Here is a 42193-nt window from a genome sequence, read left to right on the forward strand (position 1 = left end):
CGACCATCCACGAATAGACGACCGAGGGCGGCTTCTGGACCATCGTCGCCGGCTCATCTTCAGGAAGCACACGAATTACTGGCGCATCATCTAGGACGGTCATCAATGATCTTTCTCAAGGATGAAAATGGCGGCGGAGGTGATCCGTCGAATTGACTGAATACAATGATGATTTCGGGGCAGGTCCGCCCGAACAACAGCTTTGCTTCCCACGACATACATCCGGCTCATCTTTCGATCTGGCCCAGATTGGCGTGCAGCACCGCCCCGTTGAGCGCCGGGCTGTCGGCGCAAAAGCGCGCGATCTCCGCGATCTCCTCGGGTTCCAGCAACCGGCCGGCGGTGATCATGGCCGTGATCGAGCCCACCGCGTCGCCGACGTGGGCGCGCAGCATTGCCGTGTCGGTGAAGCCGGGGCAGATGCAGGCCGTATGGACGCCACTGCCCGCCAGATCCTGACAGGTCGCACGCATCAGGCCGATCATGCCGTGCTTGCTGGTGACGTAGGAGGCGGCGCCGGGCGCCGCCTTTTCCGCCAGGGTCGAGCCGACATAGAGGATGGAGGAGCCCGACCCCATCACCGGAATCAGCTCGTGGTTCAGCGCCTGGGGCGCCGCCAGATTGGCGCTGAGAACCGCCTGAAGATCGCGCGCCGTCAGGCTGCTTACCGTGTCGCGTCGATGCACGGCGGCGTTATGGATCAGGACGGTCCGATCCCAGCTCACCGCACGCTCGGTCAGTACGACCGCCGCTCTCTCTACCGAAGCCAGTTCGGTAATGTCGACCGCCAGATGTTCGACTCCCGGCGCCGTTGGTGCGGATCGCGACAGGCTGACGACCTCATAGCCCGACCGCTGGAACAGGCGCGCGGTCGCCAGGCCGATCCCGCGGCTGCCGCCCGTCACCACCACGCCGCGCCTCATGCGCCGACGTCCCGCCAGCGGCACTGGGCTGACTGGCCCGGACCAGACGAGACCTCCAGCGCGATCTCGGTTACGCCCCAGCGCGCCGACCAGGCCTCCTGCCCCACCAGCCGGTTCAGCAGGTAGGCGGCCAGTTCCTCGACCGTCGTATTGCGAATGGGCAGCAGCCGGACATCGCCCGCCGGCAGACGGAATTCATCCTCGCCGAAGACGATCACCAGGCTTCGGCCGAGGGTGCTGATGGTCAGGGACGGCACCAGCGTGGGGATCAGGACATACTCGTCCAGCTCTTGGCACAGCGCCCGAAGAGCTCGCTTTATGATGTTATAATCTAACGTCATCCCGTTGTTTTCGACACGGGTGGTGATGACGGCCGCGACATTGAAATTATGGCCGTGCAGGCGTTCTCGCGCGCCGTCGGCGAACAGCGTGAAATGTCCGGCGGAGAATTTGATGTCCTCCTTGTCGATCCGGATCGAGCACTGCTGGACCGGAACCGGCGCGAGCTCGGGCGAGCGCCTTTCCGATGCCGTCACCATCCCCATCATAACGCCTGTCTACTTCGGTGGAGGAAAGGGTGGCAGGCGTCTATTCGGCCGCGACGCGCGCGGCGGGGTCGCCGTCAAACTCGTAGAACTGTTCGAAATACTCGCGGAAACGCAGGACCGGCCCGTCGCCGTCGCAGAGCAGCGGGCGGGCGCGGTGCACCTTGTGATGCCAGATCGGAATATCGCCCTCGACGCCCGACTGGCCGATGATGCCGGCGATTGAGCGGCGGATCATCTCGTTCTCGGGCGCGCCCTCGGGGAATTTCGGGTGGCGGAACTCGAAACGCAGCTCGACCTTGTCGTGCTCGACCGGCGTGGCCAGCACCTGAAGCAGCAGGTCCGCCATGCCCTTGAAGCGTGTCGACTTCTGACCCGCGCCGGTCTGAAGCGTTCGCACCTCGGTATCCAGGGTGCGGACCGTGCCGTCCGGCAGATCCATGGTGCGCTGGCCAGCCGCCAGGCTCCGGCGGACATGGCCCTCATAGTGGCTCTCGCCCTCGGGGACGGCGTCCATCTTGTGCACGTACTTGAAGTGGGCCAGGTCGACGCCGTTCTCGGCGATCTCCTGCGGGTTGCTGTCAAAGGTCCACTGATAGCGGATGGGCGCGCCCCAATCGGGCGACGTCACCTCGTCCAGCACCTCCACCTCGAACATCGGGGCCGCGCCTTGCGGATGATACCACGCCCAGACCACGCCGTTGGTTTCGGTGATCGCAAAGGTCTTCAGGCAGCCGGGCTTGCGCGCCGCCGGCGGAATGATGCGCGCATAGGGGATATCCTTGCAGGCGCCGGAAAGGTCGAAAGCCCAGGAGTGGAAGGGGCAGCGAAGGGTCTCGCCCTCGACAAACCCGCCATGGCCGATATGGGCGCCCAGGTGCGGGCAATAGGCCTCGGCCAGGCCGGCGGCGCCCCCTTCGGTTCGATACAGAACCAGGTCCTCGCCGAAATAGCGGACCGGCTTGACGTCGCCCGGCTCCAGCTCGTCCGAATAGGAGACAAAGAACCAACCGAAGGGAATCGGCATGGGGAATCGATCGACCATGGGTTTTCCTCGCAAAGCGCCGGTTTGCCCGACGTCTAAAATTGAACCATAGAAGCCCCTGCCCGCCCTGGGCGGAGATGACTGAGCCCGCACGTTATCAAGATCAGACGCAGCGATAAGGCGTCGTGGTTACACTGAGCGTTCGCGCGAGCGGACAATGGCCCCGGCTTATCGGTCGACCTCGGCGACATGCGTCTGCTCGGCGGGCCCGCCGGCGAGGAATACGTCCAACTCGGCCAGCGAGGTCTGCATCCACGGGCGCAGTTGGGTCCGGGCGAAGCGGCTGGACAGGAAATCCAGCAGCAGCCTCAGCGTCGCCGGCACCGGGGTTCCGGGCGCGAAAATGGCCCACGCTTCGCGATCGTAATAGCTCCACTCGTCCTCGACGGCGACCAGGGCTCCCGACGCCAATTCGCTGCGCACGAAGGCGATCGGCAACTGGGCGATGCCGAGGCCGCGGACGGCCGCCACGCGCAGCGCCGCGCCCTTGTTGCTCTTCCAGCGACCGCTGACCCGGACCTTTTCCGCACCGTCGCTGGAGTTGAACCACCAGTGTCCGCTCAAGTCGGACAGACAGGCATGGTTCTTCAGGTCCGCGATCCCCTTGGGCACGCCACGCTCGGCCAGATAGGCGGGCGAGGCGCACAGGCAGAAGGACAGATATCCGATGCGGGCGGCCCTCAGGCTGGAGTCGATCAGGTCGCCATAGCGGATGGCGACATCGAAATCCTCGCCGATCAGATCGACCTCGCGCGAACCCGCATGAATCTCGATCCCCACGCCCGTATACTGGCATGCGAAGTCGGCGATGACGGCCGAAATGAAGTTAACGTCGAAAGTGTCGTTCAGCGACACTTTCAGCTTGCCCGTGGGCGTCTGCTGCATCTGGGCCGCTTCATGGCTGGCCACGGCGAGCGAGCGGCGCATCTCCCGGCATGAGGCGTAGAATCGCTCGCCTATGGCTGTCATCGAGACCTGACGCGTTGTGCGTTTCAGCAGCTGAACGCCCAGACGGGTCTCCAGCTCACTGATCCGCTTGCTGACGAAGGATTTCGAGGCGCCCAATTGGTCGGCGGCGGCGGTGAAACTCCCCGTCTCCACCACCGAAATATATTCTTCGATACCGTCCCAGACAGAAATCACAGCCTCTCCCGACGCCTTAACCGCCCTTCGCCTCACGCCCCTACGCGATACGACCCGTTCGGACTCACAGCCTACAGGTCCGCCCGCTCAAGACAATTGTTCGCATGACGAAACGATCCTGAAATCCGGACATTGCATTCCCACGCCTTTGCCTCCCGGTACTGCCGCGGGCGGTGTTCCATGCCAGCGGACTCCTCCTGCGAGGTCTCGCTGGCCGTGACCACCGGCTGACACGCCGGTGGCCTGGCGGCGCGCCTTCCCCGGCGATTGAGCGTCACGATCGCCGCGCCGTCGGGATTCTCGATCTGAACAAGAGACATGATATCGGCCTGCGGACACGGGAACGCCTGCCCGGAGAAAGCAGTTAAGGTGTCAAAATGCCCCTCGGACAATGGTGAAGGTGCGACGAACCTAGCGGAAAAAGCACTGTTTACGCAGACGAGGCTTTCTGAAGAGGTCGCGCGCTTCCCATGCCTTGACCTCCGGCGACCGCACCCGAAGCTGAACGCCACACTGAAAGAGACGCCCGATGAGCAAGCCGGTCACAGGGATTACCGACGCCTTGCGTGCTCGGGCGGGCGATCGCGGTCGCCGCCGTGGCGCGTGGTGACGCCGTGGCCGCCATCGACTTCACGCCTGGGGAGCGCGCGGACAGCGATGACTGGATGGGGTTGGGCAACGTCGACCTGACCGACCCGGCGGCGGCCCAGACCGCCGTAAACGCGGTGGTTGAGCGTTTCGGCCGGATTGACAGCCTGCTTAATGCGGTCGGCGGCTTCGTCTGGCAGACGGCGGACGGCCCTCTGGAGAACTGGGACCCTGCCGCAGGACAAGGCGTCCGTCGTCGAACAGCTTCGCTCGCAAGGCCGGGTCGTCGCGATGGCGGGGGATGGGGTCAATGACGCGCCGGCCCTCGCGGCCGCCGATGTCGGAGTCGCCATGGGGGCGGGCTCGGACGTCGCCATGAAAGCGCGGGCGTGACCCTGCTGGGCGGTGCCAGAGGTCGCCCCCGCATGCCCGCCGCCCCTCACTCCCACTCGATGGTGCCGGGCGGCTTTGAGGTGACATCGTAGACGACGCGGTTGACCCCCCTCACCTCGTTGACGATGCGGGTCGCGGTCTTGCCCAGCACGTCCCACGGGAATTCGAAAAAGTCCGCCGTCATGCCGTCGGTCGAGGTGACGGCGCGCAGGGCCAGAACCTTCTCATAGGTGCGGGCGTCGCCCATGACGCCGACAGTCTTCACCGGCAGCAGGACAGCGAAGGCCTGCCAGATCTGGTCGTAAAGCCCGGCCTTGCGGATCTCCTCCAGATAGATGGCGTCGGCCTGTTGCAGGGTCTCGACCGCCTCCGGCGTGATCTCGCCGGGGATGCGGATGGCCAGGCCGGGTCCGGGGAACGGGTGACGCCCCACGAAGGCGTCGGTCAGGCCCAGCTCGCGGCCCAGCGCCCGCACCTCGTCCTTGAACAGTTCGCGCAGCGGCTCGACCAGCTTCAGCTTCATGAAGTCCGGCAGGCCGCCGACATTGTGGTGGCTCTTGATCACCGCCGACGGACCGCCCGAGGCGGAAACGCTTTCGATGACGTCGGGATAGAGGGTGCCCTGGGCGAGGAACTCGGCGCCCTCGATCCGATGCGCCTCGCGGTCGAAGATCTCGATGAACACCCGGCCGATGATCTTGCGCTTGGTCTCGGGATCCGAGACCCCGGCCAGTTCTCCAAGAAATTCCTTCGACGCATCAACGTGGACCAGCGGAATGTTGTAGTGCTCCCGGAACAAGGTCGTGACCTGTTCGGCCTCGTCCTTGCGCAGCAGGCCGGTGTCCACGAACACGCAGGTCAGCTGGTCGCCGATGGCTTCATGAATCAGAACCGCCGCGACCGAGGAGTCGACCCCGCCGGACAGGCCGCAGATCACCTTCGCGTCGCCGACCTGTTCCCGGATCTGCGCGATCTTCTCGTCGCGGTAGGCGGCCATGGTCCAGTCGCCCTTCAGCCCGGCGATGCCGAACAGGAAATTGCGATAGATCTCGGTCCCGCGCGGGGTGTGGTGAACCTCGGGGTGGAACTGGACGCCATAGATCCGGCGCGTCTCGTCGGCGATGGCGGCGAACGGCGCGCCGGCCGAGGTGGCGATGACCCGGAAGCCTTCCGGGATGGCGGTGACCCGGTCGCCGTGGCTCATCCACACCGGCTCGCGATGGTCGACGGCGCCGATGCCCGCGAACAGCGGCGTCTCGTCGGCGATGACGATCTCGGCGCGGCCGAACTCGCGGTGATGCCCGCCCTCGACCTTGCCGCCCAGCACATCGCACAGCAGCTGCTGGCCGTAGCAGATGGCCAGCATCGGCAGGCCGAGGTCGAACAGCTTGCGGCCGATGCGCGGGCTGTCCGGCTCCAGCACGCTGGCCGGGCCGCCCGACAGGATGATGGCCTGCGGCTTCATCTCATCGACCACCGCCTCGGCCTTGTCGAACGGATGGATCTCGCAATAGACGTTGGCCTCGCGCAGGCGCCGCGCGATCAGCTGCGTCACCTGGCTGCCGAAATCGACGATCAGGACCTTCTGGTGAACAGCGGGGGCGGTCATGCGAACTCCGTGGCGGCAGGCGTGAAATGGTCATGCAACAGGTCAACGGCCTCGGCCAGCCGGAGGTCGATCTCGGCCAGGGCGTCGGTCCAGTGTTCGAGGGCGGACAGGTCGGTGCGGCCGTCCGAGACGCCGCGCAGGCCGATCACGGGCAGGCCGAAACGGGCGGCGGCGCGGACCACGGCGAAGGTCTCCATATCGACCATGTCGGCATCGACGGCGTCATAGGCGGCGCCCGAAACGACGCTGGCCCCGGTGGCGAGCCGGGCCGTCGGCAGGGCGGCCGGCCCCGCGGCCAGCGGCAGGACGGCGGGCAGGCGCGGATACGGCGTCTCCCCTTTCGGAAAGCCCAGCACGCTGGCGTCCATGTCGCGGTAGCTGACCTCGATGACCCGGTAGACGCGGGCGTGGTCGAGGCTGCGCGAGCCCGCGGAGCCCAGCGAGACGACCATGTCCGGCAGGGCGCCTTCGGCCCTCAGGCTCTCGAGCGCATGGGCCACGCCCACGGCGGCCTCGACGGGACCGACGCCGGTGATCAGGGGCCGGATGCGCGCGCGCAGCGCCGGGCCGTATTCGGGCGCGGCGGCCATGACGCAGAGGGCGGTCTTCGGACCGAAGCTGGAAAGGATCCAGTCCCTGCTCACGCCCGCCGCTCATAGAGGGCCGCGAAGAAGCCGTCGGTGCCTGTCGAGGCGGGCGACAGGCGGATGCGTCCGCCCTTCGCCTTGTCGCCGAGACCCGTGCGGGCGGCGTCGGACAGGGTCTTCGCCGCCAGCAGATCGGTCGCGGGCACGGGCCGGAAGCCGGGATGGGCCGCCTCGAAGGCGTCGGCGACGGCTTCGTTCTCCCGCGTCAGGATCGAGCAGGTGACATAGGCCAGCCGGCCGCCGGGTTTCACCAGCTGGGCGGCCTGGGCGAGGATGCGCAACTGCAGGGCGTGCAGGCGCTCGACTTCGTCGGCCTTCAGACGCCATGCGTCCTCCGGCCGGCGGCGCCAGGCGCCGGAGCCGCTGCAGGGGGCGTCGACGAAGACCAGGTCGGCCTTGCCGTTGAATTCCTCCACCCCGCCGCCGTTCGGGCCCAGCAGGCGCAGATCGGCGGCGACGCCGGCGCGCTCAAGCCGCGGACGGATGTTGTCGAGTCGCTTCTGCACCACATCGCAGGCGATCAATCCCCTTCCCTTCTCCCCTTGCGGGAGAAGGTGGCCCGCGGAGCGGGTCGGATGAGGGGTCTCACCGCCGTCTGCCGGGCTGTCGGACGACACTGGGGACCAACTGCGTGACCCCTCATCCGTCGGCCTTCGGCCGCCACCTTCTCCCGCAAGGGGAGAAGGGGACATCATCTGCGCCAGCGCCAGGGTCTTGCCGCCGCCCCCTGCGCAATAGTCGACGACGATGCTGTCGGGCGTGAAGCTCAGGCCCGATCCGGCCAGCCAGGTCACGATCTGGCTGCCTTCGTCCTGGATCTCGACCTCGCCGGCGTTGAAGGCCTTCAGGCCCTGCACATTCGGCGCGGGCTCGGACGGCAGGCGCAGGCCGACCGCCGACCACGGCGTCGGCCTGGGCGTCAGGCCCCCGGCGGTCAGTTCGGCGCGGGCGGCCTCGACGGTGGTGCGGGCGGTGTTGACGCGCAGGTCGACGGGCGCGCGAGCCATCAGGGCGACGGCCTCCTCGCTCCAGCGGTCGCCGAAGGTCGTCTTCAGGTCCTCGGCCACGAACTCGGGCAGGCCGGCGGCGGCCCAGTCGGGCAGATCGCCCTCCCCGGCCTCGATGCGGGCGCGTTCCTGTTTGGACAGCGGACGCGGGCCGTAGCCGTCGCCCGCGTGCAGGGCCTCGATCTCTTCCAGCGTCAGGCCGTCCAGGAAGGCCAGCGAGCCGATCACCAGCGCCCGCCCATCCTCGCGCCCGCCCATGGCGCGGACCAGCCGGCCGCGCGAGCGCAGCACCTCATAGACCCGCTCGGCGACGGCGCGGCGGTCCTTGGACCCCGCATAGCGGTTGGCGGCGCCCCAGGCCTTGAGCACGACATCGGCGGGCGCGCGGCCCTGGGCGATGCTGTCGAGGACGGAGGCGGCGGAGGCCAGGCGGGCTGCTGGGGTCAATTCAGGCTTTCAAACGAACAGGGCCGCGATGACCATGACCAGCCCCACGAACGACACACCCCAGGCCAGAGACCGGACATAGGCGACGCCGAAGGCGTAGAGCGGCAGGTAGATCACGCGGCCGAAAAGATAGAGATGCGTTCCCCACAGGGTCAGGGGGCCGCCGTCCTTGCCAGCCACATGCGCCATAATCACGGCGGCGGCGAAGATCGGCAGGGTTTCGAACAGATTGGCCTGGGCGCGGATCAGCCGGCCGGCCAGCTTGCCCGGCGGCGGCGTTTCACCGTCGCGGGGCCCGGCGTTCCACTTCAGCCCCAGCTCGGCGGTCCGCGCCGCTCCGGCCCAGCCGATCTGGACGAGCGCCAGCATCAGGGTGAAGGCGAGAACGATGAATTCAGGCGTCATGTCCATGGCGTGAGCCTCCCCGCTCATCCCTGCCGATAGTTGGGCGCTTCGCGCGTGATCATCACGTCGTGGACGTGGCTCTCACGCAGACCGGCGCCGGTGATCCGCACGAAGCGGGCGCGGTCCTGCAGATCGGCGATGGTGGCGGCGCCGACGTAGCCCATGGCGGCGCGCAGGCCGCCCACCATCTGGTGCAGCACCGGGGCGATCGGCCCCTTGTACGGCGTCTGGCCCTCGATGCCCTCGGGCACCAGTTTCTGGGTGTCCTCGACTTCCTTCTGGAAATAGCGGTCGGCCGAGCCGGCGCCCATGGCCCCGACCGAGCCCATGCCGCGGTACGACTTGTAGGACCGGCCCTGGTACAGGAAGACCTCGCCGGGGCTTTCGTCCGTGCCGGCGAACATCGAGCCCATCATGGCGCAGGACGCGCCCGCCGCGATGGCCTTGGCCAGATCGCCCGAATATTTGATGCCGCCGTCGGCGATGACCGGCGCGCCGGACTCCTTCGCCGCCCGGAAGGCCTCCATGATGGCGGTCAGCTGGGGCACGCCGACGCCCGCGACGATGCGGGTCGTGCAGATGCTGCCCGGGCCGATACCGACCTTCACGGCGTCGGCGCCCGCGTCGATCAGGGCGCGGGCGGCGTCATAGGTGGCGACATTGCCGGCGATGATCTGGATGCGGTTGGACTCGCGCTTGATGCGCTCGACCACGCGCGAGACCTGGATCGAATGGCCGTGGGCCGTGTCGATGACGACCACGTCCACCCCGGCCTCGGCCAAGGCCATGGCCCGCTCGTATCCCGCGTCGCCGACGGTCGAGGCGGCGCCGACCAGCAGCCGGCCCTGATCGTCCTTGGCGGCGTGGGGGTGGGCCTGGGCCTTCTCGATGTCCTTCATCGTGATCAGGCCGGTGGCGCGATAGTCTTCGTCGACGACGATGACGCGCTCGATCTTGCGGTCGCGCAGCAGCGCCCTCGCCTCGTCGCGTCCGGCCCCCTCGCGCACCGTGACCAGATCGCCCGTGGTCATCAGCTCGATGGCCTTGCGGTTCGGATCGGTGTCGAACCGCATGTCGCGGTTGGTCAGGATGCCGACCAGCTTGCCGGTTTTCGGATCGACCACCGGGAAGCCCGAAATCTTCTTCTTGGCCACGATGGCGCGAATCTCGCCCAGCGTCGTCTGCGGCGTGATGGTCACCGGATTGATGACCATGCCGCTTTCGTAGCGTTTGACCTCGCGGACCTGATCGGCCTGTTCCTCGACCGTCATGTTGCGGTGAAGCACGCCCAGACCGCCGGCCTGGGCCATGGCGATGGCCAGCCGGCTTTCGGTGACCGTGTCCATGGCGGACGAGGTCAGCGGGATGTTCAGTCGGATGTCGCGGGTGAGCTTCGTCGAGACATCCGCATCCGCGGGCATGATCTCTGACGGGCCGGGTTCCAGCAAAACATCGTCGAAGGTGAGCCCTTCGCGTATCTCCATGAGGAGTCTCCGTTTTGCGGGCCGCGTATAGCGGTGAGCGGCATGGAACCGCAAGGGCCGCCCGCGCTTATCGCGATGATAAGAACAATTGCCTTGCCGGATGCGGCGCCGGCCCCACATCTGGGAGACCTATGGTCCGCACGCTCATCAGCACCGCCCGCCGCCTCGCGCTCAAGATCGCGAGCTATGGCGTGATGCACCTGGTGGTCGCCATCCTGGTGGCCTTCGCCATCACGCGTGACTGGCGGCTGGCGCTGGCCGTGGGCGTGGTCGAGCCCTTCTTCCAGACCATCGCCTATTCGATCCACGACCGCGTCTGGCACCGGATCGAGCGGCGCAGGATGCTGTCAGGGCTGGAGGAGGCCTCGGAAGCCTTCACAGCCCGGCTGGAGATCATGGACCCGTATGAACAGACGCGCGCCCACGGCCACCATGGCCACAGCCACGCCCTGCCCCGCTCGTTCAAACAGGTCGCGCTCAAGACCGTCACCTATGGCGTGATGCATTTCGTTGTCGCCGTGGCGGTGGCCTTCGCCCTGACCCGCGACTGGAAGATCTCGCTGGCCATCGGCATCATCGAGCCCCTGGTGCAGACGGTCTTCTTCACCGCCCACGACCGCATCTGGACCCGGATCGAGGCGCGGAAGGCGGCGCGGGCTTCGGCCCTGACGGCCTGAGCCAACGACTATCTGTCCACAGCGCCCCCTCAATCTCCTTCTGATTGTGCATGATCAGAAACACTACTTATGATAGGCAACCCGGGTCCCGATGGGGGACTTGAAGGAGGTTGTTCATGTACCCGCCAATCATCCGTTCGACTGCCGTACAGGCGAGCAAGGCTGCTGTCCTCGCAATCGCGCTCGCCGTCGGCTTCGGCGCCGCCCCGGTCGCCGCCTATCCTGCCTATTCCATCGAGATCGAGTACTTCTCGGACGCCACCTTCAATGACCCGGTCGGCGGACGCGGGATCACCTGTGGCGGCAATCAATGGCGTTGGGGGGAACAGACGGAGTTCGCCCGTTCCTATTCGGAATCCTGCGATCGGCCGGAACCGGTTCAGTTCTGAGGCGTCGGGAAGGGTTGGATTTCCGGATCCAACCCTGACCCCCTCATTCTCCCGAACGTCCCGCCTGCCCTGATCCCGGCGGCTTTCGGTTCATCGCCACCAGGAAGACCTCGGCGCTGTCCTTCCGGCTCGACGCCGGCTTGACGTATTTGACCGTCTCGAACTCGGCGCGCAGCCGGGCCAGCACGCCGCCGGCGTCGCCGCCCTGGAAATTCTTCGACACGAAATGGCCGCCCGGCTTCAGCGTGCGGATGGCGAAGTCGGCGGCGATCTCGATCAGGGCGATGATCTTCAGGTGGTCGGTCTGACGGTGGCCGACGGTGTTGTGGGCCATGTCGGACAGGACCAGATCGGGCGGCCCGCCCAGCAGGTCGATCATCTGCTGATCCACGCCCGGATGGGTGAAATCGGCCTGGATCATGATGGCGCCGGGCACCGGCTCGACCGGCAGCAGATCGACGCCGACCACCGAGATCGCGCCGCGCTTGCCCGCCACCTGGGCCCAGCCGCCGGGCGCGGCGCCCAGGTCGATGACCCGGCTGCCGTGTCTGATCAGGTGAAAACGGTCGTCGATCTCCAGCAGTTTGAAGGCCGCGCGGCTGCGCCAGCCCTCGGCGCGGGCGCGCTCGGACCATTTGTCGGACAGCTGGCGTTTGATCCATTGCTGGCTGGACATCGACTTGGTGTCCGCCGTCTTCATCTTGGTGCCCATGCCGCGGCCGGCGGCGGTCCCGCCCGAGGGCGGGCGCACCATGCGGCGTCGTTCTACGGGCTTTTCTTCGTCGCTCATCGCATCCACATAGCCCCGGAGGGGTTTGCGGGCTATGCACCCGCGACAATTCACAAAGGAGCGCGCCCGATGGCCGACGAAACCCTGACCTTCACCCTGGACACCGGCGACGGCGTCGACCGCGACGTCGTGATCAAGCTGCGCCCCGACCTGGCCCCGGGCCACGTCGCCCGCATCACCGAACTGGCGAAGGAAGGCTTCTACGACGGCGTGGTCTTCCACCGCGTCATTCCGGGCTTCATGGCCCAGGGCGGCGACCCGACCGGCACCGGCACCTCGGGCTCGAAGAAGCCGAACCTGAAGGCCGAGTTCTCGAAACAGCGTCACGCCCGCGGCGTCTGCTCCATGGCCCGCACCTCGGATCCCAACAGCGCCAACAGCCAGTTCTTCATCTGCCTGGATGACGCCTCCTTCCTCGACGGCCAGTACACCGTCTGGGGCGAGGTCATCGAGGGCATGGACAATGTCGACGCCCTGCCCAAGGGCGAGCCGCCCCGCTCGCCGGGCAAGATCGTCAAGGCGACGGTCAGCTAAAATCACGGGGCCGCTTCGCAAGAAGCGGCCCTTTCTTCATGGCGACGGATCGCGGTCGGTCAGCCCTGCGACCGGGCCAGAGCGTCGTCGTGGGCCGGCATGGCGGCGGCCGCCCGCCGGATGGCTTCGCGCAGCCCCGCCAGCCCCGGGATCAGCCGCGCGTCCGGGGCCTTGTCCGCCAGCGGATGGTGACGTTCAGGCGTCACCCCCTGCCCCAGCAGGACCGCGACCCAGCTGGGGTGCATGAACAGGCCCTCGCGGTCCAGCCGCACCGCGCCCCGGCTCCTGAACAGCTCGATCTTCTCCGCCAGGCTGTCAGGCGGCGCCATCGTGCGCACGTGGTCCCACAGCGGGGAATCGTCCCGCCGGGTGGCGTGGTAGTGCAGGATGATGAAGTCGCGGACGCGTTCCGCCTCCATGTCCATCGTCCGGTTGAATTCCCCACTGTCGACCGGATCGAACATCCGGTCCGGCCACAACTCTATCAGCGTCGTGATGGCCTTCTGGATCAGATAGATGCTGGTGGACTCCAGCGGTTCGATGAACCCCGCTGACAGGCCGACGGCGACGCAGTTGCCGATCCAGTTGCGCGTTCGTTGGCCGGCCTTGAAGCGTAGGTGGTTCGGCTCGGCCAGCATATCGCCTTCCAGCCGCCCGATCAGCGCCGCGGCGGCCGTCTCGCGGTCCATGACCTCGCTGGAGTAGACATAGCCGTTGCCGACCCGGTGTTGCAGTGGGATGCGGAACTGCCACCCGCCCTTGAGCGCGGTCGCGCGGGTATAGGGCGTCCCCGCCCGGCTCAGGGCGCAGGGGATGGCCACGGCGCTGTCGCAGGGCAGCCAGTGCGACCAGTCCGCAAAGCCGGAGCGCAGGGTCTGTTCGATCAGCAGACCACGGAACCCCGAGCAGTCGATGAACAGGTCGCCCTCGATGGTCTCGCCGCGCTCCAGGGTCACGGAGCGGATCAGACCCCGCTCGTCCTGATCGACCTTCACCACCCTGCCCTCGACCCGCGTCACGCCGGCGGCTTCGGCCCGGCCGCGCAGGAAGGCGGCGTAGAGCCCCGCGTCCATCTGGTAGCCGTAGGTGAAGCTCGAACCCAGCGCGCCCGGCTCGCTGGCCGGATGCGTGAATCGCTCTTTGCGGGCCATCACCGCCGGCAGCGAATAGTCGTCGATCGAGCCGACATCCGCGGTGCGCGACGCCTTCAGCCAGTAGTGGTGGAACGGCGCCTCCTCATTGCCGGCTCCGTGGACGCCGAACGGATGGAAATAGGTTTCGCCTTCCGCACCCCAGTTCTCGAAGCGGATGCCGAGCTTGAAGGTCGCCCCGGTCGCCCGCATGAAATCCGCCTCGGTCACCTCGATGCTGGCGTTGAAGGCCCGGAAGTGAGGCAGGGTCGATTCGCCCACCCCGACCGTCCCGATTTCGGCGGACTCGACCAGCGTGACCTTCAACCGGCCCGGATCGACCAGCCGGTTGATCGCTGAAGCCGCCATCCAACCGGCCGTGCCGCCGCCAATGATCACGACCGAGCGGATGCGCCGGTCGCCGGTCGGGTCTGCGGTCGACATGTCGATTTCCTCGTCCCGCCATTCGGGGGACAGACCTGTACGGCCGTGAGTGGGCTACTCGATCTCGACCACCTCGACCCGGGCGCCGTTCAGCACCAGGGCGATCTCGCCGCGCTTGAGCTTCAGCGCGTCCTCGCCGAACAGCTGGCGACGCCAGCCCTTCAGCGCGTCGACGTCGGCCTCGTCGTCCAGGGCGATCTTCTCGAGATCGGCGACATTGGCCAGCAGCTTGGTCGCCACCCCGGCGTTGTCGCTCTTGGCCTTCAGCAGGACCTTCAACAGCTCGACCACCGACGGCGGAGCCGGCTGGTTGTGGGCGGGGCGCTCCAGCTTGGGCGCATGGGCTTCCGGGTCCTCCAGAACGCGCTTCAGTTCGGCGGACAGTTCGAGGCCGAGGCGCGAGGCGCCGAAGCCCTTGGGCACGGACCGCAGGCGGTTGAAGGCGTCGGCATCCGTCGGACCCTGGGCCGCGATCTCGTCGATGGCCTCGTCCTTGAGGATGCGCCCGCGCGGCTGGTCGCGTTCCTGGGCCGTGCGCTCGCGCCAGACGGCGGTGGCGACGAAGGCCGAAAGATATTTCGCCGACCATTTCTTGGGCTTCAGCCGCTTCCAGGCTTTTTCCGGATCGGTGTCATAGAGGGCGGGATCGGTCAGATCCTCCATCTCGGCCATGACCCAGTCCAGACGGCCTTCCTTCTGCAGCCGGTCGCGCAGCTTGGGATACAGGGCCGCAAGGTGGGTCACGTCGCCCAGCGCATAGACCAGCTGGGCCTCCGACAGCGGACGGCGGGCCCAGTCGGTGAAGCGGCTGCCCTTGTCGACTTCCTGACGCAGCATCTGGCGGACCAGGGCCTCATACGAGACCTGATCGCCGAAGCCGGCGGCCATGGCCGCCACCTGGGTGTCGAACATCGGCCTGGGCATGGCGCCCAGCTTGACGAAGATTTCCGTGTCCTGACGGGCGGCGTGGAAGACCTTGATGATCTTCGGATCGCGCAGCAGGTCGAGGAAGGGCTCCAGGTCCAGACCCTCGGCCATCGGGTCGATGATGGCGGCGTCCGTGGCCGACGCGGCCTGGATCAGGCAGAGGCGCGGCCAATAGGTCGTCTCCCGCATGAACTCGGTGTCGACGGTGATGAAGGGCTGGTCGGCCAAGCGTTCGCAGAATGCGCGAAGCGCCTCGGTGGTGGTGATCGGCGTCATTCGGATGCTATAGCCCCGCGCAATATGGTTGTGGCAAGAGCCGCCGCAGAAAACCTCCCACTGATTCAGGCCCGTGACCCATGAGCGACACCTCCGATTCCCGGAATGACGGCCTCAGGAACGGTCTGACCTATGCGGACGCGGGCGTCGACATCGACGCCGGCGAGATGCTGGTGGACGCCATCAAGCCTCTGGCGAAGTCGACGCGCCGGCCCGGCGCCGAGGCGTCGCTGGGGGGATTCGGGGCTCTGTTCGACCTCAAGGCCGCCGGATTCGAGGACCCGCTGATCGTCGCCACCACCGACGGCGTCGGCACCAAGCTGAAGATCGCCATCGAAACCGGCCGCCATGACGGCGTCGGCATCGACCTGGTGGCCATGTGCGTCAACGACCTGCTGGCCCAGGGCGCGGAGCCGCTGCTGTTCCTCGACTACTACGCCACCGGCAGGCTCGAGATCGACGCCGCCAAACGCGTCGTCGCCGGAATCGCCGAGGGCTGCCGTCAGGCCGGCTGCGCCCTGGTGGGCGGCGAAACCGCCGAAATGCCCGGCATGTACCAGGGCGGTGACTACGATCTCGCCGGCTTCTCGCTCGGCGCGGTCGAGCGCGGGCACGCCCTGCCGTACCTGGACCGCCAACAGGCGGGCGACCTCATCATCGGCCTCGCCTCCTCGGGTCCCCATTCGAACGGCTATTCGCTGATCCGCAAGGTGATCGAGAAGTCCGGCCTGTCCTGGGGCGACGACGCCCCCTTCGCCAAGGACCGCACCCTGGCCCAGGCGCTGATGGAGCCGACCCGCATCTATGTGAAGCCGGTGCTGCCGCTGATGAAGGCCGGACTGGTCAAGGGCGCGGCCCACATCACGGGCGGCGGCCTGATCGAGAACCCGCCCCGCTGCATCGCCGAGGGCCTGCAGGCCGGCTTCGACTGGGCCGCCTGGCCCATGCCGCACGTATTCCAGTGGCTGGGCGAGGTCGGGGGCATCTCGGATCACGAGCTGCGTCGCACCTTCAACTGCGGCATCGGCTTCATCCTGATCGTCGCCCCCGAGAATGCCGAGCCCGTGCTGGAGGCCCTGCTCAACGCCGGCGAGGTCGCCTTCGTCTGCGGGCAGCTGGAAGACGTCTAGCCCGCGTCCAGACTGCTCCAGGTCACCCGGACCACCGTCGCCCGTCCCTCGTTCTGGCGCACCGAAACCGTCACCCCGCCGCGGGTCCAGATCGGCCGGTTGGCCGGCTGATCAGCCTCGGGCGCGAAGCCCTGTTCGCGCAGGACCGGCTGGACCGAGGTCCGGACCCCGTCCAGACCGCCGCGACGCGCCTGGATGACGCACACCCTGTTGAGATTGCCGTCGTCGGCGCTGCCCGTCGTCGTCAGCCGCAGCAGATAAGCCTGGTCCTCGCTCTGGAAATTCAGCGTGTCCTCGTCCGCGGCGGGGGCGGAGACGAGTCCCAGCACCTCCAGCGCGGTCGCGTCCCGGGCCTCGCCCGTCACATAGGGCAGGCAGACGTCGGTCAGGATGCTGCGCGTCATGTCGGGCGGCGGCGCGGGCGAAGCTGCGAGCGCGGCCGCGAGAACAAGAGCGAGCATCAGGAAATCTCCGAGCGTCCGGCCACTGTTTCCGAGCCATGCGATCCGCGCAAGCGGCGCAGCGCCGTTGACCCGGAAGGACCCGCCCGGCAAGGTCCCCGCCTTCCCACCAAGCGAGGTCGCCGATGCGTGTGTTTTCTGTCGCCCTGACCGGACTGACGCTGATTTTCGCATCGGGCGCGGCGGCCCAGGCCCCGGTGCAGGAACAGGCGCTGCTGCATCAACTGGCGGATGACATCCAGCCGGAACGGATGCGCGCCGACATTCAGGCCCTGGTCGGCTTCGGCACCCGCCACACCATGTCCGAAACGCGGTCCGAAACGCGCGGCATCGGCGCGGCGCGGCGCTGGGCGCAAACACAGTTCGAGGCGATCAGCCGCGACTGCAATGGCTGCCTGACCATCGTCACCCCCTCGGACACCATCACCGGGCCCCGCGTGCCCACTCCGACCGAGGTGGTCGACATCGTCGCCATCCAGCGCGGAACCGGCGACCCCAGCCGCGTCATCATCATCTCGGGCCATATCGATTCGCGCGTCACCGACGTGATGAACTTCACCGCCGACGCTCCCGGGGCCAATGACGACGCGTCGGGCGTCGCCGCGGTGCTGGAGGCCGCGCGGGTGCTGTCGAAGCATCGCTTCGACGCGACCCTGGTGTTCGCCGCCCTGTCCGGCGAGGAACAGGGTCTGCTGGGCGGCAAGATCCTGGCTGACTACGCCCAGGCCCAGGGCTGGCGCGTCGAGGCCAATCTGAACAACGACATCGTCGGCAATTCCGAGGGCCAGTCAGGCGTGCGCGACACCACGCGCGTCCGCGTCTTTTCCGAGGGCACGAAAACCGTCGAGACCGAGGCCCAGGAGGAGCGCCGGCGCTACAACGGCGGAGAGGTCGACTCTTCCTCGCGCAATCTCGCCCGCTTCGTCGACGGAATGGCCGACCGCTATCTGGCCAATTTCGACGTCGATCTCATCTACCGGACGGACCGCTACGGCCGCGGCGGCGACCAGGTCGAGATGCTGCGTCATGGCTTCCCCGCCGTGCGCATCTCCGAGGGCGCCGAGAACTACGACCGCCAGCATCAGGACCTGCGCATCGAGAACGGCGTCGAATACGGCGACACCATCGAGGGTGTCGACTTCGCCTATCTGGGTCAGGTGGCGCGGCTGAACATCGTCTCGATGGCGGCCCTGGCCAACGCCCCGGCGAGTCCACTGGGGGTGACCATCGAAGGGGCGGTCAAGCCCGACACCACGATCAAATGGCAGGCGGTGCCCGGCGCGGCGGGCTATCGCGTCTGGTGGCGGTCCACCACCGCCCCGCAATGGACCCACAGCCGCTGGGCCGGAAACGCAACCGAACTGGTCCTGCGCAACATCGTCATCGACGACTTCTTCTTCGGCGTCTCGGCCGTGTCGGAGGACGGCTACGAAAGCCCCGTCGTCTTCCCGGGTCCGGCGGGCTCGTTCGTTTCGGTCGGCGACCCGGCCGCGCCGGCGCGCTGATGCCCGGAGTTCCGCCGGTCCGCGTGGCCGTCCTGATCTCGGGCGCGGGCTCCAACATGGCCGCGCTGATCGATGAGGGACAGCAGGCGGGCGCACCCTTCGAGGTCGTACTGGTCCTGTCCAACAAGCCCGACGCCGGCGGACTGGCGATCGCCCAGGGCAAGGGCGTGGCGACGTTTGAGATTGACCACCGGCCGTTCGGCACGGACCGCGAGGCGCACGAACGCGCCCTCGACGCCGCCCTGACCGCCCACGATGTCCAGGTGATCGCGCTGGCGGGCTATATGCGGTTGCTGACCCCCTGGCTGGTGGGCCGCTGGGCCGGGCGGATGCTGAACATCCACCCCAGCCTGCTCCCGAAATACCCCGGCCTCGACACCCACGCCCGCGCCATCACCGCTGGCGACGCCGAGGCGGGCTGTTCGGTGCATGTCGTGACCGAGGGTGTCGACGAGGGGCCGGTGCTGGGCCAGAGCGCCGTGCCGGTGCTGGCAGACGACACGCCGGCATCCCTGGCCCAGCGCGTGCTGGCGGCGGAGCACGCCCTCTATCCCCGGGCGCTGGCCGACTTCTGCCGCCAGATTAGAAGTTTGTAATATGCCGTCTTTCCCGGCGACAGAGACGGCGGCCTGAGTCAGGTTGCCGCCAATTTCAACGGGGGCTTTCATGCTCAGACTTCGACTCCTGGCCTGCGCCGCCGGCGCCGCGCTTACTCTTGCTGCGGGCTTCGCCCAGGCCCAGACCGCCCCGCCGATCGTCGAAATCCCCTCGGCGACCCAGGCCCGGATCGGCGAGTTCGGCTTCGACATCGGCGGCATGGACACCTCCATTCGCCCCGGCGCGGACTTCAACCGCTACGCCAACGGCACCTATCTGAAGAACACGCCGATCCCCGCCGACCGCACCTCGTACGGCGCCTTCCACATGCTGCACGACCGGTCGCAGGAGAATCTGCGCACCCTCATCGAGGAAAGCGCCGCCAATCCGACCACCAGCCCCGACGCCGCCCGCATCGGCGCCTTCTACGGCAGCTTCATGGACGAGGCGGCGGTCGAGCGTCTGGGCGCCTCGCCGCTGCAGGCCGACCTGGCCGAGGTCCGCGCCGCCGACACGCGCGAGGAGATCGCCGCCCTGATGGGCCGCACCCAGGGCGGCTTCGGCTCCAGCCTGTTCGGGGCCCAGATCTTCGAGGACCTGAAGGATCCCAAGACGATCACCGTCTACATCGGCCAGGGCGGCATCGGCATGCCCGATCGCGACTATTATCTGGAAGACAGCTTCGCGACCCAGAAGACGGCTTATCAGGCCTATGTCGCCAAGGCCCTCGAACTGGCCGGCTGGCCCGATCACGAGCAGGCGGCCACCGACATCGTCGCCTTCGAGACCCGGATCGCCGAACAGCACTGGACCCAGGTCCAGAACCGCCAGATCGACAAGATCTACAATCCCGCCACCGTCGCCGAACTGACCGCCGCCGCCCCCGGCTTCGACTGGTCGGCCTGGGCCCGGGGCGCAGGGATCGGCCATGTCCCCGTGCTGATCGCCGCCAACAACACCGCCTTCCCCGGCATGGCGCGCGTGTTCGCCGAGACCCCGGTCGAGACCCTGCAATCGTGGCAGGCCTTCCACGTCATCGACCAGGCCTCGCCCTGGCTGTCGAGCGCCTTCGTCGAAAACAATTTCAACTTCTACGGCAAGACCCTGGGCGGCCAGCCCGAGAACCGTCCCCGCTGGAAGCGCGGCGTGGAAAAGGTGGACGCCTCGCTCGGCGAGGTGCTGGGCCGCGAGTTCGTGGCGCGTCACTTCCCCGCCGAATCCAAGGCGCAGATGGAGGCCCTGGTCGCCAACCTGCGCCGCGCCATGACCGCCCGGATCGAGGGCCTCGACTGGATGAGCGCCGAGACGAAGCAGCAGGCGCTCTACAAGATGAGCCGCTTCGGGGTGAAGATCGGCTATCCCGACGAATGGCGCGAGTATGACGGTCTGCGGCTCGAGCCGGGCGATCTGTACGGCAACGTCGAACGGTCGGCGGCCTTCGAATGGGCCTTCAACCTCAACAAGCTGGGCAAGCCGGTGAACCCGCTTGAGTGGGGCATGACCCCGCAGACGGTGAACGCCTATTACAATCCGGTCCGCAACGAGATCGTCTTCCCGGCCGCCATCCTGCAGGCGCCCTTCTTCGATCCCAACGCCGATCCGGCGGTCAACTACGGCGGCATCGGCGCGGTCATCGGCCACGAGATCACCCACGGCTTCGACGACCAGGGCCGCAAGACCGACGGCGACGGCGTGCTGCGCGACTGGTGGACCCCCGAGGACGCCGCCAGGTTCGAGGCCCGCGCCGCCGTTCTGGGCGCGCAATACTCGGCCCTGACCCCGCTGGAAGGGGCCAGCGTCAACGGCGATCTGACCATGGGAGAGAACATCGCCGACCTGGGCGGCCTGCTGCTGGCGCTCGATGCCTACCGCATGTCGCTGAACGGGGCGGAAGCGCCGGTCATCAACGGCCTGACCGGTGATCAGCGGGTCTTCCTCGGCTGGGCCCAGGTCTGGCGCAACAACATCCGCGACGAGGCCCTGCGTCAGCAGGTCACTGTCGATCCGCACGCCCCGGCCCAGTACCGGGCCGCCGTGCCGCCGCGCAACATCGACGCCTGGTATGCGGCGTTCGGGGTCCAGCCGGGCGACGAACAATACCTCGCCCCCGAGGCCCGCGCCCGCATCTGGTAGGCGTATCCGGACACGATGGCGGCCCCGGCGAGTGATCGCCGGGGCCGTTTTCGTTTGCGACGGCTCGTGGTCCGGGCGGCGGCGTCCGTCGAAGACACTTGAGGTTTTGCCTCGCTCATGTGATGCTTCAGATACCACCAAAGAGGTTCTGATGATCACCGGCCCCCAGATTCGCGCCGCTCGCGCCCTGCTCGGGATCGACCAGCGTGAGCTGGCCCGCCTGTCCGGCCTGTCGACCCAGACCATCCAGCGGATGGAGGCCTGCGAAGGCTCGGTACGGGCCGTGGTCGACAGCCTCGAGAAGGTGATGACGGCCGTCTCCGGCGCGGGCGTCGAACTGATCGTCGAGGGCGCCCCGAGCCAGGGCGTCGGCTGCGGCGTCCGGCTGGTCGGCAGAAAGACGGCGGCGCGCGATGGCTGACTGGAAGCTGTTCCTGCCCAAGTCGGTCACCGTCCTGAGCCAGGGATACGGCCTGCCGGACTTCCGCGCGGATTCCATCGCCGGACTGACCGTGGCCGTGGTCGCCCTGCCCCTCGCCATGGCCCTGGCCATCGCCTCGGGCGCGGCCCCCGAGGTCGGCCTGATCACCGCCGTGGTGGCGGGCCTGCTGATCTCGGCCCTCGGCGGCAGCCGGTTCCAGATTGGCGGTCCCACCGGGGCCTTCGTGGTGATTGTCTACGGCGTCATCGCCCAGTACGGCTACGACGGCCTTCTGATGGCCACCCTCATGGCTGGCGGCATCCTGATAGCGGCCGGCCTGGCCCGGGTCGGCACCCTGATCAAATACATCCCCGATCCGGTCACCACCGGATTCACCAGCGGCATCGCCGTCATCATCATGGCGAGCCAGATCAAGGACATCCTCGGTCTCGAGGCCGCCAACGTCCCCGCCGAACTGATCCCCAAGCTCGAGGCGCTGTGGGCGGTGCGCGACACCCTGAGCCTGCCCGCCCTCGGCCTGTCGGCCGCCTGCGTCGCCGCCATTCTGCTGCTGCGCCGCCACGCGCCCCGTCTCCCGGGCTTCCTCATCGTCACGGTTCTGGCCGCCGGCCTCGTCGCAGTCACCCAGTTGCCGGTCGAGACCATCGGCTCGCGCTTCGGCGAGATGAACGCCCGCCTGCCGACGCCCAGCCTCGACTTCTGGCGCTGGGACAACGCCATGGCCCTGCTGCCCAGCGCCCTGACCATCGCCCTGCTGGCGGGGGTCGAGTCCCTGCTGTCGGCCGTGGTCGGCGACCAGATGACCGGCCGGCGTCACCGGTCCAACGTCGAACTCGTGGCCCAGGGCGTGGCCAATGTCGCCTCGGCGGCGGTCGGCGGCCTGCCGGCGACGGGGGCTATCGCCCGGACGGCGACCAACATCCGCTCGGGGGCCCGCTCGCCCGTGGCCGGCATGCTGCACGCGGTCTTCCTGCTGCTCTTCATGCTGCTGCTGTCGCCGATGATGAAGCTGGTCCCCATGGCGGCGCTGGCGGCCATTCTCGTGGTGGTCGCGCTGAACATGGCCGAGGCGCACCGCTTCCGCCTGATCCTGCGCACCTCGCACGGGGATCGCGCCGTGCTGCTGGCCACCTTCGGCCTGACGGTGCTGGTCGATCTGACCGTCGCCATCGAGGTCGGCATGGTGCTGGCGGCCTTCGTCTTCATGCACCGGATGGCCGGACTGGCCTCGATCGAGGGCCGTCCCCCGATCATCGAGGGCGATGCGGAGGACCTTCATTCGGAGGCCGGCGGGCGCTACGCACCCAACCATGGCCTGCCCGACGACATCGGCGTGCTGACCTTCCGGGGGCCGCTGTTCTTCGGCAGCGCGGGCGTGGTCAAGGACGCGCTGGACCGGATCGGCGCGCGAAAACGCATCTATATCCTGCGGCTCGAGGAGGTTCCCCTGATCGATCCGACCGGCGCCTTCGCCTTCGGCGACCTGCTGAAGCGGCTGCTGGACGAAGGGGACGAGGTGCTGGTGGTCGGGGCCGGCCATGGCGTTCTGCGCGGCCTGCTGCAGACCACCCCCAAGGCCGTCCTGAAGCGGGTCCGTTTCGTCCGCACCTTCGAGGCCGCGCGCCGGCGTGTCCTCAACGGATCGCGGGGCCCGGACAGCGAAACGGCCGGCCCTCCGTCAGGAGAACCGGCCGCCAGTCAGGCTACGGCGGGGTGACCTGGTTCAGCCGACGATCTGGTCGTCGGTGAAGAACTGGGCGATCTCGATGCCGGCGTTCTCGATCGAGTCCGAACCGTGGACCGAGTTCTCGCCGATCGACAGGGCGAATTGTTTGCGGATCGTGCCGTCGGCGGCGTCCTTCGGGTTGGTGGCGCCCATGACTTCGCGGTAGGCGGCGACGGCGTTCGGGCCTTCCAGCACCTGCACCACGACCGGCTCGGCGGTCATCTGGCCGACCAGCTCGCCATAGAACGGGCGTTCGGCGTGGACTTCGTAGAATTTCTTCGCTTGCGCTTCGGTCAGCTTGACGCGGCGCTGGGCCACGATGCGCAGTCCGGCGGCCTCGATCACGGCGTTGATCGCGCCCGTCAGGTTGCGGCGCGTGGCGTCGGGCTTGATGATCGAGAAGGTGCGTTCGGTCATGGAGGTGACTTCTTGTTGGGAGATTGAGGGTCGCGGGCTTATAGCGGCGCCCTCCCCGGTTTCCAACCGCCACACAATTTTGCCTCTTTCGCGCGCCGCAAGGCGGTTCGATGCGTCAGCGGCCGCCCGAGATCACGACCGACCATGCTCCAGATCACCGACCTGACCTTCAACGCCTGGGGCCGCAAATTCCTCGAGGACGCCTCCGTCTCCCTGCCGCCCGGCGCCAAGGTCGGGCTGGTCGGCCGCAACGGCATCGGCAAGTCGACCCTGTTCAAGCTGATCCTCGGCGAACTGGCGGCCGGCGGCGACGAGATCAGCCTGCCGAAGACGGCCCGCATCGGCTCGGTCGACCAGGAACACCCGGCCACGCCCGTCAGCGTGCTGGAGACCATCCTCGAGGCCGATGAGGAGCGCCACACCCTGCTCGGCCGTCTCGAGACCGCCGAGCCGGAGGAGATGGGCGAGATCTGGACCCGGCTGATCGAGATCGACGCCGACGCCGCCCCCGCCCGCGCCGCCGAAATCCTCGTCGGCCTCGGCTTCGACCAGGAAAACCAGCAGCGGCCGATGTCCGAGTTCTCCGGCGGCTGGCGCATGCGCGTGGCCCTGGCCGCCGCCCTGTTCGCCGAGCCGGACATGCTGCTGCTCGACGAACCGACCAACTACCTCGACCTCGAAGGCGCCCTGTGGCTTGAGGCCCGCCTCAAGAAATACCCGCACACGGCCCTGATCATCTCCCACGACCGCGAGATGCTGAACGAGGTCTGCACCCACATCCTGCACCTCGCGAACCGCACGCTTGAGCTCTACACCGGCAACTACGACCAGTTCGAAAAGGCCCGCGCCGAAAAGGCCCGGCTGCAGATGTCGGCCAAGGCCAAGCAGGACGCCGAACGCGCCCACCTCCAGGCCTTCGTCGATCGCTTCAAGGCCAAGGCCTCCAAGGCCGCCCAGGCCCAGTCGCGCATGAAGCGGCTGGCCAAGATGCAGCCGGTGGCCACGACCATCGAGGAGCGCGTCGCGCCCTTCATCCTGCCGTCCCCGCCGCGTCCGCTGGCCCCGCCGCTGATCCGGCTGGAGCGCGCCAATGTCGGCTATGAGCCGGGCAAGCCGATCCTGCGCAATCTCAACCTGCGCATGGACCTGGACGACCGCATCGGCCTGCTGGGCGTCAACGGCGCCGGCAAGTCGACCTTCGCCAAGATGATCGCCGGGGCCCTGAACGTGTCCGAGGGCGAACTGCATCGCGACCGCAAGATGAGGGTCGGCTGGTTCCACCAGCACCAGATCGAGGCCATGGACCCGACGGACACGCCGCTGGAGATCATCCGCCGCGCCATGCCCGACGCCCCCGAGAGCGCCCGCCGGTCAAAGCTGGCGCAATGGGGCCTCGGCTATGAGAAGCAGGAAACCACCGTCGCCAGCCTGTCCGGCGGCGAGCGCGCCCGCCTGCTGCTCAACCAGGTGGCCATGGATGCGCCCCACATCCTGATCCTCGACGAACCGACCAACCACCTCGACATCGACAGCCGCCGGGCCCTGCTCGACGCCCTGAACGACTATTCCGGCGCCGTCATCCTGATCACCCACGACCGCTCGCTGATGGAGATGGTCGCCGACCGCCTGTGGCTGGCCGCCGAAGGCACGGTCAAGCCGTGGGACGGCGACATGGATGACTATGCGAAATACGTCCTCGACCGCGCGAAGATGGCCGCGGTCAAGCCGAGCCAGGTCAAGGAAGAGGCCGCTGTCGCGGCGCCTGCCCAGAACAACAAGGGCAAGAAGAACGAAAAGAAATCAGGCCCTTCTCCTTCGACCCTGCGCCATGCGGTGAAGAAGGCTGAAGAGCGGATGGCTCAGTTGACCGCCGAGATCGCCCGCATCGACGACGACATGGCCAACGCCTCGGTCAGCAATCCCAAGGCCCTCGAAGGCCTGACCCGCGCCCGCGCCAAAACCCAGGCCGACCTCGACGCCGCCGAAGCCGCCTGGGTCGCCGCCGAAGAAGCCCTGGCCGAGGTCAGCTGAACTTACCGTCTCCTCCTCATCAGATCGGAAGTGGTGCGGTTTCGAAGGACAGCCTCCCTTCCTGTCGTCATCCCGGGGCGCGCAGCGACCCCGGGACCCAGCGGCGCGCGAGAGCGCGAAGCTGTCGCGGACACAACTGACCGCCCCAGCGTGCGTGAACAGATCGCCTTCGGCGCCGCTGGGTCCCGGCCTTCGCCGGGATGACGACAGGAGATGGGCGAGGAATAAACTTCCAGCCAGACAGGTTTGCTTGGCCAACTTGCTGATCTGGCACGAGATCATGCGACAGGCAGCGTCATTTCGTAGCCGCAGGAAACACCCGTGCGATACTCCCCCTGTCCCGTCGCAAGGGAGGCGCAAAGGCCTTGCGATCTTTGGCGGCGGGATGTGGAGAAGCGGGGGCCCGGTTCCGGTTCGTCTTCGTCATCCCGGACTTGATCCGGGAGCAGGACGAGCGACGCCCGGGGTCTGATAACCAAACGGACGTCAGGGACGAGGGGGATACTCGTCCGGTCCGGGGACCGTGTCGCAAGCACGGCCCGCCCGCCGGAGGCGCTGCGGTAAGGCGATAAAACCGCCACCCGACGCAAGCTTCCGACCAATCTCCGCGCGGAGCGTCTGTCTTTCGTCGAAACGGTATTCAACCTTCTTTTCCGGGCGAAGGCCCGGCGCTCCGCACGCCTCCCGCTCGACCTGTCGCGCCTTCGCGGCAGGGCGAGACCGCATGACCTCGTCATCCCCGGACAACGAGCCCGCATGGGCGAGGCCGATCCGGGGACGGCGCGAGGCGATCGCCCCTGCCCTTCTTGCCGGCCCCGGAAAGGGCCATACTCGCGAATCCCATGCTCATCCGCCGCCTCCCCCCCGAGACCGTCAACCGCATCGCCGCCGGCGAGGTGGTCGAACGCCCGGCCAGCGCCATCAAGGAGCTGGTCGAGAACGCGCTCGACGCCGGGGCCACCCGCATCGAGATCCAGGCCGACGGCGGCGGCCTGACGCGCATCCTGATCGCCGACGACGGGCATGGCATGGCGGCCGACCAGCTGGCCCTCGCCGTCGAGCGCCACGCCACCTCCAAGCTCGAGCCCGATGACGCTGGCGACGTCGACCTGCTGCGCATCTCGACCCTCGGCTTCCGCGGCGAGGCCCTGCCCTCGATCGGCTCCGTCGCTCGCCTGACCATCACCAGCCGACCCCGCGACGGCGGCGATGCTCACGCCATCACGGTCGAGGGCGGCGACCAGCGCCCCGTCGCCCCCGCCGGCTTCCCCGGCCCCCACGGCGCCCGGGTCGAGGTCCGCGACCTGTTCTACGCTACCCCGGCCCGCCTCAAATTCATGAAATCCGAGCGGTCCGAGGCCATGGCCATCTCGGAAGAGATCAAGCGTCAGGCCATGGCCCACGAGGGCGTCGCCTTCACCCTCGACCTCGACGGCAAGACCACCCTGCGCCTGCCCGCCGAACACCCCGGCGACGCCGGGCGGCTGAAGCGGCTGGCCGCCCTGCTCGGTCGCGACTTCGAGGCCAACGCCCTGCTGATCGACCAGTCGCGCGACAACGTCCGCCTCACCGGCTACGCGGGCCTGCCCACCTACAGCCGCGGCAACGCCGGCCACCAGTATCTGTTCGTCAACGGCCGCCCCGTGAAGGACCGGCTGCTGCAGGGCGCCCTGCGCGGGGCCTACGCCGACTTCCTCGCCCGCGACCGCCATCCGGCGGCGGTGCTGTTCCTCGAGATCGACCCGCTCTACGTCGACGTCAACGTCCACCCGGCCAAGGCCGAGGTGCGGTTCCGCGATCCAGCGCTCGTACGTGGCCTGATCGTCGGCGCCCTGCGCCACGCCCTGGCCGGCGCCGGACACCGCGCCTCGACCACCGTCGCCGCCGACGCCTTGGCCGGGTTCCGACCCCACGCCGGCGCCGCCTTCAGCCCCTCTGCCCCCTCGGCCCGGGGCTGGAGCGGCTGGCAGGGCTGGGCCGCCCCGGCCAGCGCCACGGCGCAGGTCATTCCCGGCCTGAGCGAACGCTCGGCGCGCGTCGAAGCGTCGCCGACCTTGGATGGTCAATCATTGATTCATCATGAATCCGGCGCCGGCGCCGACCCACTCGACTTCCCTTTGGGAGCGGCACGCGCCCAGCTGCACGGAACCTATATCGTCGCCCAGACGCGCGACGGCCTCGTCGTCGTCGACCAGCACGCCGCCCACGAGCGCCTGGTCTACGAGCGGATGAAGGTTCAGATGGCGCGCGGGTCGGTGACCCGTCAGGCCCTGCTGACCCCCGAGGTGGTGGAGCTCGATCCGGCCGAGGCCGAGCGCGTCTCGGCCCGCGTCGACGAGCTCGCCGAACTCGGCCTCATCGTCGAGCCGTTCGGCGTCGGGGCGGTGCTGGTGCGCGAGACCCCCGCCCTGCTGGGCGACACCGACGTCCAGGGCCTGATCCGCGACATCGCCGACGACCTGGCGGAGCACGGCGCCGCCCTGGCCCTCAGCGAGCGGCTGGGCGCGGTCTGCGGGACCATGGCCTGCCACGGCTCGGTGCGGGCCGGGCGCATCCTGTCGGGGCCCGAGATGAACGCCCTGCTGCGCGAGATGGAGGTCACGCCCCACTCGGGCCAGTGCAACCACGGCCGCCCGACCTATGTCGAGCTCAAGCTGGCGGACCTCGAAAAGCTGTTCGGCCGGCGCTAGGCGCGCCTCCACCCCATCGGCATTCATCGGCTGACCTCGGCCCGGCTCCGTTGTCCGGCCCCGGCGCCCCCCGGCAGGATCGCTCCGCTGCAACCCCGTGGCGCGAGGTCGATGAACAATGAGAAAATCCGAATCGATGACGAGAATCCTGACGTTCGTGGTCATCACCTGTTCGCTGGCGTTCCTGGCCCTGGGCATCATGGCGATGGCCCCGACGAGAGCCGCGCCTGCCGCCGCCGCCGAGGTCGATTTCCCCACGGGGTACCGCCGCTGGACCCAGGTCAGGACCCAGGTGGTCGGACCCGCAAGCCGATTTTTCGACAATTTCGGCGGCATCTACACGATCTATGCCAACGACCTGGCGATGCAGGGCTACGAAACCGGGGTCTATCCCGATGGATCGATACTCGTTCAGGACACGCGGGAAGGCCCGATGACGGACCTGGGTGTCAGCGCTGGAGCCCAGAAGCGGGTGGACGTCATGATCAGGGATCACGCCGCCTTCCCCACGACCGACGGCTGGGGCTACGCCACTTTCATGGGCCCGGGTAACCGGACCGTCCGGCGCTTCGCCCAGACCGAGGCCGCCACGCGGTGCCACGCCTGCCACACCCGCAGTCGGGCCAAGGACTTCGTATTCTCCCGCTACGAGGAATAGGCGTTCCGGGAGATCATTTCGCGGGTGGCGGGACCCTGAGGAAAAGGATGCGCGCGGCTCCATAGTCCCGCGCGTCCAGCCACTCATAGCCGGGCGTGTCGATCTCGGGTTCGTCGGAGCCGCGTTCGAAAACAACCACCGCTCCGGGCTTCAGCCAGCCGCCTTCCAGCAGCCGGGCCAGAGTCTGTTCGCCCATCCCCTTGCGATAGGGCGGATCGAGGAAGGCCAGGTCGAAGGCCTCGCCGTCAGAGCCAGGGCGAATGCCCAGATCGGTCGCGCTGCGCCGGTGTACGCGGGTGCGGCCCATCAGGCGCCAGGCGTCCGCATTCTCGCGAATGGCGCCCCGGGCGTCCTCGTCGGTCTCGACGAACAGGGCGAAGGCCGCGCCGCGGCTGATGGCCTCGAAGCCGAGGGCCCCCGAGCCGGCGTACAGGTCCATCACCCGCATCCCCTCCAGCGGCTCGGCCCAGGCGGCGTGTTCCAGCACGTTGAAGATCGCCTGACGCGCGCGATCGGAGGTCGGGCGCGTGCCCTCCCCCTCCGGCGCGGTAATGGAACGCCCCTTCAGACTGCCTGCGACGATCCGCACGGATCAACCCCTGGAGCGGGGACCGCGCGGGCTGCCGCGCCCGCCGGCGGGGCCTGCGCCGGGACGCGAACCGCCGGGTTTCGAGAATCCGCCGGGCCGATCACCGGTCTTGCCCGCAAAGGGCGGCTTGGCGCCCGGCTTGCGGTCGAACGGGCGTTTCTCACCCGACTTCTCGTCGCTGCGCGCCGTCGGACGGGCGCCTGTGCGGGCGTCGCCGCGGGGACGATCGATGAACTGATCCTCACGGGGCTTGAAGACGCGCTTGGGCCGTTCGCCCGCGGCTTCTGCGCCCTCGGGCCGGGCGCGCGGGGTGAAGGATTTTTTCGGATGCTCGAACCGCTGAGCCGTCTTGGCCCAGCCCGCCTTTTTCGGCGGACGTGCGGCGCGTTCGGTGGCGGCGTCAGCGGCCGCCCCGGCCGCGCGGGTGCGGCTGGGCTTGCGCGAGGGATCCGACATGGCCGAACCCGAGGCGCCCTTGACGATCGGGGCCGAGGTGCGACGGCCGGGGATCGGCGCCGGGGTGGCGACCGTATTGCCTTGGGGCAGGTTCTCGGGGCGGATGTGTTCGGCCAGCATCTCGCGGATCACGCGGGGACCCACCTCCTCGACCGAACCGGTCGGCAGGGTGCCCAGCTGGAAGGGTCCGTAAGCCAGGCGGATCAACCGGTTCACGGTCAGGCCGAGGTGTTCGAGAACCTTGCGGACCTCGCGATTCTTGCCCTCGGTGATCGAGACGCTGATCCACAGGTTGGCGGGGGCGTTCCCCTCGCTCTCCTTGGCCTTGTCCAGCGTCGCCTCGATCGGGCCGTAGCGGATGCCGTCGACGGTGACGCCGTCCTTGAGCGAATCCAGCTGCAGCTGGCTGACCCGGCCGCGGGCCCGGGCCCGATACTGGCGCACCAGCTCGGTCGTCGGCAGTTCGAGAGCACGACTCAGCTCGCCGTCATTGGTCAGCAGCAGCAAGCCCTCGGTATTCAGGTCCAGACGTCCGACCGAAATCACGCGCGGCAAGCCGCTGGGCAGGGCGTCGAACACCGTCGGACGGCCCTGCGGGTCATTGTGCGATGTCATCAGGCCTGCGGGCTTGTTGTAGCGCCAGACGCGGGTGGCCTGGGCCGAGCCAATCGGCTTGCCGTCGACGGTGATGACGTCGTCACGCGTCACCAGAACGGCGGGCGTGTCGAGGATCTTGCCGTTGACGGCCACCTTGCCCAGACCGATCAGCCGCTCGACCTCCCGGCGCGAGGCGATGCCGGCGCGGGCCATGGCCTTGGCGATGCGTTCGCTGCGCTTGGGAGCCTCGTCAGCCTTGGGACCGGGTTTGCCGTCCTTGGAGAAGGGCTTGCCGCCGGGCTTGGGCGGACCCTTTCCGGGGCCCTTGGCGAAGGATTTGCGGGGGCCGTCGCGGCTGTCGTCTTGACGCGGGCGCGGCTTCTTGTCGTTGTCTCGGGGATGGCTGGCCATGATGAGCGGTTCATGCACATGGCCTTGGCGTGTGCGCAAGCGGCGGCGGACGCGGGAGAGACTCCCGTGGGCTGCGTGATCGTCGATGAAACCACTGGCGAAGTGGTCGCCGAGGGCCGAAACAGCCCGATAGGCGCACACGATCCGACGGCCCACGCCGAGATCGCGGCGATGCGGGCGGCCGGGGCGAAGCTGGGAAATTATCGTCTGACGGGCCTGACCCTCTATGTGACGCTGGAACCCTGCGCCATGTGCGCCGGGGCCATCAGCCACGCGCGTATCGGCCGGGTCGTCTGGGGCGCCGACGACCCCAAGGGCGGCGCGGTGGCGCATGGCCCCCGCTTCTTCGAACAGCCGACCTGTCACTGGAAACCCGCCATCAAGGGCGGGGTGCTGGCATCCGAGGGTGGCGACCTCTTACGGAGTTTTTTCCGCGCCCGGCGCAAAGGAACGGCAGCGCCCGACGTACGTTAGTCCGCCCGTGGGGCCACGGCTCCGCTTGTTCGAAAGTCTGCATGAAGCTCCTGGTCCTCGCCACCGCCTGTATCGCCCTGGCCGCCTGCGGTCAGAAGCCGAAGGATGCGCCGACCGACGGGGATTCAGTGCGCGAGCGGGCGCAGGAGGCCCAGACAGCGCGCCGCCGCACGGGCGCCGAAGCGCAGGACCGAGCCCTGAACCGCGTCATTCGGACCGTCTATCTCTGCAACAACAGCGAGCGCCTGTCGGTCGATTTCGACAATCCTCGCCAGATGGCGACGGTCCGCAACTCCAGCGGCGAGGCGGTCGATCTGTTCCAGGAGCGGGCCGAGGACGGCATCTGGTATCGCGCGTCCGGCTACGAACTGCGCGGCAGGGGCGTGATGGCGACCTGGACGTCGGAAGGCCGCGACCCCACTGACTGCCGGGCGGTCGACTGACGGCTCAGAGCCGCTTGGAATAAATCAGAAATTCCGAACGTTTCGCTACAGCGTCGTACAGAAGCATGGCTGTACGATTGGTCTCGTGAGTTTGCCAGTACACGCGGCCCGCCCCGGCCGCCTTCGCGTCCTCGTACACCCGTTCAATCAGCGCCCGGCCGACGCCCTTGCCCCGCGCCGCGTCGGCGGTGAACAGGTCCTGCATGTAGCAGGTCGGGCCAATCGCGGTGGTGCTGCGATGATACAGATAGTGGGCCAGACCCAGCAGCTCATCTCCGTGCTGGGCGACCAGGGCCTGCACAGGCTCGGCGGGATCCATGAAACGGGCCCAGGTCGTTTGCGTGACTTCCCCGGGCAGCGCGGAGACGCCCGTCCGACCGTAGAAGGCATTGTAGCCCTCCCATAGGGGCAGCCAGCGAACGTGGTCTCCGGCTTCAAGCGGGCGAATGATCAGACCGCCCATCACGAGCGCACCACGTCAAATGCCGCCAGCCGGGTATCCAGCCGCTCCCGCACGTCGGGCCAGTCCTCGTCCAGGATAGCGAACTGGGCGGTGTCGCGGATGCGGCCCTTCCAGGTGATCTTGTGCTTGCGCAGCAGGCCCTCGTCGCGCGCGCCCAGCTTGCGGATGGCGGCCTGGCTGGCGGGGTTGACGGCGTCGGTGATGATCTCCACCCGCACGGCGCCCGCGTCGAAGGCGTGGCCCAGCAGCAGGCGCTTGCAGGACGGATTGACGGGACCGCCCCGCGCATCCGGCCGGTAGAATGTCGAGCCGATCTCGCAACGCCGGTAGTCCGGCTTGATCTCATAGAGGCTGGTCGTACCGATGACAGCGCCGTCGGAGGCGCGGCGGACGGCCCAGGCGATCCGGGTCCCCTGCTCCATCGTGGCGAGCGCCGAGCGCCACCAGCCGTCGAAATGCGGACCGTAGGCGGCGCCCACCATGATGTCCCAGGACGGGGCGTCGCAGTCCAGCGCCGCGCGGACTTCGGCCTCCAGGGCCGGCGTAAACGGATCAAGCCGGACGAGCCGGTTTTCGAGCGGAACAACCGCCAGCGTCATGCGGGCCATGCTCACGCGGCGCCCTCTGCCTTCAGGAAAGCGGTCACGACGGGCCGGTCGACGGCCCTGTCGACAAAGGCGTCACCGATGGCGCGGGCGAGGATCAGCGTCAGCCGTCCGCCCTCGGCCTTCTTGTCCCCGGCCATGCGGGCCAGCAGGCGGTCGGCGCTGAAGGCGCCGGCGTGCTCCAGCCGCGTGGGCAGGCCGGCGGCGGCGATGACGGTCTCGACCCGCTCCGCCTCGGCGGCGGCGCACAGGCCCCGGGCGGCGGAGAAGCGGAAGGCCAGGGCACAACCGAGAGCAACCGCCTCACCGTGGGTCAGGGCGTCCTCGTCAAAGCCCAGTTCGGCCTCAATGGCGTGGCCGAAGGTGTGGCCGAGGTTCAGCAGGGCGCGGCGGCCCGCTTCCTTCTCGTCCTCGCCGACGATGGCGCTCTTGATCTCGACCGAATGGACGACCGCGCGGGTCAGGGCGGCAGGATCGCCCTTGGCGCCGACGGCCCCGTCGCCCGCCAGCCAGTCGAAGAAAGCGGTGTCGCAGATCAGGCCGTGCTTCAACACCTCGGCCCAGCCAGAGCGCAGCTGGCGCTCCGGCAAGGTGGCCAGCAGGTCGATGTCGACCACCACCATGCGGGGCTGGTGAAAGGCGCCGACCAGGTTCTTGCCGCGCGGGGTGTCGATGGCCGTCTTGCCGCCGACCGAGGAATCGACCTGGGCCAGCAGCGTCGTCGGCACCTGGACGACGTCGATGCCGCGCATGTAGAGGGCCGCCGCCAGTCCGGCCAGATCGCCCACCACGCCACCGCCCAGGGCGATGATCAGGTCGCGCCGGTCCAGCCCGAAGGCGAGCAACCGGTCGATCACCCGCTCCAGCTCGGCGAACGACTTGGAGTTCTCGCCTGGCGGTATGGTCAGCAGCCGACCCCGAACCCCCGCGGCCTGCAAGGACGCCAGGGCGGCGGGGCCGTGCAGCCCCGCTACCGTCTCGTCGGTGATGATCACGGTGCGGCCCCGGACCAGCGGCGCGACGCGGACGCCCAGTTCGGCCAGCAGGCCGCGACCGATGACCACGTCATAGGGTTCGAAACGCGCGCCGCGGACCGACAGGGTCGTGGTCATGCCGCGGTCTCCGCCCAGTAAGCGTCCAGCGCCCGCACGATCGCTTCAACCGCCTCGGCGTGGGCCCCGGTGGCGACGTCGACCGTGACGTCGGCCAGGCCGTAGAACGGATAGCGGACCTCGGCCATGGCGGTCAGGGCCTGCAGCGGATCCCGGCCACGCAGCAGGGGGCGGGTGTCGCGGCGCTGCACCCGTTCGGCGACGGTCTTCAGGTCGGCGCGCATCCAGACGGTGACGGCCCGCGCCTTGAGCGCGGCGCGGGTGTCCTCGTTCAGGATCGCCCCGCCGCCGGTCGCCAGCACCATGCGTGGGCCCTCAAGGAGCCGCTTCATCACGCGGGCCTCCCCGGCGCGAAACTCGGCCTCTCCCAGGCTGGCGAAGATGTCCGACACGGTCATGCCAGCCGCGGCTTCGATCTCCACATCCCCGTCGGCGAACGGCAGACCGAGGCGTTTGGCCAGACGCCGTCCGACGGTCGATTTGCCCACGCCCATCAGCCCGACCAGGGCTATGGTGCGTTCATGGACGGGAATCGTCAGGGCATGGCTCACGCGCGGCCTCGCGGGCGGCTGGACGACGGACGGGGCGCGGACAGGCACGGCATGACAACCTCATCCTCTACACCAAGCGCCGCCGTCGGGAAGCGCCACGACGCATGAGCACGCCGCAGATCGAAGCCTTTCTGGAGATGATGGCCGTCGAGCGGGACGCCTCGCCCCATACCCTGTCGGCCTATGGCCGCGACCTGGCCGACGCCGAGGGGAGCGTCGATGGCGGGCTGATGCGCGGGGACGAGGCGGGGCTGGAAGCCTGGTACGCCGGGCTCGCGCTACAGGGCCTGTCGCCGGCGACGCAGGCGCGGCGACGGTCGGCCGTGCGACAGTTCTACCGGTTCGCCCTGGGGGAAGGCTGGCGCGCCGACGACCCCTCGCGGCGGCTGGACGCTCCGAAACAGGGCCGCAGTTTGCCGCGGACCCTGTCGGGCGAGGAAATCGGGCGACTGCTGACCGCCGCGTCCGCTCATGACGGCGCCGCGGGCCTGCGAATGGTGGCGCTGGTGGAGCTGGCCTATGCGTCCGGGCTTCGAGTGTCCGAACTGCTGGGCCTGCGGCTGGAGGCGGTGCGCCGCGACCCGGCGTGGCTGATCGTCCGCGGCAAGGGCGGCAAGGAGCGGCTGGCGCCGCTCAACGCGCCGGCGCGGGAGGCGCTCAAGGCCTGGCTGGTCGCACGGGACGCCGCCCGGCCGGAAAAGACGCCGGACAGTCCGTGGTTGTTCCCGTCGTCGGCGGCCAGGGGTCACCTGACCCCCCGCCGCTTCGCCCAACTTCTGGATCAGGCAGCCGTGGACGCGGGGATCGACCCTGCCCGGGTCAGCCCGCATGTCCTGCGCCACGCCTTCGCCACCCATCTGCTGGACGGCGGAGCCGACCTGCGGGTGGTGCAGACCCTGCTGGGCCATGCCGACATCGCCACGACCCAGATCTACACTCACGTCGCCACCGACCGGCTGGCGCAGGTGGTCAAAAGCAAACACCCTCTTGCGCGGGATGACTGAACCGTAGCTTGCTCCCCGGCGTTGACCTGACTAGGTTCCGCCGCCTTCCGATGCGCCACGGGCGCGCCTGTTCCGGACGCCTTATGGCCGTGCACTACCTCGAGTTCGAAAAACCGATCGCCGATCTGGAGGCGAAGATCGAGGAGCTGAATCTGCTCTCCTCGACCTCCGGCTCGTTCGACGCCGAGGTGGAAGGTCTGCGCCAGAAGGCCGAGCAGCTGCGCAAGAAGACCTATGCCAGCCTCGATCCGTGGATGAAGACCCAGGTCGCGCGGCACCCCCAACGGCCGCATTTCGTCGATTACGTCGAGGGCCTGTTCACAGACTTCGTCGAGCTGAAGGGCGACCGTCAGTTCGGGGATGATCAGGCCATCCTGGGCGGCCTCGCCCGCTTCCGGGGCGAGCCCGTCGTGCTGATGGGCCATGAGAAGGGCTATGACACCCAGACGCGGGTGGTCCACAATTTCGGCATGGCCCGGCCCGAGGGCTATCGCAAGGCGGTGCGGCTTATGGATCTGGCCGAACAGTATGGTCTGCCCGTCCTGACATTCGTCGACACGGCCGGCGCCTATCCCGGCCTGGGCGCCGAGGAGCGCGGCCAGGCCGAGGCCATCGCCCGTTCGACCGAACGTTGTCTGACGCTTGGCGTCCCCTCGATCGCGACCATCACCGGCGAGGGCGGCTCGGGCGGGGCCATCGCCATCGCCGCGGCGGGCCGCGTGCTGATGCTGGAGCATTCGATCTATTCGGTGATCTCGCCGGAAGGCGCGGCGGGCATCCTGTGGCGCGACGGCGCCCGCGCCCGCGACGCGGCCATGGCCATGAAGATCACGGCCCCCGACCTGCTCGAGCTCAAGATCGTCGACCGGATCATTCCCGAGCCGATCGGCGGGGCCCATGCCGACCGCGAAGCGGCGATCGCGACGGTGGGCGACGTGCTGGCGGAGGAGCTGAAAGCCCTGTCCGGAATGACCCCCGAGCAGCTGCGCAAGGCGCGCGCGGACCGCTTTTACGCGATCGGTCGCGCAAGCTGACGTTAACCACTCCTTCTACTCTGGCGTGCCATTCGACACGGTGGCGGGCGATTAGTACCGGGTCGCCAGTGGGATGGTCACTATGGGCAGTGTCGGCGAGTCCCTTCGCGAAAGCGCGGTCATCAACCTGACCTCCGCCACGACGATGGTGGTCGATGATTCCCCGTTCGGGCTCGACCTGACGTGTCAGGCCCTCCGGGGCTTCGGCATCCGGACCAGCTACACCTGCCAAAGCGCCGCGGAGGCCATGGAGATCCTGGCCGACCAGCCCATCGACCTTCTGGTTGTGGATTGCGAAATGCCCAGCGTCGACGGTTACGAGCTGGTCCGCTGGCTGCGCCGCTCGGCCCAGACGAACGCCATGGCGCCCGTCATCATGACCGCCGCCCACATGCGCCGCTCCAAGATCGCGGAAGCGCGAGATTGCGGCGCGAACTTCGTGGTCACAAAGCCGTTCAGCGCCTCGACCCTGCTTGAACGAATCGTCTGGGTGGCCCGTGATGTGCGTCCGTTCCTGGAGGTCGGAGACTATTTCGGCCCGGATCGCCGCTTCCGCGAAGGGCCCCCGCCCACAGAGGAACGGCGCGCCGCCGTTATCCGCAAGGCGGCTTTTGATGCAGAACAGGCCTCGCGGGCGGCCGCAAAAGACGACGCATAAATGGCAGTCATTACCCACGCCCGGACCCGGTCCAAACTCTCGAAAATGATCGACTCGCCCGGCGGCGTCAGTGTCGGCGTGGCCCTGGCCCAGGCTCGCGCCAACATCGAATCGAAACGGGCCGAGGCGATGGCGGTCGTGGAGGTTCAGATCGCCGCCCTCGAAGCGGTGGTCCCACCCGCCAACCTCGAGGAACAGGGCTTTCGGCTGAACGAGGCCTATCGCGCGGCCAACGCCGTGATCGACGCGGCCAGTCCGTTCGAGCTGCTGGACCTGTGCAACGCCGCCAGCGGCCTGTGCGACCTGATCGACGGCGCTCCGGCCAACCAGACCTTCGACTGGCGCATCGTCACCGTTCATGCCCGCTCGCTGCGCCTGCTGCAGACCCTGCCGGTAGAGGAAGCGGCGGCCCGGGCGACGGTCCTCGACAGCCTGAAGCTGGTGGCGGACCGAAAGCTGCCGCCCAAGGCCTGACACCTCAGGCCGGGGAACGGTCGGTCTTCGCGCCGCGGGTCTGTTTGCGCCACAGCGCCGCATATTCCCCGCCCTGACGCGCGACCAGTTCGTGATGCGCGCCGCGTTCGACGATGCGGCCGGCCTTGAGGACCAGGATCTGATCGGCGTCGGCGATGGTCGACAGGCGATGGGCCACGACCAGGGTGGTGCGGCCGGTCCGGGCCCGGCGAAGCGTCTTCTGGATGGCGGCCTCGGTGCGGCTGTCGAGCGCGCTGGTCGCCTCGTCGAGGATCAGGACGCACGGATCGGCCAGCAGGGCGCGGGCGATGCCGACACGCTGGCGTTCGCCGCCGGACAGTTTCAGGCCGCGCTCGCCGACCTTGGTGTCCATGCCATCCGGCAGTTCACGGATGAAGTTCGACAGCTCGGCCGCCTCGGCCGCCGCCCAGATGGCGGCTTCGTCAGCGTCGGGCCGGGCGAAGCCGATGTTGGTGCGGATGGTGTCGTTGAACAGGGCCACGTCCTGCGGGACCAGGGCGACGGCGGCGCGCAGGGATTCCTGCGTCGCCTGTCGCGCGTCCAGACCGTCAATCAGCACCCGCCCTTCCTGGGGATCAAGCAGGCGCAGGGCCAATTTGACGATTGTCGACTTGCCCGAGCCGGAGGGGCCGACCAGCGCCGTCGTGGTGCCAGGGGGCGCGAGGAAGCTGACGTCCTCCAGCCCGTTGGCGCGGGCGTCATGGCGGAAGCCGACGTGTTCGAAGGCCAGGGAGGCGCCCTTGGCGTCCACGGGACGCGGCAGGGGGATGGCGTCGGCGGCGTCGGCGACCTGGGGCGTCTGTCGCGTCACCTTCAGCATCTCCTCCATGTCGATGAAGGATTGGCGGACTTCCCGATAGGCGAAACCGAGGATGTTCAGCGGCGCATAGAGGGAGATCATGATCAGCACCGCGGCCGTAACGTCGCCCGGCCCCATCCGGCCCGCCGCGGCCTCGAAGCCCGCCATCACGGCCATGATCCCGAGGCCGACGTTCATGATCACCGCCTGCATCACGTTCAGCAGGGCCAGGGAGCTGTTCGCCTTCAACGCGGCGCGCGTGTAGTCGCCCAGGGCGTTGTCATAGGTGCGCGCGGCCCGGGCCTCGGCTCCGAATGACTTGACGGTTTCGTAGTTCAACAGGGCGTCGACCGAGACGCCGGCGGCCTCGGTGTCGGCAGCGTTCATCTCGCGGCGGTGCTCCAGCCGCCAGTTGGAGAGGGCGAAGGTCGAGGCGGCGTAGACGGCGACCACGCCCACGGCCACGGCGCCGAAACGCCAGTCGTATTTGCCCGCCAGCACGCCCGCCGCCAGCACCAGCTCGACCCCGGTGGGGACCAGGTTGAAGGCCAGGATGCGCATCAGGAAATCGACCGAGCGCGCGCCCCGGTCCATGGTCCGCGACAACGACCCCGAGCGCTTGGTCTGGTGGAAGTCCAGCGACAGGCTGAGCGCGTGGGCGAAGGTCTCGGTGGCGGCGGTGCGCTGGGCCGCCGAACGGACAGGGGCGAAGACGACGTCGGCGGCGTTGGGGGCTATGGCCGACAGCAGGCGCACGAAGGCCCAGCCGAGGGCGAAGGCGGCGAAGCCCATGCCGAAGGCGACGCCCGCCCCCTGCCCCGCCGCCAGGTGGTTCACCGCGGCGCCCAGCACCAGCGGAGCGAGGACGCCCAGCGCCTTGCCGCCCAAGGTCATGGCGATGGCCGCGATCAGGCGGAGGCGAAGCTGCGGCGCATTGGAGCGGCCAACCAGCCGGACCAGATCGCCCAGCGCCTGCCAGGTCGGGGCCCCGTCCTTCGCGGGCGGAGGCGCCCCGGCCTGCGCCGCCTTCGCCACTGAATCGCCTCGCCGTCCGGACCGTTCACCGCGCATCGCCATGGACGGAGATATGGACCGCGCCGCACGCCGCGCAAAGGGCGCAGGCATCGGGGGGCCGATCGGATCGGGATCAGACGGCACGCGGGAGCCTCCGTGTGGACATGGGTGATCGCCGCTTCCGGAGAAGCGGTTGCGGGAGGCGTGCGGAGCGCCGGGCTTTCGCCCGGAAAAGAGAGTTGAGTAGTACCGTTTCGACGAAAGACAGACGCTCCGCGCGGAGATTGGTCGGAAGCTTGCGTCGGGTGGCGGTTTTATCGCCTTACCGCAGCGCCTCCGGCGGGCGGGCCGTGCTTGCGACACGGTCCCCGGACCGGACGAGTATCCCCCTCGTCCCTGACGTCCGTTTGGTTATCAGACCCCGGGCGTCGCTCGTCCTGCTCCCGGATCAAGTCCGGGATGACGAAGACGAACCGGAACCGGGCCCCCGCTTCTCCACATCCCGCCGCCAAAGATCGCAAGGCCTTTGCGCCTCCCCCGCGACGGGACGGGGAAGAGTCTCGCACGGGCTGTTCCTGCGGCTGCGAAATGACGCTGGTTGGTCGGATTAGGGAAGCGGGGTCAGCGGGTTAGCGATTCAAACCTGTATGGCTGGCGGCGGACTGTGCGCATGAAATCACCGTGCATCCCCGCGGAGGCGGGGACCCAGGCTTTGGCATCACCGCCGGTGTCGGACTTAGGGTCGGTTCATTCAGACAGGGTCGTCGCAGCTCAAACCTGGATCCCCGCCTCCGCGGGGATGCACGGCGGGGGGCCTTCCCGTCGTCACCCCTCGCGCTACCCGCCCCGGCCGCCGTGTTTCGCGTACTCCAGCCGCGCCACGGTGCGGTTGTGGACCTCGTCCGGGCCGTCGGCGATGCGCAGGGTGCGGACCATGGCGTACATCTCGGCCAGCGGCGTGTCGGCCGAGACGCCGGCGCCGCCGAAGGCCTGGATGGCGTCGTCGATGACCTGCAGCGCCATGCGCGGGGCGGCGACCTTGATCTGGGCGATCTCGGACTTGGCGTTTTTCGCGCCCGCCTCGTCCATCATCCAGGCGGCCTTGAGCACCAGCAGGCGGCACATCTCGATATTGGTGCGGGCCTCGCCGACGCGCTGTTCCCAGACCGAGTGCTCGGCCAGCGACTTGCGGAACGCCGTGCGCGAAAGCAGGCGCTGGACCATCAGCTCGAGCGACCGTTCGGCGATGCCGATCACGCGCATGCAGTGATGGATGCGGCCGGGCCCGAGGCGCCCTTGCGCGATCTCGAAGCCGCGGCCCTCGCCGGCGATCAGGTTTTCGACCGGGACGCGGACGTTCTCGAGCACCACCTCGGCGTGGCCGATCGGCAGCTCGTCATAGCCGAACACCGACAGCATCCGCTCGACGCGGAAGCCGGGCGTGTCGACGGGGACGATGATCTGGGACTGCTGGGTGTGGACCGAGGCGTCGGGGTCGGTCTTGCCCATGACGATGGTCATGGCGACGTTGGGATGCGCCATGTTGGTCGACCACCATTTGCGGCCGTTGATGACATAGTGGTCGCCGTCGCGGACGATGCGGGTCTGGATGTTGGTGGCGTCCGAGGAGGCGACCTCGGGCTCGGTCATCAGGAAGGCCGAGCGGATCTCGCCGGCCATCAGGGGCTCGAGCCATTTCGCCTGCTGGGCCTCGTTCCCGTACATATGGAGCACTTCCATATTGCCGGTGTCGGGGGCGTTGCAGTTGAACACCTCGGCCGACCACAGGTGGCGGCCCATCAGCTCGGCCAGGGGCGCGTATTCGAGGTTGGTCAGGCCGGCGCCGTGGTCGCCGGGCAGGAACATGTTCCACAGCCCGGCTTCGCGCGCCTTCGCCTTCATCTCTTCCATGGCAGGGGGCTGTCGGGTGTGATCCTCGCGGACCTGGGCCCGGTACTCTTCCTCGCGCGGCAGGACGTGGTCGTCGAGGAAGCGCTTCACCCGCTCCTGCCAGTGAAGGGCCTTGTCGCTGTGCCGGAATTCCATGGGAGGACCTGTCGGTTTCTCCCTCCCCCTCCGGGGGAGGGTGGTCGCGAAGCGACCGGGTGGGAGGGGCCGGGCGAGACGGACGCTGGCGTTTGTTTGCCGAGCCCTCCCCACCCCGTCGGCGCCGCGCGCCGACGACCCGCCCCCCGCGGGGGGGGGGGCTGGTGGGGGGGGGGGGGTGGTGGGCGGGGCGGGGGCGGACGACAGCTCGGGGATCGACATCGACGGGCTCGGCGAACTGCTGAACAG

The 42193-nt window shown here is 68.5% G+C and carries 42 protein-coding genes and 1 pseudogene (1 of these 43 only partly in view); 20 read left to right on the top strand and 23 right to left on the bottom strand.

Annotated features, from left to right (window positions below; all coding sequences use genetic code 11):
* The 5 genes from PSV23_RS17125 to PSV23_RS17145 all read right to left on the bottom strand — a co-directional run.
* Positions 1–43: the beginning of an MFS transporter gene (locus PSV23_RS17125; RefSeq protein WP_300471518.1), read on the bottom strand. 1298 nt of this gene lie to the left of the window's left edge; only the first 43 of its 1341 coding nucleotides appear in the window; it begins with the start codon at positions 41–43; the stop codon falls past the left edge of the window.
* 184 nt (positions 44–227) lie between these two features.
* Positions 228–923 carry an SDR family oxidoreductase gene (locus PSV23_RS17130; protein WP_300471520.1) on the bottom strand — a complete coding sequence of 232 codons (696 nt, stop codon included), beginning with the start codon at positions 921–923 and terminating at the stop codon, positions 228–230.
* Positions 920–1459, bottom strand: a complete 540-nt coding sequence (locus tag PSV23_RS17135) for a 6-carboxytetrahydropterin synthase (protein WP_300471522.1) — start codon at positions 1457–1459, stop codon at positions 920–922. Before PSV23_RS17135 ends, PSV23_RS17130 begins: the two co-directional genes overlap by 4 nt.
* Before the next feature lie 52 nt (positions 1460–1511).
* Complete coding sequence (locus PSV23_RS17140; RefSeq protein WP_300471524.1) at positions 1512–2513, bottom strand: aromatic ring-hydroxylating dioxygenase subunit alpha; 1002 nt, start codon at positions 2511–2513, stop codon at positions 1512–1514.
* Between the two features lie 168 nt (positions 2514–2681).
* Positions 2682–3656, bottom strand: coding sequence for a LysR family transcriptional regulator (locus PSV23_RS17145; RefSeq protein ID WP_300471526.1), 975 nt, complete (start codon positions 3654–3656; stop codon positions 2682–2684).
* Between the two features lie 614 nt (positions 3657–4270).
* Here PSV23_RS17145 and PSV23_RS17150 point away from each other — a divergent pair.
* A complete protein-coding gene (locus PSV23_RS17150) occupies positions 4271–4558 on the top strand; it encodes a hypothetical protein (RefSeq protein ID WP_366524275.1) in 288 nt (95 codons plus the stop codon).
* Positions 4476–4651 (top strand): annotated as a pseudogene (locus PSV23_RS17155) (HAD-IC family P-type ATPase); the annotation flags it as partial. The gene PSV23_RS17150 and the pseudogene PSV23_RS17155, both read left to right, overlap by 83 nt.
* Positions 4652–4683: 32 nt before the next feature.
* Here the strand turns inward: PSV23_RS17155 and guaA are convergent.
* The 5 genes from guaA to guaB are packed head-to-tail and all read right to left on the bottom strand — an operon-like array spanning position 4684 to position 10236.
* Positions 4684–6246, bottom strand: a complete 1563-nt coding sequence (guaA, locus tag PSV23_RS17160) for a glutamine-hydrolyzing GMP synthase (RefSeq protein WP_300471530.1) — start codon at positions 6244–6246, stop codon at positions 4684–4686.
* A complete protein-coding gene (locus tag PSV23_RS17165; protein WP_300471532.1) occupies positions 6243–6890 on the bottom strand; it encodes a 5'-methylthioadenosine/S-adenosylhomocysteine nucleosidase in 648 nt (215 codons plus the stop codon). Before PSV23_RS17165 ends, guaA begins: the two co-directional genes overlap by 4 nt.
* Positions 6887–8347 (bottom strand): RsmB/NOP family class I SAM-dependent RNA methyltransferase, encoded by a 1461-nt coding sequence (locus PSV23_RS17170; protein ID WP_300471534.1) that lies wholly within the window; start codon positions 8345–8347, stop codon positions 6887–6889. Before PSV23_RS17170 ends, PSV23_RS17165 begins: the two co-directional genes overlap by 4 nt.
* Positions 8348–8356: 9 nt before the next feature.
* On the bottom strand, positions 8357–8758 hold the full coding sequence (locus PSV23_RS17175; RefSeq protein WP_300471536.1) for an MAPEG family protein: 402 nt from the start codon (positions 8756–8758) through the stop codon (positions 8357–8359).
* Positions 8759–8775: 17 nt separating this feature from the next.
* Positions 8776–10236 carry an IMP dehydrogenase gene (gene guaB, locus PSV23_RS17180; protein WP_300471538.1) on the bottom strand — a complete coding sequence of 487 codons (1461 nt, stop codon included), beginning with the start codon at positions 10234–10236 and terminating at the stop codon, positions 8776–8778.
* Positions 10237–10367: 131 nt separating this feature from the next.
* On the opposite strand from guaB, the gene PSV23_RS17185 reads away from it, so the two are divergent.
* Together PSV23_RS17185 and PSV23_RS17190 are read left to right on the top strand one after the other, a co-directional pair.
* Positions 10368–10913, top strand: coding sequence for a DUF2061 domain-containing protein (locus tag PSV23_RS17185; protein WP_300471540.1), 546 nt, complete (start codon positions 10368–10370; stop codon positions 10911–10913).
* A 116-nt stretch (positions 10914–11029) separates the two neighbouring features.
* The gene (locus PSV23_RS17190) at positions 11030–11302 is read left to right on the top strand and encodes a DUF6289 family protein (protein ID WP_300471542.1); all 273 of its coding nucleotides are present in this window, start codon (positions 11030–11032) and stop codon (positions 11300–11302) included.
* A 43-nt stretch (positions 11303–11345) separates the two neighbouring features.
* Here PSV23_RS17190 and PSV23_RS17195 read toward each other — a convergent pair whose 3' ends face one another.
* Complete coding sequence (locus tag PSV23_RS17195) at positions 11346–12092, bottom strand: RlmE family RNA methyltransferase (RefSeq protein WP_300471544.1); 747 nt, start codon at positions 12090–12092, stop codon at positions 11346–11348.
* 69 nt (positions 12093–12161) lie between these two features.
* Here PSV23_RS17195 and PSV23_RS17200 point away from each other — a divergent pair, with 69 nt between their 5' ends.
* Positions 12162–12626, top strand: coding sequence for a peptidylprolyl isomerase (locus tag PSV23_RS17200; RefSeq protein ID WP_300471546.1), 465 nt, complete (start codon positions 12162–12164; stop codon positions 12624–12626).
* A gap of 59 nt (positions 12627–12685) precedes the next feature.
* On the opposite strand, the gene PSV23_RS17205 is transcribed toward PSV23_RS17200, so the two are convergent.
* Both PSV23_RS17205 and rnd read right to left on the bottom strand, forming a co-directional pair.
* The gene (locus PSV23_RS17205; protein ID WP_300471548.1) at positions 12686–14200 is read right to left on the bottom strand and encodes a tryptophan 7-halogenase; all 1515 of its coding nucleotides are present in this window, start codon (positions 14198–14200) and stop codon (positions 12686–12688) included.
* Between the two features lie 54 nt (positions 14201–14254).
* A complete protein-coding gene (rnd, locus tag PSV23_RS17210) occupies positions 14255–15403 on the bottom strand; it encodes a ribonuclease D (protein ID WP_300471550.1) in 1149 nt (382 codons plus the stop codon).
* 80 nt (positions 15404–15483) lie between these two features.
* On the opposite strand from rnd, the gene purM reads away from it, so the two are divergent.
* Complete coding sequence (purM, locus tag PSV23_RS17215; RefSeq protein WP_300471552.1) at positions 15484–16533, top strand: phosphoribosylformylglycinamidine cyclo-ligase; 1050 nt, start codon at positions 15484–15486, stop codon at positions 16531–16533.
* On the opposite strand, the gene PSV23_RS17220 is transcribed toward purM, so the two are convergent.
* Positions 16530–16994 (bottom strand): hypothetical protein, encoded by a 465-nt coding sequence (locus PSV23_RS17220; RefSeq protein WP_300471554.1) that lies wholly within the window; start codon positions 16992–16994, stop codon positions 16530–16532. The genes purM and PSV23_RS17220 overlap by 4 nt on opposite strands.
* A 125-nt stretch (positions 16995–17119) precedes the next feature.
* Here PSV23_RS17220 and PSV23_RS17225 point away from each other — a divergent pair, with 125 nt between their 5' ends.
* The 5 genes from PSV23_RS17225 (at position 17120) to PSV23_RS17245 (ending at position 23388) form a co-directional block, all read left to right on the top strand.
* On the top strand, positions 17120–18499 hold the full coding sequence (locus PSV23_RS17225) for a M20/M25/M40 family metallo-hydrolase (RefSeq protein ID WP_300471556.1): 1380 nt from the start codon (positions 17120–17122) through the stop codon (positions 18497–18499).
* Positions 18499–19095: a phosphoribosylglycinamide formyltransferase gene (gene purN / locus PSV23_RS17230; protein WP_300471558.1), complete on the top strand. Its 597-nt coding sequence runs from the start codon at positions 18499–18501 to the stop codon at positions 19093–19095. The genes PSV23_RS17225 and purN overlap by 1 nt, the downstream gene beginning before the upstream one ends.
* A gap of 70 nt (positions 19096–19165) precedes the next feature.
* Positions 19166–21229 (top strand): M13 family metallopeptidase, encoded by a 2064-nt coding sequence (locus tag PSV23_RS17235; protein WP_300471560.1) that lies wholly within the window; start codon positions 19166–19168, stop codon positions 21227–21229.
* Between the two features lie 151 nt (positions 21230–21380).
* Positions 21381–21650 (top strand): helix-turn-helix transcriptional regulator, encoded by a 270-nt coding sequence (locus tag PSV23_RS17240; protein ID WP_300471562.1) that lies wholly within the window; start codon positions 21381–21383, stop codon positions 21648–21650.
* On the top strand, positions 21643–23388 hold the full coding sequence (locus PSV23_RS17245; protein WP_300471564.1) for a SulP family inorganic anion transporter: 1746 nt from the start codon (positions 21643–21645) through the stop codon (positions 23386–23388). Before PSV23_RS17240 ends, PSV23_RS17245 begins: the two co-directional genes overlap by 8 nt.
* Before the next feature lie 6 nt (positions 23389–23394).
* Here PSV23_RS17245 and ndk read toward each other — a convergent pair whose 3' ends face one another.
* Positions 23395–23814, bottom strand: coding sequence for a nucleoside-diphosphate kinase (ndk, locus tag PSV23_RS17250; protein WP_300471566.1), 420 nt, complete (start codon positions 23812–23814; stop codon positions 23395–23397).
* 144 nt (positions 23815–23958) lie between these two features.
* On the opposite strand from ndk, the gene PSV23_RS17255 reads away from it, so the two are divergent.
* The 3 genes from PSV23_RS17255 to PSV23_RS17265 all read left to right on the top strand — a co-directional run bounded on the left by PSV23_RS17255 (position 23959) and on the right by PSV23_RS17265 (position 29193).
* Positions 23959–25845 carry an ABC-F family ATP-binding cassette domain-containing protein gene (locus tag PSV23_RS17255; protein ID WP_300471568.1) on the top strand — a complete coding sequence of 629 codons (1887 nt, stop codon included), beginning with the start codon at positions 23959–23961 and terminating at the stop codon, positions 25843–25845.
* 842 nt (positions 25846–26687) lie between these two features.
* Positions 26688–28535: a DNA mismatch repair endonuclease MutL gene (gene mutL, locus PSV23_RS17260; RefSeq protein WP_300471570.1), complete on the top strand. Its 1848-nt coding sequence runs from the start codon at positions 26688–26690 to the stop codon at positions 28533–28535.
* A gap of 136 nt (positions 28536–28671) precedes the next feature.
* Positions 28672–29193, top strand: coding sequence for a cytochrome P460 family protein (locus tag PSV23_RS17265; protein WP_300471572.1), 522 nt, complete (start codon positions 28672–28674; stop codon positions 29191–29193).
* 13 nt (positions 29194–29206) lie between these two features.
* On the opposite strand, the gene rsmD is transcribed toward PSV23_RS17265, so the two are convergent.
* Positions 29207–29782, bottom strand: a complete 576-nt coding sequence (gene rsmD / locus PSV23_RS17270; RefSeq protein WP_300471574.1) for a 16S rRNA (guanine(966)-N(2))-methyltransferase RsmD — start codon at positions 29780–29782, stop codon at positions 29207–29209.
* Between the two features lie 3 nt (positions 29783–29785).
* On the bottom strand, positions 29786–31246 hold the full coding sequence (locus PSV23_RS17275; protein ID WP_300471576.1) for a pseudouridine synthase: 1461 nt from the start codon (positions 31244–31246) through the stop codon (positions 29786–29788).
* Between PSV23_RS17275 and tadA the strand changes: the two genes are divergently transcribed.
* Both tadA and PSV23_RS17285 read left to right on the top strand, forming a co-directional pair.
* Positions 31235–31720, top strand: a complete 486-nt coding sequence (gene tadA / locus PSV23_RS17280) for a tRNA adenosine(34) deaminase TadA (RefSeq protein ID WP_300471578.1) — start codon at positions 31235–31237, stop codon at positions 31718–31720. The genes PSV23_RS17275 and tadA overlap by 12 nt on opposite strands.
* 41 nt (positions 31721–31761) lie before the next feature.
* Positions 31762–32163, top strand: coding sequence for an MliC family protein (locus PSV23_RS17285; protein WP_300471581.1), 402 nt, complete (start codon positions 31762–31764; stop codon positions 32161–32163).
* 4 nt (positions 32164–32167) lie between these two features.
* Here the strand turns inward: PSV23_RS17285 and PSV23_RS17290 are convergent, their stop codons facing one another.
* From PSV23_RS17290 to PSV23_RS17305, 4 genes are read right to left on the bottom strand one after another with little or no spacing between them, the layout of a single operon-like run.
* Entirely contained in the window at positions 32168–32626 is a 459-nt protein-coding gene (locus tag PSV23_RS17290) for a GNAT family N-acetyltransferase (RefSeq protein ID WP_300471583.1), read from the bottom strand.
* Entirely contained in the window at positions 32626–33234 is a 609-nt protein-coding gene (locus PSV23_RS17295) for a GNAT family protein (RefSeq protein ID WP_300471603.1), read from the bottom strand. The genes PSV23_RS17290 and PSV23_RS17295 overlap by 1 nt, the downstream gene beginning before the upstream one ends.
* 2 nt (positions 33235–33236) lie before the next feature.
* Positions 33237–34343 carry a 3-dehydroquinate synthase gene (aroB, locus tag PSV23_RS17300; RefSeq protein ID WP_300471585.1) on the bottom strand — a complete coding sequence of 369 codons (1107 nt, stop codon included), beginning with the start codon at positions 34341–34343 and terminating at the stop codon, positions 33237–33239.
* Positions 34340–34894, bottom strand: coding sequence for a shikimate kinase (locus PSV23_RS17305; RefSeq protein ID WP_300471587.1), 555 nt, complete (start codon positions 34892–34894; stop codon positions 34340–34342). The genes aroB and PSV23_RS17305 overlap by 4 nt, the downstream gene beginning before the upstream one ends.
* Before the next feature lie 104 nt (positions 34895–34998).
* Between PSV23_RS17305 and PSV23_RS17310 the strand changes: the two genes are divergently transcribed.
* From PSV23_RS17310 to PSV23_RS17325, 4 genes are all read left to right on the top strand, one after another.
* Positions 34999–35898 carry a site-specific tyrosine recombinase XerD gene (locus PSV23_RS17310; RefSeq protein ID WP_300471589.1) on the top strand — a complete coding sequence of 300 codons (900 nt, stop codon included), beginning with the start codon at positions 34999–35001 and terminating at the stop codon, positions 35896–35898.
* An 83-nt stretch (positions 35899–35981) separates the two neighbouring features.
* The gene (locus PSV23_RS17315) at positions 35982–36932 is read left to right on the top strand and encodes an acetyl-CoA carboxylase carboxyltransferase subunit alpha (protein ID WP_300471591.1); all 951 of its coding nucleotides are present in this window, start codon (positions 35982–35984) and stop codon (positions 36930–36932) included.
* Positions 36933–37014: 82 nt separating this feature from the next.
* Positions 37015–37590: a response regulator gene (locus tag PSV23_RS17320; protein ID WP_300471593.1), complete on the top strand. Its 576-nt coding sequence runs from the start codon at positions 37015–37017 to the stop codon at positions 37588–37590.
* The gene (locus PSV23_RS17325) at positions 37591–38064 is read left to right on the top strand and encodes a chemotaxis protein CheE (RefSeq protein WP_300471595.1); all 474 of its coding nucleotides are present in this window, start codon (positions 37591–37593) and stop codon (positions 38062–38064) included.
* 4 nt (positions 38065–38068) lie between these two features.
* Here PSV23_RS17325 and PSV23_RS17330 read toward each other — a convergent pair whose 3' ends face one another.
* Positions 38069–39955, bottom strand: a complete 1887-nt coding sequence (locus PSV23_RS17330; RefSeq protein ID WP_300471605.1) for an ABC transporter ATP-binding protein/permease — start codon at positions 39953–39955, stop codon at positions 38069–38071.
* 780 nt (positions 39956–40735) lie between these two features.
* On the bottom strand, positions 40736–41944 hold the full coding sequence (locus tag PSV23_RS17335) for an acyl-CoA dehydrogenase family protein (RefSeq protein WP_300471597.1): 1209 nt from the start codon (positions 41942–41944) through the stop codon (positions 40736–40738).
* Between the last annotated feature and the right edge of the window lie 249 nt (positions 41945–42193).

Source organism: Brevundimonas sp. (assembly GCF_029946145.1).
Classification (GTDB): domain Bacteria; phylum Pseudomonadota; class Alphaproteobacteria; order Caulobacterales; family Caulobacteraceae; genus Brevundimonas.

Bases quoted from the DNA above. Each gene is read 5' to 3' on its own strand.
- PSV23_RS17130 (WP_300471520.1), bottom strand. From the start codon at position 923: ATGAGGCGCGGCGTGGTGGTGACGGGCGGCAGCCGCGGGATCGGCCTG.
- PSV23_RS17140 (WP_300471524.1), bottom strand. From the start codon at position 2,513: ATGGTCGATCGATTCCCCATGCCGATTCCCTTCGGTTGGTTCTTTGTC.
- guaA (WP_300471530.1), bottom strand. From the start codon at position 6,246: ATGACCGCCCCCGCTGTTCACCAGAAGGTCCTGATCGTCGATTTCGGC.
- PSV23_RS17175 (WP_300471536.1), bottom strand. From the start codon at position 8,758: ATGGACATGACGCCTGAATTCATCGTTCTCGCCTTCACCCTGATGCTG.
- guaB (WP_300471538.1), bottom strand. From the start codon at position 10,236: ATGGAGATACGCGAAGGGCTCACCTTCGACGATGTTTTGCTGGAACCC.
- PSV23_RS17185 (WP_300471540.1), top strand. From the start codon at position 10,368: ATGGTCCGCACGCTCATCAGCACCGCCCGCCGCCTCGCGCTCAAGATC.
- PSV23_RS17190 (WP_300471542.1), top strand. From the start codon at position 11,030: ATGTACCCGCCAATCATCCGTTCGACTGCCGTACAGGCGAGCAAGGCT.
- PSV23_RS17195 (WP_300471544.1), bottom strand. From the start codon at position 12,092: ATGAGCGACGAAGAAAAGCCCGTAGAACGACGCCGCATGGTGCGCCCG.
- PSV23_RS17200 (WP_300471546.1), top strand. From the start codon at position 12,162: ATGGCCGACGAAACCCTGACCTTCACCCTGGACACCGGCGACGGCGTC.
- PSV23_RS17205 (WP_300471548.1), bottom strand. From the start codon at position 14,200: ATGTCGACCGCAGACCCGACCGGCGACCGGCGCATCCGCTCGGTCGTG.
- rnd (WP_300471550.1), bottom strand. From the start codon at position 15,403: ATGACGCCGATCACCACCACCGAGGCGCTTCGCGCATTCTGCGAACGC.
- purM (WP_300471552.1), top strand. From the start codon at position 15,484: ATGAGCGACACCTCCGATTCCCGGAATGACGGCCTCAGGAACGGTCTG.
- PSV23_RS17220 (WP_300471554.1), bottom strand. From the start codon at position 16,994: ATGCTCGCTCTTGTTCTCGCGGCCGCGCTCGCAGCTTCGCCCGCGCCG.
- PSV23_RS17225 (WP_300471556.1), top strand. From the start codon at position 17,120: ATGCGTGTGTTTTCTGTCGCCCTGACCGGACTGACGCTGATTTTCGCA.
- purN (WP_300471558.1), top strand. From the start codon at position 18,499: ATGCCCGGAGTTCCGCCGGTCCGCGTGGCCGTCCTGATCTCGGGCGCG.
- PSV23_RS17235 (WP_300471560.1), top strand. From the start codon at position 19,166: ATGCTCAGACTTCGACTCCTGGCCTGCGCCGCCGGCGCCGCGCTTACT.
- PSV23_RS17240 (WP_300471562.1), top strand. From the start codon at position 21,381: ATGATCACCGGCCCCCAGATTCGCGCCGCTCGCGCCCTGCTCGGGATC.
- PSV23_RS17245 (WP_300471564.1), top strand. From the start codon at position 21,643: ATGGCTGACTGGAAGCTGTTCCTGCCCAAGTCGGTCACCGTCCTGAGC.
- ndk (WP_300471566.1), bottom strand. From the start codon at position 23,814: ATGACCGAACGCACCTTCTCGATCATCAAGCCCGACGCCACGCGCCGC.
- PSV23_RS17255 (WP_300471568.1), top strand. From the start codon at position 23,959: ATGCTCCAGATCACCGACCTGACCTTCAACGCCTGGGGCCGCAAATTC.
- mutL (WP_300471570.1), top strand. From the start codon at position 26,688: ATGCTCATCCGCCGCCTCCCCCCCGAGACCGTCAACCGCATCGCCGCC.
- PSV23_RS17265 (WP_300471572.1), top strand. From the start codon at position 28,672: ATGACGAGAATCCTGACGTTCGTGGTCATCACCTGTTCGCTGGCGTTC.
- tadA (WP_300471578.1), top strand. From the start codon at position 31,235: ATGGCTGGCCATGATGAGCGGTTCATGCACATGGCCTTGGCGTGTGCG.
- PSV23_RS17275 (WP_300471576.1), bottom strand. From the start codon at position 31,246: ATGGCCAGCCATCCCCGAGACAACGACAAGAAGCCGCGCCCGCGTCAA.
- PSV23_RS17285 (WP_300471581.1), top strand. From the start codon at position 31,762: ATGAAGCTCCTGGTCCTCGCCACCGCCTGTATCGCCCTGGCCGCCTGC.
- PSV23_RS17290 (WP_300471583.1), bottom strand. From the start codon at position 32,626: ATGGGCGGTCTGATCATTCGCCCGCTTGAAGCCGGAGACCACGTTCGC.
- PSV23_RS17295 (WP_300471603.1), bottom strand. From the start codon at position 33,234: ATGGCCCGCATGACGCTGGCGGTTGTTCCGCTCGAAAACCGGCTCGTC.
- aroB (WP_300471585.1), bottom strand. From the start codon at position 34,343: ATGACCACGACCCTGTCGGTCCGCGGCGCGCGTTTCGAACCCTATGAC.
- PSV23_RS17310 (WP_300471589.1), top strand. From the start codon at position 34,999: ATGAGCACGCCGCAGATCGAAGCCTTTCTGGAGATGATGGCCGTCGAG.
- PSV23_RS17315 (WP_300471591.1), top strand. From the start codon at position 35,982: ATGGCCGTGCACTACCTCGAGTTCGAAAAACCGATCGCCGATCTGGAG.
- PSV23_RS17320 (WP_300471593.1), top strand. From the start codon at position 37,015: ATGGGCAGTGTCGGCGAGTCCCTTCGCGAAAGCGCGGTCATCAACCTG.
- PSV23_RS17325 (WP_300471595.1), top strand. From the start codon at position 37,591: ATGGCAGTCATTACCCACGCCCGGACCCGGTCCAAACTCTCGAAAATG.
- PSV23_RS17330 (WP_300471605.1), bottom strand. From the start codon at position 39,955: ATGCGCGGTGAACGGTCCGGACGGCGAGGCGATTCAGTGGCGAAGGCG.
- PSV23_RS17335 (WP_300471597.1), bottom strand. From the start codon at position 41,944: ATGGAATTCCGGCACAGCGACAAGGCCCTTCACTGGCAGGAGCGGGTG.